Consider the following 56,388-nt stretch of genomic DNA (forward strand, 5'->3'; position numbering starts at 1 on the left):
GTTACGGAACGGCAAGATATTCATGCCAGATTGAGGGCAGCGAGGCAGGAAAGACCTTCGAGTGTATTACTTCAAGCGTAATCAATCGCTGCTGGGCGGCGCATTTACAACTGCTGAACTGGTGTTCCACGCAGTTGTCAGGAACGTGCGCTCGCAACACCCGAATGCAGTTATTGCCATTCTGATCAACATCGTGCAGCTGGTGGTGATGTGCATGGTGTTTTACCTGCTTATGACGCTGCTGGGTCGGGGCGGCGTTGCCAAGATCAGGGGTGAGTTCCTGCTTTATATCTTGTCGGGTGTCTTTCCGTTCATGATCCATATTCAGTCGATTGGGGCAATCTCGGGGGTTGGTGCTGCCAACAATCCGATGACGCTGCATTCACCAATGAACGTGATGGTCCTGATCTTATCGGCCGCTTTCAGCACGTTGTACAAGCAGGTGATGGCCATGTTCGTCCTTCTGTTCATATACAGTGTCGCGGTCGCTCCGTTAGAGATTGAGAACCCCGGTGGTGCCTTTGGTATGGTGCTGCTGGCGTGGTTTACGGGGTGTGCGATCGGGCTTGTGTTCATGGCGATCAAACCCTGGTTTCCGACAACCGTTTCGATGCTGACGAATATATACCGTCGGATGAACATGGTGTTCTCGGGAAAGATGTTCGTTGCAAACACAATGGGCGGGTGGTTGTTGATGATGTTTGCGTGGAATCCGCTTTTCCATATCATCGATCAATGTCGCGGCTTCATTTTCCGCAACTATTTCCCCCGCAATACCAGTTGGGAGTACGCGGTCTGGGTCGGGATCGCCCTGTTGATGATCGGATTGATGGGTGAATTCTTTACGCGCCAGCATGTTTCGCAAAGCTGGAATGCCCGCCGTTAACGCGCCACCCGCAATGTGAGATTGATCCGCCCACCCTTGGGCAACAGGCGCGACGATCCGAACCTGATCCGGTCCACCCCGTGATACGCCAGCCGCGCGGGCCCACCCATCACGACGACATCGCCCGAGCTGAGCCAGATCGACTCGGTCTTGCCGCCACGTGTCGTGTTGCCAATGCGGAACAGGGCGTCATCGCCGAGAGAAATCGATAAAACAGGCCAGGAATAATCGGCTTCGTCCTTGTCCTGATGCAGGCCCATTTTTGCGCCTTCACCATAGTAGTTGACCAAACAGCAATCCGGTTCACGCTCTGTGCTGACCAGATCTCGCCAAATATCTAGAATACTTGCGGGTATGCAGGGCCAAACTCCGCCCTTTGGATGCTGATCCTGATAGCGATAGCCCGCTTTGTCCGTTACCCAACCCAAAGCCCCGGCCGAGGTCATTCGCACTGACATTTCTTTGCCCGAAGGCGTAACGGGGCGAAACAACGGCGCGGCTTTTAGAATCGGCCGCAAATCACCGATAATCTGTGCCTGTGCCGCAGGATCCAGATAGGCTTTTCTGATATCAAACCCCCGCAAAACCAGCCGTGCCATTCCGGAAACCCCAATCCTTTCCAAATCCTTGCCAAAAAAGGCCACAGATTCCCGAAAACCTGCCTTTTACGGTGCTTGCAGGCCCTTGGTCTGGCCCTTATATACGCCGGGACGCGCGATGGTAGTGCTGTCGCGCACATCAGATCGGGGACGGGATGCCGAAACGGGTCCGGTTCTCGAGACATCGCCTTGAAGAGAAAGGGATTGCAAAAATGGGAAAAGTAATCGGGATTGACCTCGGAACCACCAACTCGTGTGTGGCCATCATGGACGGCTCGCAGCCGAAGGTCATCGAAAACGCCGAAGGGGCGCGGACCACGCCCTCGATCGTCGCCTTCACCGAAGATGAGCGCCTGGTCGGTCAGCCTGCAAAACGTCAGGCGGTCACCAACCCCGACAACACGATCTTTGGCGTCAAGCGCCTGATCGGTCGTCGCGTGGATGATGCAGAAGTCGAAAAAGACAAGAAGATGGTGCCGTACGCCATCGTTGATGGCGGCAACGGCGACGCGTGGGTCGAAGCCCGCGGTGAAAAGTACTCCCCAAGCCAGATCTCGGCCTTCACTCTGGGTAAGATGAAGGAAACGGCTGAAAGCTATCTGGGTGAGGAAGTCACACAAGCGGTCATTACCGTTCCGGCATACTTCAACGACGCACAGCGTCAGGCTACCAAAGACGCCGGTAAAATCGCCGGTCTGGAAGTGCTGCGGATCATCAACGAACCGACAGCGGCTGCTCTGGCCTATGGTCTGGACAAGGAAGAAACCCAAACCATCGCGGTCTATGACCTTGGCGGTGGTACCTTCGACGTGACCATCCTGGAAATCGACGACGGCCTGTTCGAAGTCAAATCGACCAACGGTGACACCTTCCTGGGTGGTGAAGACTTTGACATGCGCATCGTCAACTACCTGGCCGATGAGTTCAAAAAAGAGCATGGCGTCGATCTGTCCGCCGACAAGATGGCGTTGCAGCGTCTGAAAGAAGCCGCTGAGAAAGCCAAGATCGAGCTGTCCTCGACCTCGCAGACCGAAATCAACCAGCCGTTCATCTCGATGGGTTCGAACGGTCAGCCGCTGCACATGGTCATGAAACTGACCCGTGCCAAGCTGGAATCGCTGGTTGCGGACCTGATCAAGAAGTCGATGAAGCCTTGCGCCGCCGCTCTGAAAGACGCTGGCCTGTCGGCTGCTGACGTGGACGAAGTTGTTCTGGTCGGTGGTATGACCCGGATGCCGAAAGTGATCGAAGAGGTCACCAAATTCTTCGGTAAAGAGCCGCACAAGGGTGTGAACCCGGACGAAGTGGTTGCCATGGGCGCCGCCATTCAGGCCGGTGTTCTGCAAGGCGACGTCAAAGACGTTGTTCTGCTGGACGTAACTCCGCTGTCGCTGGGCATCGAAACGCTGGGTGGCGTGTTCACCCGTCTGATCGACCGCAACACGACCATTCCGACCAAGAAATCTCAGGTCTTTTCGACTGCCGAGGACAACCAGAACGCCGTGACCATCCGCGTGTTCCAGGGTGAGCGTGAAATGGCTGCGGACAACAAGATCCTGGGTCAGTTCAACCTCGAAGACATCCCGCCCGCACCGCGCGGTATGCCTCAGATCGAGGTGACGTTTGACATCGACGCCAACGGTATTGTCTCGGTTTCGGCCAAGGACAAGGGCACCGGCAAAGAGCAGAAGATCACCATCCAGGCTTCGGGCGGTCTGTCCGACGAGGACATCGAAAAGATGGTCAAGGACGCCGAAGAGAACGCGGAAGCCGACAAGGAACGCCGCGAACTGGTCGACGCCAAGAACCAGGCGGAAAGCCTCATCCACTCGACCGAGAAGTCGATGGAAGAGCATTCCGACAAGGTCGACCCGACCACAATCGAAGCCATCGAGCTGGCGATCGCCGCACTGAAGGACGAGTTGGAGACCGAGAATGCCGACAAGATCAAGTCGGGCATCCAGAACGTCACAGAAGCGGCCATGAAGCTGGGCGAAGCCATCTATAAGGCGCAGTCCGAGGAAGCTGAAGACGAACCTGCCGCCGCAGATGCAGCACCGAGCGACGATGACATTGTCGACGCCGAGTTCGAAGATCTGGACGACGACAAGCGTAAGTAACGGGTAACCGGGCCAATTTGGGCCGGTCCGGTTGCCGGGCCGGCCCGATTACGTTGAGGCAGAAGGAAATACTGATGTCAAAACGCGACTATTACGATGTGCTCGGCGTAGCCAAAGGTGCATCGGCGGACGAGATCAAAAAGGGTTTTCGCAAGAAAGCCAAGGAATTGCATCCCGACCGCAACAAGGACAACCCGGATGCTGAGGCGCAGTTCAAGGAAGCGAACGAAGCCTATGACGTGCTGCGCGACGCCGACAAAAAAGCAGCTTACGACCGCTTTGGTCATGCCGCATTTGAAAACGGTATGGGTGGCGGTGGACGTCCCGGCGGCGGCTTTGGTCAGGGCGATTTCTCGAGCGCGTTCTCGGACGTTTTCGACGATCTGTTCGGCGATTTCATGGGTGGTCAACGCGGTGGCGGCGGCGGTCGTCGTGCCGCGCGCGGATCGGACCTGCGCTATAATCTGCGCGTGACGCTGGAAGAGGCGTTCTCGGGCCTTCAGAAAACCATCAACGTCCCTACGGCCGTGGCCTGCTCGTCCTGTGACGGAACCGGCGCGGAAGGCGGTGTTGAACCCACAACCTGCCCTACTTGTTCCGGCATGGGCAAAGTACGGGCGCAGCAGGGCTTCTTTACGGTCGAGCGCACCTGCCCGACCTGTTCGGGGCTGGGTCAGATCATCAAGAACCCCTGCAAATCGTGCCAGGGATCAGGCCGTGTTGAAAAAGACCGTGCCTTGTCCGTCAATATCCCGGCTGGGGTCGAAACCGGAACACGGATTCGGCTTGCTGGCGAGGGTGAAGCTGGGATGCGCGGTGGTCCTCCGGGCGATCTCTATATCTTTGTCGAGGTCTCTGACCACAAGCTGTTCGAGCGCGACAGCGTGAACCTTTATTGCCGGGTTCCGGTCAGCATGGCCAAGGCCGCGCTGGGCGGTTCGATCGAAGTGCCGACCATCGATGGTGGACGGGGTCGTGTCCAGATTCCGGCAGGTAGCCAATCAGGTCGCCAGATGCGCCTGCGCGGCAAAGGCATGCCTGCGCTGCGTGGTAGTGGTGTTGGCGATATGTTCATCGAACTGGCGGTGGAAACTCCGGTCAATCTGACGAGCCGTCAGAAAGAGCTGCTGCGTGAGTTTGAGGATCTGGGTGAAGACAACCACCCGGAATCCAAAAGCTTTTTCTCTTCCGTCAAATCCTTCTGGGATGGAATGAAAGGCTAAGACAGAGGCGGCGTTTGCCGCCTCTTTTACGTTCTGGCCGTTGTGAAAACCAACACGTCTCGGTGTCGTTTGACGCTACCTGGTTTCTAGCCAATCCATCAAACGCATCGACCAGATCGCCGTTCCCAGACCTGCAACCTTGAACGGGCGATAGGACATGGCTCGCACCGGGGTTGTTGGAAAGGTCAGAGACTCAGGGTCAGTGCCCAATGCCCGCTCGGCTAAAACACGGCCCATGACATGCGACATCGCAACGCCGCGCCCATTATATCCAAGACCGATTAAAAGACCCGGCTGAGGTTCATGCAGGTGGGGCAGGTGGTCGTCGGTAACCGCGATGCGCCCGCCCCAGCGATGGGACCAGTTGGCACCTTTTAACTGAGGGAAAACGCGTTCGGCGTCCCGTTGAAGCCAGTCGAAGCCGCCCAGCTTGCCCGCGCGATCCACGCGCCCCAACCCACCATAGACCAACCGATTGTCCGGCTCACGCCGAGCATACATGATGATACGTCGGCTGTCCGAGATTGTGTGCCCCTGTGGCAGAATCGAAGCGATAACGTCGTCCGGCAGAGGATCTGTTGCGATCTGGATCGGGGGCAGAGGCAGGATGCTGTTGGACAGTTTCGGCACCAGCGGACCGGTATAGCCATTGGTGGCGACGATCACGACGTCAGACGTGACGACGCCCTGAGCTGTGCGCAATTGCCACTTACTGCCGACTTTGTTCATCGAGGTGACAGCGCTGTTTCCAAAAATCGAAACGCCGCGTTGCTGGGCGGCATCTGCCACGCCGCGCGCCAGCATCATTGGCTGTACCGCGCCGCCGCGCGGGGTCACAACTCCACTGGAATAAGCGCGTGTGCCTGATGTTTGTCTCAGTTCGTCCCCGCGCAGAATCTCCATTCCTGCGCCAAATTCGTTCCACGCTTTCACATCCGCTTCGGCCTTGCGCAATGCCCGGTTATTGTGCAGCACGCGCAGCCATCCTTTTTGTCGCGCCTGACACGGGATTTGATAGGTATCGATCAGAGCAAACAATTCGTCTGCGGAATTCAGCGACGCTTCGGTCAGGCGCTCAAAATAGGTCTCGCCCAGCATGCGGCGCAGATCCTTGGGCGAGTTGAATGGCAGCATCGGATTGACCTGCCCACCGGTTCGCCCCGACGCGCCCCAGCCCACATCCCCTGCATCAAGAACAACTACGGACGTGCCTGCTTCGGCCAGAAACAATGCAGCGCGCAGACCAGTGAACCCGGCGCCTATTATGGCCACATCGGCTTGTAGATCGCCGGACATGTGCGGATTTTCGGGCTTCTTCGGTGCAGTGGCCGCCCAAAGCGAGTTCGGCCGTGTCACCACAGCATGTGGCGTTGCAAGCATAATACTCCCGCATATCAGAACTCAATTCTAATATTCGATAGCTATGCTTTGGCCATCAAGTCAAGTTATTCCGGGGCCTCGCCTCCGATTCGGTCACAAATCTCGGCGGCGGTTTGTTTCAGCAAGTCGAGATTTGCACGCAATTCGTCAGGTGTGTTGTCCGCCGTCAAAGTCCACATGGATAGGCAGGCGGCAACTTTGCCCTGTTCATTCCAGATCGGGGCGGACATGCCCATGACCTGCAGGAATTCTTCTTTCACGACCATCGCGTAGCCCTGGTTCCGAACGACTTCAAGGTCCGCTTCAAGCTCTGGCAGGCGGGTTCGGGTGAACTCGGTAAACTTCTCCAAACCAGATGATTCCAGCACGGAACGGCGCTGTTTCTCGGACATAAACGCAAGAAAAACCTTGCCTGCAGCGGTGCAATGCAACGGCGCGTGATCACCCGTTCGCGCTGCATATCGAATCGCGACATGGTTGGACGTTCGCAGGTACAGAATGGTATCGCCGTCCAGCACGGACAACGCTATGTTCATGCCGGTCTCTTCACTGAGACGGTCAACAGGTTCGGCTACGACTTGCTGCAGATCAGGGTGGCGGAACCCTGCACGTGCCCAGGCCTGAAACCGTGGACCGGGCTTGTAGGTTCTGCCGGTTTTTTCGTACTCGACCAATCCTTCGCTTTGAAGAACAGCCAAAACACGGTGGCACGAACTTTTGACGAAACCAGTCTGTGCGACAATGTCCGAAAACACCATCGGCCGCTTCGCATGGGTCAGGACGTCCATGATTTTTGCGCATTTTGCGACGATAGAGCTGTCTGTCGGTCTTGCCATGCCTGATCCTATATCTACTGCATTGCAGAACTACGACGAGTTTTTGTTCATTTCAAGCTTTTCAACGCTCGTTTATGTATAGTTGAACAATAAACAGTTGACGTAAAGAACGCGCACTCACTAGTGTTCCATTTCAGAACACCTGTTCTGCACAACGATAGAGTGAGGGTTTCAAGATAAGCGGCGTACCCAACACAATACGCGGCGCTGTGCCGAAAGATGCACGCAACTCTCTCAAAAGAAATACGGCGGTTCACGCTGAAAACAAAAAGTGACCCAACCGGAGGATACTATGAAGAAAACACTCGCCACTCTCGCAGCGACCAGTGTGCTTGCGCTGACAAGCCACTCGGCGCTTGCACAAGATCTGGAAGAAATCACTGTCGCATACTTCTTGGAATGGCCCCTGCCCATGTTGGAAGCCAAAGCGAATGGAACCTATGACGAAGCGCTTGGCCTCAAGGTCAACTGGGTCAGTTTTGAAACCGGCACCGCGATGAGCGCAGCCATGGCGTCTGGCGACGTGCAGATTGCGGTCAGCCAGGGCATTCCGCCTTTTGTTGTCGCCGCCTCTGCGGGTCAGGCGATTCAGGTGGTTGATGTCGCCGTGACGTATTCCGAGAATGACAACTGCGTCGTTTCAGAAGCGCTGGAGATCGACAAGGAAAACGCCAGCGAACTGGCCGGTAAAAAGGTCGCCGTTCCACTGGGTACCGCCGCACACTATGGCTTCCTGCGTCAGATGGACCATTTCGGAATCGATCTGGCCAGCCTTGAAGTTGTCGACATGGCCCCGCCCGAAGGTGCCGCAGCCCTGAGCCAGGGCGCGGTTGATTTCGCCTGCGGATATGGCGGCGGTCTGTCCCGGATGAAAGAGCACGGCAACGTTCTGTTGACCGGTGCCGAGAAGGAAGAGCTGGGTATTCTGGTGTTCGACGTAACCTCAGCCCCGGAAAGCTTTATCTCGGAAAACCCGGAACTGGTCGCACAGTTCCTGCAGGTGACAGCAGATGCAAATGAGCGCTGGAACTCGGGTGCAGGCGGTGACGCGATGCTTGAGGTTGTTGCCAAGGAATCCGGCATGGACCTCGACGGTGCGCGCGCCGCTATCGGAACGATGGGCTTCCCCAGCATGGATGACCAGCTGTCGCAGAAATGGCTGGGCGGCAACGTTCAAACCTTCATGAAAGGCGTTGCAGATGTGTTTGTCGCGGCTGGTAGCATCGATGGCGCTTTGGACAGCTATGACGACTCGGTCAACATTGAACCGATGAAGATTGCCGACGGCAAATAACATGGTCCGGCGTGTCGCATTTCGATGCGCATGCCGGTCTTTCCCCGGCAATCGGGTGCGCCGCCTGCGCGTGGGCGCGCCCTTATCCACAGAGAGACGGATATGACAGGTTTATCCATCGAAAACATCTCCATGCGCTTCGACCTGCCTAACGGAACGGCGGTGCAGGCGTTGAAAGATGTCACGTTGCATCTGAACGAAGGCGAGTTGATGAGCGTGCTGGGCCCCTCGGGTTGCGGCAAGACCACACTGCTGAACATCGTTGCGGGTTTTCTGGCCCCGACCGAAGGGCAGATCGTGATGAACGGACACACGGTCACTGGCCCTGATGCCGAACGTGGCATGGTGTTTCAAAAAGGCGCTTTGTTCGAATGGATGAGCGTGCGTGACAATGTAAGCTTTGGTCCCCGGATGAAGGGCCAGAAGGAAGCGCAATACGCGGCCGAGGTCGATCATCTGCTTGAGGTCGTGGGCCTGCAGGATTTCAAGGAAAAGGCGATCTACGAGCTGTCTGGCGGGATGCAGCAGCGTGTGGCGCTGGCACGGTGTCTGGCAAATGACCCCGATGTCATCCTGATGGACGAACCGCTGGGCGCGCTGGACGCACTGACCCGTGAAAAAATGCAATCGCTGGTTTTGAAACTTTGGAAAGAGACCGGCAAGACCATCATCCTGATCACCCACTCGGTCGAAGAGGCGCTGCTGCTGGGCGAGCGTCTGCTGGTGATGGCCCCAAGACCGGGGCGCATTCACAAGGAATATCGTCTGCCCTTTGCGGACATGGGCGTTGACCAGGATCTGCGTGAGGTCAAGAAACACCCTGACTTCGCCACCAACCGCGAAGAGATCCTGGGCATGATCTGGGACATGGAAGAAGAAATCATGGGTCGGACGGAGGCAGCGCAATGATCCCCATTCTGATCTATATCGCGATTTTCATCGGTGCCTTCTTTGTGGTCAAATTGGTCACCGCTGGCACAGACCGACATGATTTCACGTCTCTTAAGACGGTCACTTTCGGCGATGAAAGCGCCGTTGTCTCGGATCGCAAGGCGTCAATCATCTCGATCATCGCCATCTTCGTGCTTTGGGGCGCATTCACTGGATCGACCCTGCTGCCATCCTTTTTACACGCGCCCGGACCGTATGTCGGAGAAGGCACGTTCACCTACACAGTGGAAACGGCTGATGGTCAGACCGATGACGCCACGGTGACGGTGATTGTGCACCCTGCGGACGCACCGGTGGACGAACCCGAGGTCGCACCCGGCGACGGATTTGCCAAGGACGATGCCGTAGTGGTTCAGGCTTATCGCAGCAAGCTGGCCCGTCTTGACCGAAATGATGAGGTCGGTCGCGACGAGGGGGCCAAGATCGTTGCTGTGAATGGTCAGCCGATTGAGCCGGGTGGTGTTGTGAACACCGACTTCGGCCGTGTGGTCATGTCGCAGCGCGGCACGCTCAATATTGACCCGGACAAAGGCTGGCAGATGGAGCCGATCTGGCTGCCCGCTCCGGAAAACGTTTTCGAACGCTTGGGTGAGATTGCCAGCGAAGGCTTCCGGAACTTCACCCTTTGGGAGCATCTGGGTTATTCGCTGTTCCGCGTGATCGTGGGCTTCCTGCTGGGATCGCTTGTGGGCATTCCGTTGGGCTATGCCATGGGGCTTTCCAACTGGTTCCGTGGGTGGTTCGACCCGATCGTTGAATTCATGCGCCCGGTGCCTCCGCTGGCTCTGATTCCGCTGGTGATCATCTGGGCCGGGATCGGAGAAGGCGGCAAGATCATCCTGCTGTTCCTGGCGGCGCTTTGGATTATGGCGATTGCGGCCCGTTCTGGTGTGTCCGGCGTGAACATCTCAAAGGTACACGCGGCCTATTCCCTTGGGGCGTCGAAGTGGCAGGTGATGCGCTATGTGATCATCCCTAACTCACTGCCCGAGATATTCACCGGAGCGCGGGTGGCTATGGGCGTCTGCTGGGGTACGGTTGTGGCTGCAGAACTGGTCGCCGCTGAAAAAGGGGCCGGCATGATGATCATGGTTGCCTCGAAATTCCAGAACACCGACATCGTGATCATGGGTATCATCCTGATTGGTGTCATCGGGTTCGGTATCGACATGCTGATGCGCTGGGCCGAACGTGTTCTGGTGCCCTGGAAAGGCAAAAGCTGATCGATTTGCATCAGGCGTCAACGCGCGTCTGATTGCTTTTAGACCGATCAAAAGGCGCGGTTTTCCGGTCCCGGGTGCCGCGCTTTTTTCGTTGTGCGTCTGCTGCCCTGCTATGCGTGTGACAATACGGGTCAGCAATATATCCAGTTTGCAGGCCGATTGCGCCCAATTGGCTCTTGCGTTTGGCGTCGGTGGCTGAGATTGTCTGCGCCAACCGTTGGGGTGCCCTGATCGCAGGGCTGAGAGGCGCGGCTGCGCTAACCCATCGAACCTGATCCGGGCAATTCCGGCGTAGGGAACGGTCTTATGAATGCAGACAGTTTTCCTACATCGTTGCCCAAAGAAGATGGAGCGACGACATGGCTGCAATTGCCCTGACCATTGCGGGATCCGACAGCGGCGGCGGTGCCGGGATACAGGCCGATCTGAAGGCCATGTCAGCACTTGGTGTTTTTGGGGCCAGCGTGATCACCGCCGTCACAGCACAGAACACGCAGGCCGTCACAGCGGTGCATGGTATCCCTCTGGACGTGATCGAGGCGCAAATTCACGCCGTTTTGGGCGATCTGGATGTCAAAGCTGTAAAAATCGGAATGCTGGCAACACCCGAGATCATTCAGACCGTCGCCAAGGGGCTGGCCGACTTTCAGGGCCCCATTGTTCTGGACCCGGTGATGATCGCCAAGTCCGGTGACGCCTTGCTGGCGCAAGAGGCAATCCAGACCTTGCGCGATGTGTTGTTGCCGATGGCGACGGTTTTGACCCCAAACCTGCCCGAAGCCGCCTGCCTGTTGGACGCAGAAGAGGCCAAAACCCCAAAGCAGATGGCCGCGCAGGGTCAGGCCCTTTGCGCTTTGGGTGCGCGCGCTGTGGTGATGAAGGGCGGTCACGGTGCGGGCGAGATGTGTCATGATTTGCTCATCGATCCGACGGGTATCGTGGCAGAATTTCAGGCCCCGCGCAGGAATACCAAAAACACGCATGGGACCGGATGCACCCTGTCATCCTCGATTGCCGCGGGTTTGGCAAAGGGTCTGCCTTTGAAGGAGGCCGCTGCGCAGGCGCATGAATACCTGCAAGGCGCGATTGCACGCGCAGATGAACTGAACGTGGGTTCCGGGCATGGTCCGGTGCATCATTTCCATCAGGTCTGGCCCAAGTGACCGTCTGGTCTGTAATAGGAGCCGGGGTCGCCGGTCTGGCCGTGGCCAGCGAACTGGTGTCGCGCGGCGCGAAGGTGCAGGTGTTTGATCCCGGCGGCTCGCCAGGCCCGCACGGGTGTTCGTGGTGGGCCGGGGGCATGCTGGCCCCCTGGTGTGAATATGAAAACGCGGAAGAACCGGTGCTGAGACTGGGTCAGCAGGCCATCGACTGGTGGGAAGGCCGCACAAAGGTACAGCGGTGCGGTACGCTGGTTGTCGCCAATACTCGGGACCTGCCAGACCTACGCAGATTCGCGCGCCGGACCGAGGCGTATGTGGATGCTGATCGCGCGAAAATAAACGAGTTAGAGCCTGATCTGCACGGGTTTGGGAAAGGTCTGTTCTTTGACCAGGAAGCCCACCTTGATCCCCGTCAGGCGTTGCAGGACCTCTATCGAGGTCTGAAAGAGCAAGGGGTGGAGTTCCACCGGAAACTGGCACCCGCGCAGCTTGAGAACGCTATCGACTGCCGCGGACTGCACGCGAGAGAATATCTTCATGATCTTCGGGGTGTGAAGGGTGAAATGCTGGTCGTGCGTTGCCCGGACGTGACACTGACCCGTCCCGTGCGTCTTTTGCACCCCCGGATGCCGCTTTATATCGTGCCGAGGGGCGATGGCATCTACATGCTGGGCGCGACCATGATCGAAAGCGAAGACAGCAGCCGCATCACGGCCCGGTCCATGCTGGAACTGCTCAGCGCGGCTTATGCTCTGAACCCGGCCTTTGGTGAGGCTGAGGTGCTGGAAATCGGTGTCGATCTGCGCCCTGCCTTTCCAGACAATTTGCCCCGCATCCGTCGCTTGGGTCGGACAATCTACGCCAACGGGCTCTATCGGCATGGTTACCTGCTGGCCCCGGCTTTGGCACAAGGTGTGGCGGATCTGGCGTTGGACAACACTCATTCGGAGATGGTCGATGAAGATCGTGCTTAACGGAGAGGCGCGGGACGTACGCGCCGAAACCTTGGCAGAGCTGCTGGACGAATGCGGCTTCACTGGCCGCGTTGCCACCGCAGTAAACGAAGACTTCGTGCCGTCCAGCCTGCGTGTCGCGCACAAACTGGCCGATGGCGACCGTGTCGAAGTTGTTGCACCGATGCAAGGGGGGTGAGCATGAAAACCTTCTACGGAACCGAACTGCCCAACCCCTTGATGCTCGGCACGGCCCAATACCCCAGCCCTGCCATTCTGGAGCAGGCTTTCCGTGACAGCGGTGCGGGTGTTGCAACGGTTTCCCTGCGCCGTGAATCCGGGGCCGGACAGACCTTTTGGCAGATGATCCGGGAACTGGGCGTCCTGATCCTGCCCAACACCGCTGGGTGCCACACTGTAAAAGAGGCCGTGACCACAGCCCATATGGCCCGCGAGGTGTTTGAGACCCCGTGGATCAAACTGGAACTGATTGGGCACACCGACAGCCTGCAACCGGATGTGTTCCAATTGGTCGAAGCCGCCCGCATCCTGACCGAAGACGGATTTCAGGTGTTCCCCTATACCACCGAAGACCTGATCGTGGGCGAACGCCTGCTGGAAGCGGGGTGCGAGGTGCTGATGCCCTGGGGGGCGCCCATTGGGTCTGGGCGTGGTCTGAACAACGAATATGCTTTGCGTGCGATGCGGGCCGAATTTCCGGATGTTCCGCTGGTGGTCGATGCTGGTATCGGCTTGCCCAGCCATGCCGCCTACGCGATGGAGCTGGGCTATGACGCCGTGCTGTTGAACACAGCCGTGGCCCGCGCCGGAGATCCCGTGCTGATGGCCAAAGCGATGGCGCAGGCGACACTGGCCGGGCAGTTGGCCCATCAGGCGGACCCGATCGAGGCGCGCGATATGGCTGAACCTTCTACCCCTGTTGTTGGAAAGGCATTCCTGTCATGACGCTGGACCGTTTTTATCCGATCTTCGATCACTCGGACTGGCTGCGACGGATGTTGCCGCTGGGTGTCAAACTGGTGCAGCTGCGCGTCAAGGATCAGCCGGATGATGAGGTGCGCGAACAGATAGCGGCCTCGCACGATTTGTGCCGTGATCATGGCGCAGTTTTGGTGATCAATGATTACTGGCAACATGCCATTGATCTGGGGTGCGACTGGATTCACCTGGGGCAAGAGGATCTGGATGAGGCTGACCTGAAAGCTATCCGAAAAGCGGGTCTAAAACTGGGTGTTTCCACCCATGACGAAGATGAGCTTGAGCGTGTGCTTGCCATGGATCCGGACTATGTGGCGCTGGGACCGGTTTATCCCACCATCCTGAAAAAGATGAAATGGCATCAACAGGGCCTGCCCCGCGTGACCGAATGGAAGGCACGTGTTGGCGACATTCCCTTGGTTGGCATCGGCGGCATGAGCGTCGAGCGCGCGGGAGGCGTGCTGGCAGCTGGGGCCGATATTGTCTCGGCCGTGACGGACATCACCCTGAACGCCGACCCCGAAGCGCGGGTCCGCGCGTGGATCGAGGCGACGCGATGAGCCGCTATGCCCGTCAGACGCTACTGCCCGAAGTGGGTGCCGCAGGGCAGGGGCGTCTTTCATCGGCCCGTGTTCTGGTGGTGGGCGCAGGCGGGTTGGCCGCGCCGGTCCTTCCGCTTTTGGCCGGGGGTGGTGTGGGGCGGATCACAATTGTCGATGGTGACACTGTGGATCTGTCGAACCTGCACCGGCAAACCTTGTTTGCTGAGGCCGACTGCGGACGCCCCAAAGCAGACCGGGCTGCCGACCGGTGCCGCGCGTTGAACTCCGAGGTTGACCTTGTCGCCCTCAATCACGCGCTCACCAATGAAAACGCGGCCTCTCTTGTCGCGCAAGCCGACGTCGTTTTGGATTGCGCCGACAGTTACGCAGCCAGCTATATTCTGTCGGACACGTGCCAGGAGCAAGGCAAACCGTTGATCAGCGCCTCAGTCCTGGGGCTTTCGGGCTATGTCGGCGGGTTCTGTGGTGGTGCGCCATCCCTGCGCGCTGTGTTCCCGGATGCGCCGGACAGTGGGGCCAGCTGCGCGACAGCGGGCGTTCTGGGTCCGGTGGTTGGCGTGATCGGGGCGATGCAGGCCCAGATGGTGCTGAACCTGATCTTGGGGTTGGAACCCTCTCCTTTGGGGCAGATGGTGCAGTATGACGCGCGTAACCTGCGCAGTACCGGGTTCCGGTTTGACGATGCACCCGAGCCGAATACACGTTTTCGGTTCCTGTCTGCCAGTCAGCTAAAGGATGCGGACCAGATCGTGGAACTGCGCGGTGTGGCAGAGGCCCCAGTTCCGGCCCATCCAGACGCCATCCGCGTATCGCCGGCAGATCTGCATGAAATAGACCCTAACAAAGGCAAAAGGCTTGCGCTTTGCTGCGCCACTGGCCTGCGATCGTGGCGCGCTGCCGAACAGTTACAACCAGATTGGCCGGGCGAGATCGTCCTTGTCGCGGCCTCAACCTCGTGAGCGAAAAGGAAACGCGAGACATGAAAAAGCTGATGACAGCCATTGCCCTTCTGGCCGCCGCGCCAGCTTGGGCCGAAGACAAGATGACCGTTCTGCTGGATTGGTTCATAAATCCTGACCACGGCCCTATTATTGTGGCGCAGGAAAACGGCTATTTCGCCGAGCAGGGGCTTGAGGTTGAAATCGTCCCGCCTGCGGACCCGTCCGCCCCACCGCGTCTGGTGGCTGCTGGTCAGGCAGAACTGGCTGTGTCGTATCAGCCCCAGCTGCATCTGCAAATCCACGAAGGGCTGCCCCTGAAACGCGTTGGTACACTGGTTGCAACACCGTTGAACTGCCTTTTGGTACTGGAAGACGGCCCAATCAAATCGCCCGCCGATCTTAAGGGTAAGAAGATCGGTTTCTCTGTCGCTGGAGTTGAAGAGGCCATTCTGGGCACCGTGCTGGGCAAATATGACGTTGCTTTGGACGATGTTGAGCTGATCAACGTCAACTTCTCGCTCTCGCCCTCGCTGATGACCGGTCAGGTCGATGCGGTTATCGGGGCTTACCGAAACTTTGAACTCAACCAGATGGATATCGAAGGTCGTCCGGGCACTTGTTTTTACATCGAGGAAGAAGGCGTGCCATCCTACGATGAGCTGATTTATGTCGCCAACCCCGAGACGATGGACAAAGACAAGATCGCCCGCTTTTTGGCCGCGACCGAAAAGGCGACCCAGTATATCGTCAACAACCCGGAAAAAAGCTGGGAGATCTTCGCAAGCACGTCACCTGAACTGCAGGATGAGCTGAACGCCCGCGCCTGGGTCGACACGCTGCCACGTTTTGCACTGCGCCCCGCAGGCTTTGATGCCGGTCGCTATGCCCGGTTCGAGGCGTTCCTGAATGAAAGCGGCATGATCGACAGTATCCTTCCGGTCAGTGATCTGACTATCGACGTGACCGCACAATGAGCGGGTATGGCAAAGCCTTCGCGCTGATGCGTGACGCGGCGCAGGGGCCGTGGCGGGATTATACCCGCCACGCCTTTGTCGAAGGGATGAAAGACGGCACGCTGTCGCGTGAGGCGTTTCTTCACTATCTGCGTCAGGATTACGTGTTTCTGATCCATTTTTCTCGTGCCTGGGCTTTGGCAGTAGTGAAATCGGAAACGCATTCCGAAATGCTGACAGCGGTCGGCACCGTGAACGCTTTAGTCGCGGAAGAAATGCAACTGCACATCGGTATCTGTGAGGCTGCCGGAATTTCTCAGGAGGAGCTGTTCTCTACCCCTGAGCGCGCTGAAAACCTGGCCTACACGCGGTTTGTACTTGAGGCCGGATACAGCGGCGATCTGCTGGACCTGCTGGCAGCGCTGGCCCCCTGCGTTATGGGCTATGGTGAGATCGGTACCCAGCTGGCGGAGGAAGCGACGTCCGATACCTATCTCGACTGGATCAACACCTATGCCGGTGAAGAATATCAAGGCGCTTGCAAAGCGGTGGGCGAGTTGCTGGATTCGGCTCTAACGCGGCGTGTTGGAGCGGATTTTGAATCTTCACCCCGCTGGGATCGTTTGTGTCAAACCTTCCGAACGGCGACGGAATTGGAAGTGAATTTCTGGCAAATGGGACTGACCCCGTGACCCCTGCGCCTGATCTGACCATAAACGGGTCTGCTAAAATCGACGGCGCAACCTTGTTCGCTCCGTTGACCCTGACCCTTGGGGCAGGGGCATGGACCTGTTTGCTGGGCGGATCGGGCGTGGGAAAAACCACCGTTTTGCGGTTGATTGCCGGATTGGAAACCGGGGCCGAGTTCTCGGGCCAGATCACAGCAAGCGACGGTTTGCCGGTCTCGGATCGGGTGGCTTACATGGCGCAGGACGACCTACTGTTGCCCTGGGCGACTGTGGCGCAGAACGTTTCGCTTGGTGCGCGCCTGCGGGGTGAAAAGCCTGATTTGGATCGGCGCGACCGCCTGATCAAACGGATGCGCCTGCAGGATCATATGACCAAGAAACCGTCCGAGCTGTCGGGGGGCCAAAGGCAGCGTGTTGCACTGGCGCGCACCCTGATGGAAGACCGACCTATCGTTCTGCTGGACGAACCCTTTTCAGCGCTCGATGCCCGAACCCGTGCCGATATGCAGGATCTGGCGGCCGAGGCGCTGGCTGGGCGGACGGTTCTTCTGGTCACGCATGACCCCGGTGAAGCCGCGCGCTTGGGGCAATCCATTGTTGTCATGACCGAACATGGTCTGACCCCTTGCGACCCGCCTCATGCTCCGGCCCCACGTAGTGTGGATGATCTGGAAACGCTGGAAACTCAGGGTGCGTTGCTACGACTTCTGCGGGAGGACGCGGTATGAAGTACCTGTCCGCGTTGGCAGCGACTCTGTTTGCACTGGTGATCTGGCAGGGCATCGTAAGCCTGACCGGGTTGCCAAAGTTCATCCTGCCCGGCCCCGCTGTGGTGGCCGAAACCTGGTGGCAAAACAGGTGGGTGATCGCCGAACATGCGTGGATCACCGCAGTAGAAGTTGTCATAGGCTTGGCTGTTGGAACGGTTCTGGGCGTCATCACAGCACTTCAATTGGCGAATTCGCGTGCTGCGCGGGTGTTGGTGCAGCCGATGCTGGTGTTCACTCAGGCGCTGCCGGTTTTTGCGTTGGCGCCGTTGCTAACCCTGTGGCTTGGCTATGGTCTGTGGTCCAAGGTCGCGATGGCGGTGCTGATCATCTATTTCCCGATCACCTCGTCTTTCTTTGACGGGTTGATGCGCACACCCCCGGGCTATCTGGATTTGGCGCGCACGATGCAGGCCAGCAAACGGTCGGTCCTGTGGCACATCCGTATTCCGGCGGCGCTGCCTTCGCTGGCTTCGGGGATGCGTCTGGCGGCGGTGTATGCACCAATCGGTGCGGTGATTGGCGAATGGGTCGGTTCGTCGCAAGGGCTGGGCTATCTGATGCTGCTGGCCAATGGTCGCGCTAAAACCGACCTGATGTTCGCGGCAATGCTGACGCTGGGTGTGTTTTCGATCCTTCTGCACATGATTGTCCGCCGCGCCACTGCGCGCATGGCAGGCGAGGCGCGTTAACCAATCGGAAACCGATTCTGCGTCAGGATGAACCCATGACCCAGAACGCCTTTGCCGAAGCCCCTATGCTGTTTGACACGGACGAAGCACCCGCGCAGCCGCTGCCCTCTGGTCGGTTACCCTCCTACATCAAAGACCATCGCAAGCGGCTGCGCGAACGGTTCATGGCAGGCGGGTCAGCGGCGATGCCGGATTACGAGTTGCTGGAACTGGTGCTGTTCCGGTCCATCCCCCGGCAGGACGTGAAGCCGTTGGCGCGTGCGTTGATGGATGCGTTTGGCGATTTCAACCGCGTGTTGACCGCGCCTGAAGAACGGCTGCGCCAGATCAAGGGCGTGGGCGATACCGTGATCACTGATCTGAAAATCCTTGAAGCTTGCGCCCACCGAATGGCGCGTGCGCGGGTGATGCAGCGGCATGTGATCTCGGGCTGGGATGCTCTGCTGGATTATTGTCACACCACCATGGCCCATCGTGAGACCGAGCAGTTCCGGGTGTTCTATCTGGATCGCAAAAACGTTCTGATCGCGGATGAAGAGCAGGCCAAAGGCACGGTCGATCACGTGCCGGTCTATCCGCGCGAGGTGGCGAAACGGGCGCTGGAGCTGAATGCCTCGGCCTTGATCTTGGCCCATAACCACCCGTCTGGCGATCCGACGCCCTCGCAATCGGATATCGATATGACCAACCGCATTCAGGATGCTTGCTTGGCGTTGGGGCTAACTTTGCACGATCACCTGATCATCGGTAAATCGACCGAGTTGAGCTTTCGGTCGGAAGGGTACCTGTAGCGCTTATTGAACCCAGATTTCGACGCGGCGGTTAACCTTGCGGCCCCATTCCGTGTCATCACAGGCCATTGGCATCGCCTCGCCAAAGCCTTCGGCTGAAATCTCGATACCCTCGGGCGATGACGATTCCATGGCCGCCAGCACAGTATTTCGCACGGTTTGCGCGCGCCGCAAGGCGATGCGGGCATTGGCGGCTGCCCCGCCGTCACCGTCGCTGAAGCCGGCAAACACCAGTTTGCGCGCCTTAAGCGTTCCCGTCTCAAGCATCTGCGCCAGGTGTTGGATGTTTGAACGGGATTGCGCATCGGGCCGCGACGATCCGGGTTCAAACCGAACGGACAAGGACAGGCGCGACAAGGGGCGCAGCGTTTCTATCATGCGCTGTAATTCCTCCAGCTCTACCTCAGCGCCGCCGGTGACAATAGCGTTGGCAAGCCGGTCGCCCTGCACGTCAATTGGCAGAGTTTCGGGCGATTGGTCCACATAACCAGCGCCCCGTATCGCCATCTGCGCGCCAGGGCTTTGGGTATATGCCAGAAACTGCCGTGCGATGCGTGGCAGACGCCGGTCCGGCAGGTAGAGGAACATCGGCAGGGTCAGCGGATAATCCTCGGTCTTGATTGATTGTCGGGTGGCGGCAAGCGGATGACCGCAGCCTCCGGTCAACGGTAGGGCACGCGTGGCATCAGCTGTGGCTTTGCTGGCTATCCCAATCGAAAAGGGGTCTTTGGCCACAGCATCTGTCAGATCGCGGACTCGGCTGTGCGGGATCGCTGTCGGTGACAACTCTGCGTCCACGGTTTTCAAAACCTGGTCTTCAACAGCTTGTGCAAGCCCGGATCCCATTTCCGGGACATGCAGGGCAATCGGCGCGTCCGGGCCGCCCAAATCCACCCAATTGGTCACATCACCGGACAGAATGCGTGCCAAATCCGCCATCGAGATTTGCTGCATCGTGCTTTCCGGGGCCACCACCGGCACCATTGCGTCCAACGCAATGACGCGCGAGCGCCGCGCCCGTTTCAGATCACCCAGACCTGCAGTTTCGGCTTCCTCGCGTTCTGACTCGCGCACTTCCCGCTGGGCCATCACGATGTCCGTCTGATCCGCAACAAGATCACTGAATCCACGTGCAGTCGTTCCGACATCAAAATAAAACCGTGCCAGCGGTGCAGAACGGTTGGTCTGTTTGAGTTCATAGACAAAACTGTCCGAATCCACGCGGGCGGGGGTTGCGGTCAGGTTCTCCTGCTGCGCGAACCCGATGATCAATGCAGGAAGAACCGTTTCAGCCATAACGGATGAGCCGGAAAACCAAAGCTCAGCTACAAAATCCGTCAGATTGGGGCATGCAGGGCCATCGCAGGTGACGCCTGAGCCATCTACTGTCAGCGGGCCAAACTGTGTCTCAACGCGATAAAATTCGCCGTCAAAGCCCAGCAGATTGCCGGTCACTTCGACCTTGCCGTCATGCGACGTCAGCGTGATGTCCTGCGCCAAAGCGCCGGTGGCAAATGAAATCAGCGCAGCTGCCGCTACACGGAACAATGTCATAAGAGAGTCAAACCTGCCTGCGGATTACTTTGCCGCGATTGTCAGGTCTGAGAGCAGATTATTCAACACCAGAAACTCACCTGCGCGTGAACAATCGGGTAGGTCCAGCGACATGTCGCGGGACCGTAGGCGGCGGTCGGACAAAAGCTCTAACGCTTGCACGTTCAGGGTATGCCCGCAATTTGCCTCGGTCACTTCCGCCTCGACCGTCAGATCGATTGTGCCAGACTGATCTGAAGCGCCGGCCGGGAAGGAATAAACTTCGATATTCTGCGTTTTGCTCAACCCCTGTTGACCAAGTCGCACAATATCGCCGGTCCCTTGCGCCGAAGCATCATCCCAAACGTGGCCATCGCCGCCATAGCTGGCGCCGAATTCCAGAGCATGGATCTGCAATTCGGTCTCACCCTGCCATTGCAGCGCAACGCGATTGTATTTGGCAATGTCAGAAACGTGAGTGGTGGCGACAGTGCCGCTTTCGTCTTCGAATGAAATCAGAAAAATCGCATATTCTGACAAGGCCGGGATCGTCATTTGCAGTGCGCCGGATGCGTCGGTCATCTGACTGACTGTCAGGCCGCTATGATGGATTTCAACCCGCTCTTCCGCGTTACAAGGCGCTTTGATTGTCAGGCGGGCCATCGCGCCCGGTACAGCGGTAGCGCGGGCGCTGATATTGCAATCTGTCGGTCTGACGGCAGAGGGAACCCCGCGAGGTGCCGGTGCTGTCTTGCCGGGAAGTGCGTCAGATGGTGTGGCTGAAGTCAAAACGATATCCTGCAGCCCGGACAAAACCGAAGACTGCTCTGATGCCGACGCGACATCAACACCGTCCTGCGCAGCGTTGTGCTGCGCAGACGATCCGTTTTGCATCAGGTAGCCGATGCCCAAAGCACAAGCGACCGTTCCGCACATGGTCACGTAGTTGCGAACTACAAACAAGACACCCTCCCCAGTTGAAGGAGCAGCTTGCACTCTCGCTACGAATCGCGGCCAATTTGTGGCCGCGAGGCGGACTCATTGTGAACAGAGGGCGTTAACGTTAGGTCAATCTGCCATGGCAGTGTTTGAACTTCTTGCCGGACCCGCAGGGGCAGGGATCGTTCCGCGACGGGTTGCCCCAGGTTGACGGGTCTGTCTCATCAAACCCTGGCAGCGCATCACCAGAAGCCGCAGCTTCGGCCTTGGCTTCTGCCTGACCTGCGGCTTTGTCCACCGCCTGTTGCGCCTGTGCCTGCTGTGCGGCCATCTGGGCAAGCATCTCTTTCTGCTCTTCCTCAGTCAGGGGGCGCACACGCGACAATTGCTGCGTAACGGTTTCGCGCAAGCTGTCCAGCATCCCTTCGAACAGCTGGAAGCTTTCGTTCTTGTATTCGTTCAGCGGATCGCGCTGGGCGTAACCGCGGAAACCTACGACCGAACGCAGATGTTCCAGCGTCAGCAAGTGCTCGCGCCATTTGCTGTCGATGGTTTGCAGCAATACCTGTTTTTCGATGTTGCGCATGTTCTCCGGACCAAAGGCGACGGCCTTTTGCGCCATCATCTCATCTGCGGTCTTGATGAGACGCTCGCGCACCTGTTCGTCGTCCACGCCTTCTTCAGCAGCCCAGTCCTGAACTGGCGCGTCGATGGTCAGCTTGTCTTTGATCGCCTCATGCAGACCGTCTGTATCCCACTGGTCCGCATAGGACTTTGGCGGCATATACTCGTCGATCAAATCATCGATCACCTGTTCACGCATATCCGAGACGATCTCGGACAGGTCATTCGCCGACATGATTTCGCGGCGCTGGCTAAAGATCACCTTACGCTGATCGTTCATCACGTCGTCGAACTTGAGAACGTTCTTGCGCATGTCAAAGTTGCGGCCTTCGACCTTGGACTGCGCACGTTCCAGCGACTTGTTCACCCAAGGGTGGACGATCGCCTCGCCTTCTTTCATACCCAGCGTGGTCAACACCTTGTCCAGACGTTCCGAGCCAAAGATGCGCATCAAATCGTCTTCAAGGCTCAGGTAGAATACTGTGCGGCCCGGATCGCCCTGACGTCCTGAACGGCCGCGCAGCTGGTTGTCGATGCGGCGGCTTTCGTGGCGTTCAGACGCCATGACATACAGACCGCCTGCCGCCAGAACCTTTTCTTTTTCCTCAGCGTGACGCGCTTCTTCTGCAGCCCGCAGTTCCGACGGATCAGCCTCGGGGTTTTCGGCCAGTGCCTTCAGAACCTTCATCTCGACATTGCCGCCCAGCTGAATGTCGGTACCACGACCGGCCATATTGGTTGCGATGGTCACCGCACCCAATCGGCCCGCATCTGCAACGATTTGCGCCTCTTGCTCGTGCTGACGGGCGTTCAGAACGTTGTGCTCGATGCCTTCTTTGGTCAGCATCTGGCTCAACAGTTCAGATTTCTCAATGGACGTCGTGCCCAGCAGAACAGGCTGGCCCTTTTCCTGAGCCTCCTTGGTCTCGCTGATCATCGCACCGTATTTTTCCATCGCGGTGCGATAGACCTGATCATCCTCGTCGATACGGGCGATTGGTTTGTTGGTTGGAACCTCAACCACGCCAAGCCCATAGATTTCCTGAAATTCTTCGGCCTCGGTCAAGGCGGTCCCGGTCATCCCACCCAGTTTGTCATACAGGCGGAAATAGTTCTGGAAGGTTACGCTGGCCAGTGTCACGTTTTCAGGTTGGATCTGCACGCCTTCCTTGGCCTCAATTGCCTGGTGCAGGCCTTCGGACAGACGGCGGCCCGGCATCATGCGGCCGGTGAACTCGTCGATCAGCACGACGTTTCCGTCACGCACGATGTAGTCTTTGTCGCGTTGGAACAACTTGTGCGCGCGCAAGCCCTGATTCACATGGTGCACGACTGTCGTGCTTTCCGGGTCATACAGGGAGTGGCCTTCTGGTATCAGCCCGGCCTCAATCAGCTGCGCTTCCAGAAACTCGTTGCCTTCATCCGTGAACGTCACGTTGCGCGACTTTTCATCCAAACTGAAATGATCATCGCTGAGCGTTGGGATCAGAGCATCAATCGCGGTGTACAGATCCGAACGGTCCTGCGCGGGCCCCGAGATGATCAGTGGCGTCCGCGCCTCGTCGATCAGGATCGAGTCGACTTCGTCCACAATCGCGAAGTTATGGAACTTCTGATAAACCTGTTCCAGTTCTGCCTTCATATTATCGCGCAGGTAATCGAAACCCAGCTCGTTGTTGGTGGCGTAGGTGATGTCACACTTATACGCAGCCATCTTTTCTGCATCGGGCTGACCCGACCAGATCACGCCTGTGGTCATGCCCACGGCGGCAAAAACCTTGCCCATCCATTCCGAGTCGCGCTTGGCCAGGTATTCGTTCACCGTGACCACATGCACGCCCTTGCCGGTCAGTGCGTTCAAGTAAGCGGGGAGGGTCGCAACCAACGTCTTGCCTTCACCCGTTTTCATTTCCGAGATGTTGCCCTGATGAAGGAAGATGCCGCCCATCAACTGCACGTCAAAGGCACGCAGGCCCAATGCGCGCTTGGCGCCTTCGCGCACGTTGGCAAAGGCTTCGGGCAACAAATCGTCCAGGCTTTCGCCATCCAGCGCGCGCTTGCGCAATTCTTCGGTCTTGTCGATCAGGCCCTGATCCGACAGTTTCTCGAACTCTGGCTCCAATGCGTTGATCTTTTCGATCAGGGGGCGGGTCGCCTTGATCTTGCGGTCGTTCGGTGTTCCGAACACCTTTTTGGCGAGCGTTCCGAGTCCCAGCATGTTCACTCCAGCGGATCTGTTCTTGTCTTGGTTTCGACAGGCTTGCCCACCTTGCGCGCAACCCATAGATACGGGGGGTGAAAGGCGGCCCTGTCCAAGGCTTCAAAGCGATGTAAGCGGCAGGTTCCAGAGTGTCAACGCTGCGCCCTGTCGCGGCAAGGAAATAGGATGATTCAATGCCCAAAGGCCTCACTTTTCTGCCATCGCTGGCTCTGACTGCCATGATGGCGCTGCCGCTGGCCGCCGAAACCCAGCCCGACGCGTCCACAGTTGTGGCGCGCGTGAACGGCGATGAAATCACACTTGGTCACCTGATTGCGACCATTGCGGCGCTGCCGCCACAGTACCTGCAGGCTGAAGATGATGTTCTGTACGACTTTGTGCTGGAGCAGATGATCCAGCAACAATTGCTGGGACAGCAGCAGGACGGTCTGACCACCGAAAACACCCTGCGGTTGGAAAATGAAAAGCGCTCGTTGCGCGCGGTACAAACCGTCACTGCGCTGACGGAAGCCGCTGTCACGGATGAGGCCATTCAGGCCGCCTATGATGCGCAGTTCAATGATTTCGCAGGCGAAGATGAATTTGATGCCAGCCATATTCTGGTCGAGACCGAGGAAAAGGCAAAAGAGCTTAAGGCGCAGTTAGATGATGGTGCCGACTTTGCCGAGCTTGCGCGCGAGAACTCGACCGGCCCGTCAGGCCCCAACGGGGGTGCGCTGGGCTGGTTCGGTAAAGGCCAGATGGTGCCGGAATTTGAAGGCGCTGTGATCGCGCTGGAAAAAGGGCAGACCTCGGACCCGGTTCAAACCCAATTTGGCTGGCATCTGGTCAAGCTGAACGACAAGCGCAAGACCGAAGCGCCTGAACTGGATGTCGTGCGCGAAGAGCTTGTGCAGACCATCCAGCAAGAGGTCATTCAGGCCCGCATCGATGAGCTGACGCAGCAGGCCCAGATCGAGCGTCCCGCATTGGAAGGTGCAGGCCCCGAGATCATGCGCCAACTGGATCTGATTCAGGAGTAAAGACCCGTGGCCAAAATCACCAAGGTTTCGCCGCTGGCCCCAGCGTCTTTCCCTGATTTGCCCGCGATTGACGGTGTGCGTTTCGCAACTGTCGAGGCTGGCGTGCGCTATCAGGGCCGCACCGACGTTATGTTGGCCGTTCTGGACCCGGGCACGTCGGTCGCCGGGGTCTTTACCCGCTCGGCCACACGGGCTGCGCCGGTGCTGGATTGTCAGGACAAGATCGGAGGGTCCAGCGATGGGCCTGCGGCGATCCTGGTGAACTCGGGCAATGCCAATGCCTTTACAGGTCACTATGGCCAGACCTCGGTGACCGAAGTGACGCAAGCCGTGTCCAAGGCCACCGGCGTTCCGGTAGAACGTGTCTTTACCTCGTCCACAGGCGTGATTGGCGAACCGCTGCCGCATGACCGGATCGTATCGCAGCTTGAGGCGTTGAAATCCGGCCTCAGCCGCCATGCCATCGAAGATGCGGCGCGGGCCATCATGACCACCGACACCTTCCCTAAGGGCGCATCAGCGCAGGTCGAGATTGACGGGAAAACAGTCTCTATTGCGGGGATTGCGAAGGGATCCGGCATGATCGCGCCCGATATGGCGACGATGCTGGTCTATATCTTCACCGACGCGCAGGTCGAGCAATCGGCGCTGCAGTCCATGCTGAGCGCGCAGACGGACCGCACCTTCAACTGCATCACCGTCGACAGCGATACCTCCACTTCGGATACGCTGCTGCTATGCGCCACCGGGGCGTCGGGCGTTGATGCCACTGGCAATGACGCCTTCGCGGACGCGTTAGAAACGGTGATGTCGGACCTCGCGCAACAGGTCGTGCGTGATGGGGAAGGGGCCACGAAATTCGTAGAAATTCGCGTGACCGGGGCCGCCTCGGACGTGGACGCCAAGATACATGGTCTGGCCATTGCCAACTCTCCGCTCGTCAAAACCGCCGTCGCGGGAGAGGACCCGAACTGGGGCCGCATTGTCATGGCCATCGGCAAATCCGGTGCGGCGGCGGATCGTGACCTGCTGAGCATCTCGTTCGGCGATATTCTTGTGGCGGAAAAAGGTTGGGTCAGCCCTGACTACCGTGAGGAGGATGCGGCCGCCTATATGAAAGGTCAGGACCTTGTGATCGCGGTCGATCTGGGGCTGGGCGAGGGCAAATCCACCATCTGGACCTGCGACCTGACCCGCGGCTATATCGAGATCAACGCGGATTATCGTTCATGAAGACAGTGTTAGTGTCTGCTGTCGCCCTGATCGACATCGAGGGCCGTGTCCTGCTGGCCCAACGTCCCGAGGGCAAATCCATGGCCGGTCTCTGGGAGTTCCCCGGCGGTAAGATCGAACCCGGCGAAACCCCCGAGGCCGCCCTGATCCGCGAATTGCACGAGGAGCTGGGCATCGACACCTGGGCCTCCTGCCTCGCGCCGCTGACCTTCGCCAGCCACAGTTATGACGATTTCCACTTGCTGATGCCACTGTTCGCCTGTCGCAAGTGGGAGGGTATTCCGCAGTCGAAAGAAGGTCAGGCGCTGAAATGGGTGCGGGCGAATGATCTGCGGAACTATCCGATGCCGGCGGCGGATGTGCCCTTGATCCCTATTCTTAGGGATTGGTTGTGAATGGTCGCGTCACAAGCATCTGCCACCGTACATGGGTTTGATGTCCTTAACCAAATTATCAACGGTTTCCCAGGTAAAACTCCAGACAAGTGTGCAAACAAGTTCGGGCTTTTCAAAATTCGCGTAGCTGTTGTCTGTATCGACCTCGAATCCTTGCTCTTCTAACCATGAAGTAAACTCGTTTTCGGGCATTGGCAGCTTGAACTCGGCTTTTACCCGCCGCTTGAACTCTATGTCGGCTTCAGCAAAACTCTGTGGTAAGTCCCGTCCAATTTCCGGCGGCCGGTGAAACGAAAAAAGCAGGACGTATCCTGCGCCAATCAATAAAACAAATAGGAAAAGCCCGCCTAAAAGCACCCTTTTCAAAATCTTCAAATTCAAAACCTCTTCAAATACCTGAGCCCATGCTGGGCCATTTTGCGCTGTACAACAAGGGCCTGCCTTACTCACCTCGCTCGCTGTTACAATTCGTAAGAATTGAGAAAACATCAGGCAAAACTTGACGTTGATCTTTCCCGTGTCCCTTATCGGGGCATCGACACCCGGGGCGTGTTCCCGATCTGTCGTTTCCGACCCGGGGAGGGGTCGGATGGGGAGGAGAGAAAGATTGGCTCAGACGCAGTCGGGCGCTGAAGGGTTGGACTCCCTTCCGGCGCTGTTACACCGCAACGTGACCCAGTTCGGGGATGCCCCGGCCTATCGGGAAAAAGAATTCGGGATCTGGCAATGCTGGACCTGGGCGGAAGCCGCCAGGGAAATCCGCGCGATTGCGCTTGGGTTTTTGGAATTGGGCGTTGAGAAGGGCGACCATATCGCCGTCATAGGCCGCAACCGCCCGGCGCATTACTGGTCGATGGTGGCTGCACAGATGGTGGGCGCTGTGCCGGTGCCGCTGTATCAGGACTCGGTCGCGGAAGAGATGGCCTATGTGCTGGAACATTGCGGCGCAAAATACGTCGTCTGCGGCGATCAGGAGCAGGTCGACAAGGTTATCGAAATTCAGGAAAACCTGCATCAGGTCAAACACATCCTCTATACCGACAAGCGCGGGATGCGGAAGTATGACCATTCCCAGATGAACGCGCTTGAGGACATCATGGCCGAGGGCAGCGCGGGTCACGCACGGTTCGATGCCGAGCTGGACAAGCGCATCGCTGCGATCACTTACGACGATACTTGCGTGATGCTGTATACTTCTGGCACCACTGGCAAACCCAAGGGTGTGGTGCTGTCGAACCGTAATGTTATCGAGAGCGCCAAGAATTCTGCCGAATTCGATCATCTGACCCGGAACGAAGACATCCTGTCCTATCTGCCGATGGCGTGGGTTGGGGATTTCATCTTTTCCATCGGTCAGGCTTATTGGTGCGGTTTCTGCGTGAACTGCCCCGAAAGCGCAGACACGATGATGACCGACCTGCGCGAGATCGGTCCGACCTATTTCTTTGCCCCGCCGCGCGTTTTTGAGACTCAGCTGACCAATGTGATGATCCGAATGGAGGATGCAGGCAAGCTGAAGCAGCGGATGTTCCATCACTTCATGGCACATGCCAAGAAGGTCGGTGGTCTGTTGCTGGACGGCAAACCCGTGGGCTTTGGCGACAAGCTGAAATACGCGCTGGGCAATATGCTGGTTTACGGCCCGCTCAAGGATACTCTGGGCTATGGCCGGTTTCGCGTCGGCTATACGGCCGGTGAAGCAATTGGGCCGGAAATCTTTGATTTCTACCGCTCTTTGGGCATCAACCTGAAACAGCTTTACGGCCAGACAGAAGCGACCGTGTTCATCACCGTTCAGCCCGATGGTGAGGTGCGCGCCGATACGGTGGGTGTGCCCGCACCGGATGTGGAGCTGAAGATCGACGACAAGGGTGAGATTCACTATCGCTCACCCGGTGTGTTTGTTGAGTATTACAACAACCCGGATTCGACGGCTTCGACCAAGGATGCCGAGGGGTGGGTGGCCACCGGGGATGCGGGGTTCATTGAAGAGACCTCGGGTCACTTGCGGATCATCGACCGCGCCAAGGACGTGGGCAAAATGGCCGATGGGTCAATGTTTGCGCCGAAATATGTCGAGAACAAGCTGAAGTTCTATCCCGATATCCTTGAGGTCGTGCTGTTCGGCAATGGCAAAGATCGCTGCGTGGCCTTCATCAATATCGACCTGACGGCGGTCGGAAACTGGGCGGAACGCAACAACGTGGCCTATGCGTCCTATCAGGAGCTTGCGGGGCATCCGCGTGTGTTAGAGACGATTCGAAGCCACGTGGAAGAGGTCAACAAGTCCGTCGCAGCAGATGAAATGCTGTCGGGCTGTCAGGTGCATCGCTTTGTGGTTCTGCACAAGGAACTGGATGCCGATGATGGCGAGATGACCCGGACCCGCAAGGTGCGCCGCCGTTTTGTCGAAGAGAAATTCCAGGACATCATCGACGCGCTTTATGACGGGTCCGAGAGCGTTTCGACCACCACCGAAGTGACCTATGAAGATGGCCGCAAGGGCTCGATTTCCGCAACGCTGGAGATCGTCGATGCACCGGTTGTGCCGGTCGTGCAGCACAAGGTTGCGGCGGAATGAGCGCCGCTCGACCTGTCGCCCATCTTCTCGTTTTCGTGTCAGGGAGTAACTGATGCTGGATAATTCCGAAGGATACATCACCGAAGACGGCCGCAAGATCGGCGGCGTGGTGATGGAGATGAAGAACATCACCCTGCGCTTTGGCGGTGTGGTGGCGATCAAGGATATCTCGTTCGACATTCGCGAGGGCGAGATTCGCGCCATTATCGGGCCGAACGGGGCCGGTAAGTCGTCGATGCTGAACGTGATCTCTGGCTTCTACGTCCCGCAAGAGGGTGAGGTTTGGTTTCACGGATCCAAGCGCCCGCCAATGCGACCCTATGAGGTCGCGCGGCAAGGCATCGCGCGGACGTTTCAGAATATTGCCTTGTTCGAAGGGATGAGTGTTCTGGACAACGTCATGACCGGACGGCTGAGCTTTATGAAAACCAACATACTCCAACAGGCATGGTGGAAGGGCAAAGCTGAGGCGGAGGAAACGGAAAACCGCGAAGCGGTCGAGAAGATCATCGACTTTCTGGAAATCCAGCACATCCGCAAAACGCCGGTGTCACGTCTGCCTTACGGTTTGAAAAAACGCGTCGAACTGGCGCGGGCCTTGGCGGCGGAACCAAAGCTGCTGCTGTTGGATGAACCCATGGCCGGGATGAACGTCGAAGAGAAAGAGGACATGAGCCGCTTTATCCTCGACGTGAATGATGAATTCGGCACCACGATTGCCCTGATCGAACATGACATGGGCGTGGTGATGGACCTGAGCGACCGGGTGGTTGTGATGGATTACGGCAAGAAGATCGGGGATGGCACACCGGACGATGTGCGCAACAATCAAGAGGTCATCGACGCCTATCTGGGGGTGAGCCATGATTAATATCCGGACAGATATTTGGGGAGGCGCAGATGCCTGAACAACTCGTATTTGCGATGGAGGTCATCCTCAACGGTCTGATGGCCGGGGTGCTCTATGCTCTGGTCGCGCTGGGCTTTGTGCTGATCTACAAGGCGTCCGGAATTTTCAATTACGCGCAAGGGGTTATGGCCCTGTTTGCGGCGATGACGCTGGTTGGGATCATGAATGGACAGGTGCCGTTTGCGCATCTGATCAACGCGATATTCGGCACTCATATTCATTACTTCGGCTGGAACGTGCCTGCGCTGGTGGCGATCATTCTGACGATGGCGGTTATGGTGCTGTTGGCCTGGGCGGTGCAGCGATTTGTGATGCGTCATCTGGTCGGGCAGGAGCCGATCATCCTGTTCATGGCGACCATCGGTCTGGCTTATTTCCTTGAGGGTGTGGCGGACCTTATGTGGGGGTCCGAGATTAAGACGCTGGATGTGGGCCTGCCACAAGGGATCAACCTTTGGATCGACGAGACGACCTTTAACATCTTCGATTACGGGTTCTTCATCGACAATCTGGACATCGTGGCGACGGTTATCGCGGCGCTGCTGGTGGCAGCACTGGTTGCTTTCAGCCAGTACACCAAACAGGGCCGTGCGATGCGCGCGGTGGCGGATGATCACCAGGCGGCACTGTCGGTTGGCATTTCGCTGAACTTTATCTGGATCATGGTTTGGTCGGTCGCGGGCTTCGTCGCTCTGGTCGCAGGGATCATGTGGGGCACCAAGTCGGGTGTTCAGTTCTCGCTGTCCTTGATCGCGCTCAAGGCGCTGCCGGTGCTGATGCTGGGTGGGTTCACCTCGATCCCCGGCGCCATTGTGGGCGGGCTGATCATCGGGGTGGGCGAGAAACTGTTCGAGTTTGCACTGGGCCCAGCACTGGGCGGCGCGACCGAGAACTGGTTTGCGTACGTTTTGGCGCTGATTTTCCTCGTGTTCCGACCGCAGGGTCTGTTTGGGGAGAAGATCATTGAGAGGGTGTAGCGCATGACCAAATTCATCGCCATCATCAACGTGATCGCATGGGCCGGGTTCTGGGCGTTCGGGTATATCGCGCTCACCTCGGACGATCTGACCGAAGGCCAGCTGACCATTGCCGCGATCCTAGCCTTTGCGGGCCTGATCATGGGGGTTCTGGCCTACTTGAAACTGGTGCGCGCCTCAGAGGCGAGCGGATATGCCAAAGGATCCAACCAGCTGGACGCCGCGACCCGGAACCGGGCGCAGGAAGAATGGGGAAAGTAAGACATGTTCTATCGTGAGGCCGGGGATTTCAAAACCTCGTACATTGATGACAGCCAGACCTTCCCGATCAAGTTCGACCGGTACCGGTATTACGTCGTGCTGGCGGTGGCGTTTGGGATCATTCCCTTCATCATCAACGACTATTGGGCCAACGCCTTGCTGTTGCCGTTCCTGATCTATGCGATTGCAGCGATCGGGCTGAACATTCTGGTGGGTTATTGCGGGCAGGTCTCGTTGGGGACCGGTGGGTTCATGGCAGTTGGGGCCTATTCCTGTTACAAACTTATGACGGCCTTTCCGGATGTCAGCATGTTCATCCACGTGCTGCTGGCTGGGGGGATCACGGCCTTGGTCGGCGTGATTTTTGGTCTGCCAAGTCTTAGGATCAAAGGGTTCTATCTGGCCGTGGCCACTCTTGCCGCGCAATTCTTTCTTGTTTGGCTCTTTAACCGAGTGTCGTGGTTTTATAACTATTCCGCCTCAGGTCAGATCAACGCGCCTGAGAGGGATGTGTTCGGCATCATCATCACCGGGCCAAATGCACCGGCCTGGGCCGCTTATCTGTTCTGCCTGATCTTTTTGACCGCCAGCGCCATCATCGCGCGCAACCTGACCCGCGGCACCACGGGCCGGACATGGATGGCGATCCGCGACATGGACATTGCTGCTGAGATCATCGGGGTTAACCCGCTGAAGGCGAAACTGACCGCCTTTGCCGTCAGTTCGTTCTTTGTCGGTATCGCCGGCGCGCTGTTCTTTGCGGTTTATCTGGGCGCGGTTGAGGTCGGCGAGGTCTTCGGCATCCAGAAATCATTCCTGGTGCTGTTCATGGTGATTATCGGCGGATTAGGCTCGATTTTCGGGTCCTTCGCGGGGGCCGCGTTCCTGGTGCTGTTGCCGGTTGTGCTGAAACTGATCGGCGTCGATTTGCTAGGCTGGCCGACGGATATCGTGGCGCACCTGAACCTCGTGATCGTTGGTGCGCTGATCATCATGTTCCTGATCCTCGAACCACACGGGCTGGCCCAATTGTGGCGCGTTGCGAAAGAAAAGCTCAGACTCTGGCCATTCCCGCACTAAGGGGCTGGCCCAAGGAAAAGACAGGCGGAAAGCCTGAAACACAACATCGGATCAATCAAGGGAGGAGACACCCGATGAACAAGAAACTGGCAACCCTGGCGCTGGGCGCTGTGATGGCCGCAGGGCCGGTCATGGCCGACCTTGTGTTCCCGTCGCTCAGCTACCGGACCGGTCCTTACGCTGCGGGTGGTATCCCGTTTGCTGACGGTTACGCCGACTATTTCACCCTGCTGAACGAGCGAGACGGTGGGATCGGTGGCGTTCCGGCCCGCGTGCTGGAATGCGAAACCGGCTATAACACCGAAAAAGGTGTGGAATGCTATGAATCCACCAAAGGCGAAGGCGCGCTGGTGTATCAGCCGTTGTCGACCGGCATTACCTATCAGCTGATCCCAAAAGTGACCGCAGACGGCATTCCGTTGCACACGATGGGCTATGGCCGAACCTCGGCGGCGAACGGTAAAGTGTTCAGCCACGTGTTCAACTATCCCGCCAACTACTGGAACGGCGCGTCAGGCGCGATCAACTATCTGCTGGAAACGAATGGCGGAGACCTGAGCGGCAAGAAGGTTGCACTGGTCTATCACAACTCGGCCTATGGCAAAGAACCGATCCGTACGTTGGAAACACTGGCCGAAAAGCATGGCTATGACCTGACATTGCTGCCGGTTGATCACCCTGGTCAGGAGCAGAAGTCCCAATGGCTGCAAATTCGCCGTGAGAAGCCAGATTTTGTGATCATGTGGGGCTGGGGCGTGATGAACCAGGTTGCGGTTCAGGAAGCTGCTAACATCCGCTTCCCGATGGAAAACTTCATCGGTGTCTGGTGGTCAGGTGCTGAATTCGACGTGCAGCCTGCGGGCGACAAAGCCACCGGTTACAAAGCGCTGACCTTTACCGGTTTGGGCGATGATTACCCGGTTTATGACGATCTGCAGAAATACGTTGTGGATGCAGGTAAGGCCGCAGGTGCGGGCGATCAGCTGGGTACAGTGCAGTATAACCGTGGTCTTTATGCCGCGATGCTTGCCGCTGAAGCGGTGAAAACCGCGCAAGAGATGCACGGCACCGCAGATATCGACGCGTCGATGATGCGCGATGGCATGGAAGCGCTTGAGATCACCAACGCCAAGATGGAAGCGCTGGGCATGGCCGGGTTTGGACCTGAATTCACGGTCTCGTGCGAAAACCACGGTGGTCCGGGTCTTGTCGGTGTTGTCCAGTGGGATGCAGCCGCTGGTACATGGAACCCGGTTCAGGACTTCAAGCCGACTGACGTTGAGGTCATCAACGCGCTGATCGAAGAAGACTCGGCAGCTTATGCGGCGGAAAACAACATCACGCCGCGCTGCGAATAAGCAAACCGCGAAGTCCGGATTTAGGTCGGGCTTCGCAATCTCTCTGGAGCGGCGGTGTTTATTGCCGCTCCCACAGAACAAGGCATGAGGATACGCGCTGATGCTTGATGCGGCACAAACCACGGACGTGCAGGCGGAAACCCTGCTTGAAGTCAACAATATCGAGGTGATCTACAACCATGTGATCCTCGTGCTGAAAGGCGTCAGCCTGACTGTGCCCAAAGGCGGTATTACAGCTTTGCTAGGCGGCAATGGCGCGGGCAAGACAACCACGCTCAAGGCAGTTTCCAACTTGCTGCATTCAGAACGCGGCGAGGTCACAAAAGGATCGATCAAGTATCGCGGTCAAAGCGTGCATGAAAGCGACCCGGCTGATCTGGTGGAAAAGGGTGTCATTCAGGTGATGGAAGGCCGCCACTGTTTTGAACATCTGACCGTCGAAGAAAACCTGCTGACAGGAGCTTACACCCGCAAGGATGGGTCCGCAGCGATCCAGCAGGATCTGGAACTGGTCTATAATTATTTCCCGCGCCTGAAAGAGCGTCGCAAGTCACAAGCGGGCTACACCTCGGGCGGTGAGCAGCAGATGGTTGCCATGGGTCGGGCTTTGATGTCGCGCCCTGAGACGATCCTGTTGGACGAGCCCTCGATGGGTCTTGCACCACAGCTGGTCGAAGAGATTTTCGGCATTGTGAAGGACCTCAATGAGAAAGAGGGTGTGTCCTTCCTGCTGGCCGAGCAGAACACAAACGTTGCCCTGCGGTTTGCACATTACGGATACATTTTGGAATCCGGGCGCGTGGTGATGGATGGCCCTGCTGCCGAACTGCGCGAGAACCCGGACGTGAAGGAATTCTACCTCGGCATGTCAGATGAAGGCCGTAAAAGCTTTCGCGACGTGCGGTCTTACCGCCGCCGCAAGAGATGGCTGTGAACGGATGGAGGATATGGCGATGACCTATTTCGATGCACTCGAAACGCGTTCGGCAGACCAACGTGCCTCCGATCAGGCGGTAGCGCTTGTAGAACAGATCAAGCGCGTGGCATCCGCACCCGGGTTCGCGGCGCATCTGGCGGACACAGACACTAATAAAGTGGTATCCACAGAAGATTTGCCCCTGTTGCCGGTTTTGCGAAAGTCGGACCTGACCCGTGCGCAAGCCGAACGCCCCCCGTTTGGAGGGTTCACGGTGAAACCGGCGCGGCATTTTCATCATGTGTTCCAGTCGCCGGGCCCAATTTATGAACCGGGCAGCACGGATCATGACTGGTGGCGCATGGGGCGGTTCCTGAATGCAGCTGGCGTGGGCGCCGGTGACATTGTGCAGAACTGCTTTGGCTATCACCTGACCCCGGCGGGCATGATCTTTGAAAACGGCGCTCGTGCAGTTGGTGCGGCGGTTCTGCCCGCTGGAACCGGTCAGACCGAGCTGCAGGTGACAGCGGCGCGGGATGTCGGTTGTACGGCCTATGCGGGTACGCCGGATTATCTGAAGGTCATTCTGGACAAAGCGGATGAGATGGGCGTTTCGCTGAACTTCTCGAAAGCCGCTGTTGGAGGCGGGGCGCTGTTTCCGTCATTGCGTCAGGAATATGCGGATCGCGGGATTTCGTGCCTTCAATGTTATGCGACGGCGGATCTGGGTAACATCGCCTACGAAAGCGCAGCGATGGAAGGGATGATCATCGACGAACATGTGATCGTCGAGATTGTGACCCCCGGAACCGGTATTCCGGTCGCCCCGGGTGAAGTGGGCGAAGTTGTCGTGACCTCTTTGAACCCCGATTACCCGCTGATCCGTTTTGCGACAGGCGACCTGTCTGCCGTGATGCCGGGTATGTCGCCTTGTGGCCGCACCAATACAAGGATCAAGGGCTGGATGGGCCGCGCGGACCAGACCACCAAGATCAAGGGTATGTTCGTGCGCCCGGAACAGGTGGCGGCGCTGGTCGACAAACATGACGAGATTGTCAAAGCCCGCGTCATCGCCATGCGTCAAGGCGAGATGGACACGATGACCGTACAAATCGAAAGCGCAGGCGGGGATAACCCGGCCTATGCCAAGTCGGTTGCCGAAGTGCTGAAGCTGAAAGGCGCGATCGAGGTTGTAGCCCCCGGATCACTTCCCAAAGACGGTTTGGTCATCGAGGATCAAAGGGTCTACGAATAGCAGCAAAAAACACGTCTGCGGCGTTAAATGCCGCAGATTTGTTGCCGGGCGCACTGGTGTTTCCGAGCTTTTTGGTCGATTAAAGGCGGACCTTTCGCCTTTGCCAGTCACAAGCCGGGATGATGGCCCAGATCGAATACTCACAAAACGGATCGCGCAATCGTGGCGTACGCGGAACCCGGCTGCTGGCAGGGATCGCTTACCTTGTGGCAGCGGCTTGCCTGTTGCCCATGGTTGCGGTGGTACTGGCAGCGGTGACGGGTGGGACCGACACGATCTCGCACCTGATGGAAACGGTTCTGCCAAGCTATACCGCGACGACCCTGATTCTTGTGGTGCTGGTTGCAACTGGTACGTTTTGCATCGGCACCGGCGCGGCCTGGCTGGTGACGATGACCCGATTTCCGGGTGTGCGGTTTCTTGAGATTGCACTGGTTCTGCCACTGGCCTTTCCAGCTTATGTTCTGGCTTATGCCTACACTTTCATTCTGGACCATCCGGGGATCGTTCAAAGCACATTGCGAGACGTAACGGGCTGGGGTCCGCGCGACTACTGGTTCCCGGAAATACGCTCGACCGAAGGTGCAGCGGTGATGCTGATCCTTGTTCTGTACCCCTATGTCTATCTGCTGGCGCGTGCCGCGTTTCTGCAGCAAAGCGCAACGGCGTTTTTGGCGGCCCGGGCGCTGGGGAACAACCCGTGGCTGGCGTTTCGGCGCGTTTCGTTGCCAATGGCACGGCCGGCGATCGCGGGCGGCGTTCTGTTGGCGGTGATGGAGACCATCGCGGATTTTGGCACCGTTTCGTATTTCGGCGTGCAGACCTTTGCGACCGGTATCTACACCAGTTGGTTTTCCATGGCGGACCGCGCAGCGGCGGCGCAATTGGCGCTGTGCCTTCTGGTCTTTGCCTTGGTCATGGCCGTGGCTGAACGCACCCAACGTGGAAAGGCGAAGTATTATCAGGCAGGAAAACAACATGTCGCGCAACCGGCGGCCGATCTGACAGGCCTGCGCGCCTTCGGGGCCTTTCTGCTGTGTGCGATACCGGTTCTGTTCGGGTTCTTGCTGCCTGTGATCATTCTGGTCGAGATGGGGCTGGAATCGGAACAAAACCTGCTGTCGCGGCGCTATATCGGGTTCATTCAAAACTCGCTGACTTTGGCCGGGACGGCAGCGGTCATCACCGTCTTTGCGGCGATCAGTGTCGGGTTCTTCCAACGACTTAGGCCGGGGCGGGCGTCCTCGGCAACGGCTTATATTGCACGATTGGGATATGCGGTGCCGGGCGGCGTCATTGCGGTGGGTCTGATCGTGCCTTTCGCTGGTTTCGATAACGCGCTGGATGCCTGGATGCGCAAGACCTTCGATGTGTCCACCGGATTGCTGGTCACAGGTTCGATCTGGTTGCTTGTCGCTGCCTATATGGTTCGGTTCCTTGCAGCCGCGCTCAGCGCCTATGAAGGTGGTCAAAGTACGGTGCACGCCAATATGGATGCCGCCGCGCGTTCACTGGGTCAGACACCGCTGGGGACCTTGCGGCGAGTGCATTTGCCTATTCTGACACCATCCCTTCTGACGGCGCTGTTGATCGTTTTCGTGGACGTTATGAAGGAACTGCCCGCCACGCTGATCATGCGACCGTTCAACTTCGATACCTTGGCGGTGCAAGCCTACAGGCTGGCCTCGGACGAGCGGTTGGAAGGCGCGGCTGTACCGTCCTTGGTCATTCTGGCCGTTGGTTTGTTGCCGGTGATCCTGATTTGCCGTCAGGTTGGTCGGCGGTAACACTTCTGCCTGAATTCTTGGATCATAACGCATCAGGCTTGATTCAAACGCGATTTCCGGCAAGGCTGGAGGTATGAATATGCAGCCTCCCAGCCGGTTCTCGGCAAGTGCAGCGCAGATGCCCGTCGCCTTTGACCGGCATGAGATGTCCCAAATCCTGTCCGTTTATGGCCGGATGGTCGCCGCCGGAGAATGGCGGGACTACGGTATCTCGAACCTGCCCGAAATGGCAGTGTTCTCGATCTTCCGGCGCACTGCAGAGCACCCGATCTATCGTGTCGAAAAGCATCCGCGGCTGAGGTCCCGGCAGGGGATGTATTCTGTGGTCGGAATGGACGGTCGTATCCTGAAACGCGGCCACGATTTGCGCGCGGTTCTTCGGGTGTTGGAGCGTAAGCTGATCCGCGCAGTTAAGCCCGATTAGAGCCTATTGTGGGCCGTGACCGGACCATCGCCCTGTGCCTGAATACGCGAAATGGCCTTATCCATAGGTTCAAACACAACCGCCATATGGCTGGCGTTGGCATGCAAAATCATGTTGTCCCCGGATACCCAGGCCACATGACCTTTCCAGAACAACAAATCACCCCTTTGCGCTGCTGACCCTTCGGCGAGTGTCGTGCCCAAAGCACGTTCCTGATCGCCGCTGTCGCCGGGACACGGCACGCCGCAGGCCAAAAGCGCTGCTTGGACAAGCCCGGAACAATCGATCCCAAATCTGCTGTTTCCGCCCCACAAATAGGGTGTTCCAAGGAACAACTCGGCCACTGCGACCGGGTCTTGTGGGGTCTCAGAGATGGGTGCGGTGTGTACCTTGGGAACAAAGCCCAACTCGGTTTCCAGATACCGGTCTGTTTCCGTCAAAACATGGATCTTGCTTCCGAAGCTGAGCGACACCAGATCGCGGCTTTTGAAGTCTGCGTTTTCATAAACATGCGTCGCCGCTGCTTTGATCCAGTGGGTGGCGGCGATGTCATGGGTCAATTGATCGGCACGCACCCATCCGGTGTACCCGTCTTTGTCAGCGATGACCTGGCTCCAGCCATCTTTTTCATCTGTGACCTGAACCGTATCACCGAACAGGACCTGCCTGTCGCGAGGCCCTTCAGGGTCGCGCAAAAGATCGACCACTGGCACGGATATGCGCAGGCGGGTCATAGGCCCAAGATCTCGGGCAAAGCGTTCAGAATCGCGCGCGGTCCTTGACCCAGACCACCCTTGCTGCGCCCGGGTTCTTTGCTGGGCTGCCATGCATAGATGTCAAAATGGATATAGCGGCGTGATCCCACGAACCTGCGCAGAAACAAGGCTGCGGTGATCGAACCCGCAAACCCGCCCGAAGGCGCATTGTCCAGATCGGCGATGCCGGGTTCGATCATTGCCTCGTAAGGTGTATGAAACGGCATACGCCAGACCGGATCAGCCGAAACAACCGCGGCCTTGGACAGAGCCGACGCACAAGTTTCATCATCGGTATAGAACGGAGCAAGATCAGGGCCTACGGCGACGCGCGCCGCGCCGGTCAGCGTGGCCATCGAGATCACCAGATCGGGCTCACCCTCATCCGCCAGTGTCAGCGCGTCGGCCAGAACCAAACGCCCTTCCGCGTCGGTGTTGTTGATCTCAACCGTCAGGCCCTTGCGCGAGGTCAGGATATCCCCAGGCCGGAAGGCGTTGCCCGCAACCGCGTTCTCGACAGCCGGGATCAGGACGCGCAGTTTCACCGGCAAATCCAACGCCATGATCATGCGTGCCAACCCAAGCACATTGGCGGCCCCGCCCATGTCTTTTTTCATCAGGCCCATCGAAGCGCCCGGTTTCAGGTTCAGCCCCCCTGTGTCAAAACACACGCCCTTGCCCACAAGCGTCAGTTTGGGGCCGCTGTTGCCCCAGTTCAGTTCAATCAGTCGCGGGGCCTGATCCGCGGCGCGCCCGACCGTGTGGATCATCGGGAAGTTCTGATCCAACAGCGCGTCACCCAGGATAACGGTGCACGCAGCCCCAAACTCCTCGCCCAAGGACTTGACCGCCTGCTGCAACTGCTCGGGTCCCATATCTGACGCCGGTGTGTTGACCAGATCGCGTGTCAAAGCTTCGGCCTGCACCATTGCTTCGATACGCGCCGCGTCGATCCCATCCGGTGCGACCAAAGCCGCCGATCCGCCGGAGTGTGAGGCATAGCGATCAAAGGCGTAACCAGACATCAGCCAGCCAAAACACTCAACCTCTAACCGATCCGAGGAAAGGCCGGATTCGATGTGATAAGTTCCTTCCGGCAGAGACAAGGCGGCAGCGGCCAGTGGGAACCGTTTGCGCGCGCGCTTTTCGTCGGTTCCGTATCCAGCCAGTGCCATCTCTGCTGTGCCAGTTGCATCTGGAACCAGCAAAGTCTGACCCAGAGCCGCTGAAAACCCGTTAACTGCGACCCAGGATTGCACATGCTGCCTCTGCTCTTGCAGCCACGCCTCAAGGTCAGGTTGGGCGATTACATGAAGCGGTATCGAGGTGTCGGAGGAGGCGGCAAAGGACAGGGTCATATGTGTCTCAGCAGTTGATTTCTGAGCCCAGACTAGCCGCGCCTGATCCACCTGCAACCCCTGTCAGACGGAAAGATCCTGCTGATCCCACACAGCCGTCAGAGAGCGTTCACCGACGCGGATCATCCGCCCCAATGTTGCACCCACTGCCACCGCATCTCCTGCGTCGACGGTTTGGGCCACATCAGCGGCTACACGCGCCAGCGCCGTCATCCCGACCTGCTCAGAGATCGCGACCAGCGATTTGGCACATTTGCGAAGATCGGCCCATTCGCGATGCCGCCAGTGCCGTTCGCAGTTTGAAAGGCGTACCGCCAGTTCTTCAACCGTGCGGCACAGCACGTCCAGCGCGTTCTTGTCCCCCAATTGGCGGTAGAGCCCGTTGAGTTGATCCGGGTCCAGCCGGACGGATTCTTTGTGTTCAAGCGTTGTAATCTTATCCACCACATTCACCCTAGTTCTGACGCCCCCACGGCGTGGGTCTGATACTGGAGGTAAATTCCTTTGCAAAACCTTGCGGGGAAATCGGATAATGGCTCGAATTTTCCTTGAATTCGGTTTAGAGCGTCCTAAAGCGAGAAGAACTGGGACATTGTAATGGACTTTGCCAAGCCTTTGCCGACCTATCTGGTCAAGCGGTATCACGGGTGGAAAGCCACAACTTATTCCGAGAACCAGGTTTGGTACAAACGGTTGGCAGAAGAGGGGCAACGCCCCCGCGCGATGGTGATTTCCTGCTGCGACAGCCGGGTTCATGTGACTTCGATGTTCGGGGCCGACCAGGGTGATTTCTTTATTCACCGTAACATCGCAAATCTGGTTCCACCCTACGCGCCTGATGGTGATCACCATGGCACCAGCGCCGCGATTGAATACGCGGTCACCGCGTTGAAAGTCGCGCATTTGATCGTTCTGGGTCATTCGCAATGCGGCGGTGTTCAGGGGTGCATAGACATGTGCAAGGGCGAAGCGCCGCAACTGGAGGCCAAAGAAAGCTTTGTTGGTCGCTGGATGGACATTCTAAAACCAAAATATGGGCTGGTTGCGGACATCGAAGACCCGGTCGATCAAGCCAGACAGTTCGAACGGCAGGCGGTTGTGGCATCTCTGGAAAACCTTATGACCTTCCCGTTTATCTCAGCGGCGGTCGAAGAGGGCGCGCTGAGCCTGCATGGTTTGTGGACAGATATCGGCGCGGGTGGCCTGGAATGTTATGACCCCCATCAGAAGAAATACGTTCCGGTCTGACATCAATCTGACATCGAAGAAACGAAACGCATTCCGGTTCTGATTCAGAGCCGCAATCCTGTATGATACATGTATGCGTTTCGAGTTTCGGAGATTGAGATGAAAGTGTTTTTGCGCATTCTTGCCGGATTGGGCCTGCTTGTTGTCGCATTGATCGCGGTGTCATATCTGTTGCCTGGCAAGGCCGAAGTGTCCCGCAGCATCACCATCAATGCCCCTGCCGAGGCGATCTTTCCCTACGTGAATTCCATGCAAGAGACCGAGCAATGGTCCCCCTGGCTGCACCGTGATCCTGACACCCAACTTACCTATTCCGGACCCGAAAGTGGCGTTGGGAACACTCTGAACTGGGCCTCGGACCATCCGCAGGTTGGCACCGGTTCGCAGGTGATTGTCGAAAGCGTTGAGAACCAAAGTGTCCAAACGGAACTGGATTTCGGTCCGATGGGGACGGCCTCGGCGTCATTCACATTGGAACCGGACGGGAGCTCGACATTGGTGACCTGGGGGTTCGAGTCTGATTTGGGACTCAATCCGATGTCCAGATGGATGGGGCTGATGATGGATAAGTGGGTCGGCGACGACTACCAGCGCGGCTTGACCAATTTGAAAACGCTGGCCGAAAACAACACGTGATCAAGCGTGATCAACTCGCCCTAAACAGCAGTGTTTAGACACTATTCAATACGAAATCGAGCGAGTTTCCCAAGGTGATCCGATCCCATGAACGGGCGCAGCTCGACCGTTCCGGTTGTGCCTTTGGGAAACAGCAGGTTGTCTATCGGCAAAGGCACCTTCCAACTGCCGAGGTTATGCGTGTTCAGCGCAGTTCCGAAACTTTGATTGTCTGCCGCCGCCGCAATCCTTTGGACGCTGGCCCCCCAAGGCACCATATTGAAATCCCCTGCGATCAGGACAGGGCCGTCCAGATCCGCGATGCGATCCGCGATAACCTGACTTTGTTGGGCCTGATCGTAGGGAAACGGCCAATTCAGGTGCACCGATACGATCCAGACCGCGGTTCCATCGGGGGCCTCGACCTGTACGCCGACCAATCCACTGCCCTTGAGGCAAAACTCCGAGTTTTCCACGATAGGCAGTGTCGTCAGGATGGCAACGCTTTGCTCAGGTCGAAAGTTGCACACGGCCTTGGATGGGTAGTGTTCGAAGAGGTTGTTCATGTATTTTTGGTTGTGACTGGATACTTCTTGCAAAGTCACGATCTGGGCGTTGGAGGCGATGATATCGTCCGCCAAGGGATATCGCGGCCACGCTTTGCTCATCAGATTCTTTTGGTACAGCGTCAGGCAGGTTCCATTGCATTCCACAGACGGTGCAGCATAGCTGACGGCAATGGAGCCGAGAGCTATTACAGCAACAGCCAAGGTTGTCAGAGCCATGTATTTTGCGCGCAAGTAGAGCAACAACGCGGCACACGGCAAAAGCAAAACCCCCGCCTGCGGACGCAGCAGGGCAATCGAGTCTCCCGCCGCAAAAAGCTGTCCGGTAAAGCCAAAAACGACAAGCGCCATCAGAATACACGCGCATCCGACGGTCAGAGTTCTGCCAATTCTGCGTATGGTCGGAACCTGCATGCTCTGCCTCAGCCACCTTGCGCGGGACACTGCCTTTAGGGTGTTGGGTTACATCCGCCGCAGTCAAGGTTCTGTATTTAGGTGGCAAGCGAGCCTGCCTTTGTCAACAGGTTGGGGGAACCTAGCGCGTTCAGGACCGGTCTTTGAATACGTTTCGTTTGGAGACCGACGAGTATGGTTGATGAGTCAGTAGGTGCTGATCGAGAGGAAAGGGAGGTTGGAAGTGGAACCGTACGAGGGGCGAGGTCCGTTTGGAGCCGATCGTGACCGATGCTGCAAGATGAACGAATGGCAGCTATGCGGAGTTATCGCTTCGGGTGCCGTGACAGGCCCAAGGTAGCCCAATCTATACGATGGTCTGTTGTCCGGAATTGACCACGTGGCGCACACTACGGTAGAAGTTAACAAAATCATGGCGGCCGCATAAAGGCTGCGAGCACCGGGCAGACAGATGTGATGAAACAGGCTTACGAGCACATTCAGAGAGTTGGCTTGGCTGCCCTCTGTCTCGCGTTGGTCGTTTGGTTCGTCACGCCATCATTCTCTCACGCTCCGGCGGTTTTTGAGACGATCCAAGACCATCTGGAAATGGTCGAGGATCATGGCCATTCGCACGGGTTCGAGGAAGACCTTTTTTGGGCAATGCACGGCCATAGCCACGATGTGGCCGATCATGACCACAACCAAGCGTTCCTTTCCAGTGGTCCCGGCACCGCTCCTGAATTGCATATAGGCGAGGCGTGGCTACGGCTGCCTTCAGTCAACGGCCCCACCCGTAAGTTCCGTATAGACCGACCTCCGCGCGTTTGATCGGCACTGCGCGGCTCTCGCGCACTACTGATCAATCCAACTACTGAGCGGAGTTAATCCATGAGAACCCTCAATGAGGGCGTCAGGCGCAGTTCTAAGCGTCTCGCGTTCTTCATCCTGTCCATGTTGCTGCTATCGACAAGCGCAGCATTGGCACATGATGTTACGCCCGGCGATGCTGGCTACATCCAAGAAATCTGGGGCGTGCACATCATCCCCTTCATGTATCTCGGTGCCAAACATATGGTGACAGGCTACGACCATATCCTGTTCCTCCTTGGCGTCGTCTTCTTCCTCTATCGGTCGAAAGACGTTGCAGTCTACGTGAGCCTCTTTGCAGTGGGGCATTCCATCACGATGCTTGCAGGCGTCTGGTTTGGCTGGGGTATCAGTTCATACATTGTCGATGCCATCATCGGGCTGTCGGTAGTCTACAAGGCGCTCGACAACCTTGGGGCCTATCAACGCTGGTTTGGCTTCCAGCCTAACACCAAGGCGGCGACTTTCATCTTCGGCCTGTTTCACGGCACTGGCTTGGCCACGAAGATACTGGACTACCAGATCGCACCTGACGGGCTTCTGCCCAACCTTCTCGCGTTCAATGTTGGCGTCGAGATCGGTCAACTGCTGGCACTCGCAGCCATCCTCATCGTCATGGGGTACTGGCGAAAGAGCGCCAAGTTCTTCGAACAAGCCTACACCGTCAATGTCGTCATGATGACCATCGGCTTTGTGCTGATGGGGTACCAACTCACTGGCTACTTCGTGGCCGCATAAGGAACAGCACAGATGTTTAATGCAAAGAAACCGAGCCTCGAAGAGTTACCAAGCTCAGCCCAGCTCCTTCGGTCTACCATCATCGCCGCTGTCAGCGCCGTGGCGATACTGATCGCCGTAGTGCTGCCTGCGGAATACGGGATCGACCCAACGGGTGCAGGCCGCGTGCTTGGCCTGACTGAGATGGGTGAAATCAAGCAGGAACTGGCGGATGAAGCAGAACAAGACCAACAGCTTCACGGGGCTGATCAGTCGTCCAGTCTATGGGATAACGTGTTCGGTCTGTTTGTTGGCACAGCGCACGCTCAAGAAGCGTGGCAGGACACAATCACGTTCACGCTTGAACCGGGTGAGTTCACCGAGATTAAGGCAACCATGGAGGAGGGCGAGACCCTGTTCTACTCTTGGGTGGCCGAAGGTGGTCGTATCAACTTCGACCTCCACGCACATGCGGGCGACCAAAACGTGACCTACGAGAAGGGGCGCGGTCAAACCGAAGGCGAGGGTAGCTTTGAAACTCCCTTCGCCGGTGATCACGGCTGGTTCTGGCGCAATAGGGACGATGATCCAGTAACAGTCACGCTCAACCTGAATGGTGCTTACTCGAACATTGTTCGAAGCGAGTGATATCGCAAGCCGCGCATCAAAACAGTGGTGCACGGCATCAATGCGGTCATTCGCTGCTTTGCTGTCAACGGTCGTTTGGTCCGCATCGCTGCCATCCGTCGCACTATGAACCGCAAGTCCGGTGAATGTCAGCTTGGAGGCTAATTGCCTTGCCACGAAAAAATGTAGGCGCAGCTAGAGCCAGTTTCGGTTTGCAATCTGGGCTTACAGAAACAAAAAACCCGCTGACCAAACAGCGGGTTTCCTTTTTTGTCTTAGAAAGGATTGAACCGTCAACCCTTTTTCAGAACCTCACGGCCCAGCAACTCGGCAATTTGTACGGCGTTCAAAGCCGCACCCTTGCGCAGGTTGTCCGAGACGCACCACAGGTTGATGCCGTTTTCCACGGTCGAATCCTGACGGATGCGGCTGATGAATGTGGCAAAGTCGCCCGCGCATTCGATGGGCGAGACGTAACCACCGGCCTCGCGCTTGTCGATCACCATGATGCCTGGTGCTTCGCGCAGGATGTCGCGGGCTTCGTCTTCGTCCAGGAATTCTTCGAACTCGATATTTACGGCCTCGGAATGGCCGACAAAAACCGGTACGCGGACACAGGTGGCTGTAACCTTGATCGACGGATCGACGATCTTTTTGGTCTCGACAACCATCTTCCACTCTTCCTTGGTCGAGCCGTCTTCCATGAAGACGTCGATTTGGGGAATGACGTTGAACGCGATCTGCTTCTGGAACTTCTTCGGCTCAACTTCGGTTGTCGGGTTGTAGATGGCTTTGGTCTGATCCCAAAGTTCATCCATGCCTTCCTTACCGGCACCCGACACCGACTGATAGGTCGACACAACAACGCGCTTGATCTTGGCGCGGTCATGCAGCGGCTTCAGCGCGACAACCATCTGCGCGGTCGAGCAGTTGGGGTTGGCGATGATGTTCTTGTTTTTATAGTCGTGGATCGCCTCGGGGTTACATTCCGGCACGATCAGCGGAATGTCCGGGTCATAGCGATAAAGCGACGAGTTATCGATCACCACGCAGCCCGCAGCTGCGGCCTTGGGGGCATAGGTCTTGGTGGCGTCCGAGCCGATGGCGAACAACGCCATGTCCCAGCCGGTGAAGTCAAACGTGTCGATGTCCTGGGTCGTCAGTGTCTTGTCGCCAAAGCTTACCTCGGTCCCCAGCGAACGACGGCTTGCCAGAACAGCAAGTTCATCGACCGGGAACTGGCGTTCCGCCAGGATGTTCAGCATTTCGCGGCCCACGTTACCCGTGGCGCCGGCGACAACGACGCGATAGCCCATTTCATGTCTCCAAAGTTAAGGACGCGCGTTCATAGCTGCGTTGCGGCGAAGAAAAAAGGGCTTTTGGCGCGGAATCGAACGTTTGACGTCGAATTGAAGCGCTTCAGGCGCTCAGAAGTCGCTGGTAGAGCGCAACCAACGTCTCTGCCTCACCGTGAATATCGAAATTCTGTTCGACATGGGCGCGGGCGGCCTGGCCAGACTGTGCAAGGGAATCACGGTTTTCCAGCATCTCCGCCGCTGCATCGGCCAGCGCGGGAATGTCGTCAGGGGCTACGATACGGCCCAGTGACGGGTCAGTCACGATCTCGGAAAACGCGCCAACATCCGTGGCCACAACCGGCACGCCGCAGGCCATGGCTTCAAGCGGGGTGAGCCCGAACCCCTCCCACCGTTGGGGCGCGATGAACAGGTCCAGAACCTGATACCATTCGGCAATCTGATCGACCGTGACCTCGGGCATGAACAGGATGCGATCAGACAGTCCCGCCTTTGCAACCTTGTCTTTCAGCTCGGCCAGAAATGCGGTGTGCTTCTCGGTGGCCCGACCCATGACGATGCCTGACACGTCGTCGAACCGCCCGCATAGATCGATCATCGCGCTGACAAAGGCATCCGTACCTTTTTGATGTCGGATGCGGCCGTAGCATCCCAAAAGCAGCCCGTCCGGCAGATCCAGTTTTGCCCGAACGGCGGCCTTGTCCTCTGGGGGCGCAAAGTCCTCAAGGTTGATGCCATGCATGACAACCTGCGCGTCGCGCTCAAGATACCCGGCGGTTTTTTGCGACGTCGCTACAATCGCGTCCATCTTACCGATCAGCCATTTGGTGTAGCCTGTATGGGGGCGTTGGGATGCGCTTGTGAACAGCAGTTTGAGTTTCAGGCGGAACACATTCCGCAGGATCAGGCCCAGCAGCATCTCGGTGTTGCGGCGGGCATGCCAAACGCGTGTTGGACGGCGTGACAGAAAGGGCAGGCGGCCCAGCGGGATATGCGGGATGTCGTCCGGCAGGCCCGGACCCGTGGCTGCAATGTCGATGGAGTGTGCCTGCAGCGGAACCAGCCTTGCGATGGTTGCGGTCACGCCCGAAAGCCTGCGTTTCAGATTTGGGGCTATGACGACGGGGTCTTTCACCGGGCTCTCCTGATGGCTGCGTCAGTCGACACTATCCCGGCTGAATAGATAGATCACGCAACCAATGGCAAGCGCTATGGCAAAAAACCCGAATATCGCCGTGTAAGGCGCGGTTGGCCCTGTTTGGACAGTGGCGGCATGGATTCGGCCGGTCACGAACTGAGCGACACCTACACCGCCGATCCCGAACAGGTTCAGAAGCGTCACGCCACGGCCGACCAGATGCGGCGGAACGAAAGCCCGCCCATGGGCCATGATGACGGGAAAGCTGGCCCCGACAAAGCCAATGACGGCCAGCAGCAGAACAGACAGCCAGATTGCGTTGTCAATCCACAGGCATAGCAAAGTCAACGCTGCGGCACCCAGAGCATTACCTGCAAAAATAACCCATTTTCGGGTGCCAAATACGCGATCCAACGGCCCGTAGACAAAAGTGCCAGCAATCATTGCGGCCCCCATGATCAGAGTCGCGGTACCGATTTGCGTCGTGCTTAATCCGAAGACATCGTTCAGATACGGCCCGGCCCAAAGGCCACGCAAGGCGGCAGAGGGTGCATATGCGACCAACATCAGCGGTAAAATCAGCCAAAGCGCGGGCTCTTTCAAAAGGTCCAGCAAAGATCCTTTGTGGTCCGTATCGACCTGCGCAGGGTCGCGTACGGTCAGCCAAATGCCAATGGCAATGGTCGCGGAAATCACCGCCAGACCAACCATCGTGGCGCGCCACCCCATCCACTCTGCGGCAAGCGCTGTCGGGTATGATGCCACAAGATTACCAACAGACCCCACACCCAGCATCACAGCGGCCAGTGTGGCAAACCGAGCCGGAGGGTATTCGCGGGCGAAGATGAAATATGAGGCCATAAGAACCGGTGAGCACCCGACACCGATCAGCCCCATGGCAATGCTGATATGCACGGGCGAGGAAGCGATTGCAAAAACTCCGGCCCCTCCTGCGCCGCCGATCAGCAACAGAACCGCCGTGGTCAGCCGAGGGCCAACCTTGTCCAGTGCCCAGCCGACCGGGATTTGCATTGCTGCAAAAACCAAGAACCAAAGGCCCGAGGCAAACGCCAAATCCTCAGGCGTTGCACCGATGTCCTGTTCCAGATCGAGGCTGAGAACTGCCAAGAATGCGCGGAAAAACTGACTGAGCACGTAACCCAGGCATAGAACCACCAAACCTGCCTGCATCATCTGCCCCTTTTTTTGCCCGACCAAGGGAAAGGCTTGGCATGTCATGATGCAACGCACAAGCGTGTGTAGTATATTTCAGAAAGAGGACTTCGACCGAAGTCCAACTAATTTACATCTATCATTGATTTGAGGGGGACCATGAAAGACCTCCATTCCGAGTTTTACGAAAACCTTCCCCTATTGCGGGATTTTACCTTAGTTGCAGATCCGGCACGGTTTTCGGCTGTCCCGGATGATTGGGTTTTGGGTGTTGCGGATATCGTCGATTCAACCGGTGAAATCGCGCGGGGCCGGTACAAAACCGTTAACACGGTCGGTGCCGCCGTGATTTCAGCGATGATCAACGCCATGGACGGCAAGCTGTTCCCGTATGTCTTTGGTGGTGACGGTGCCGGTTTCGCAGTGCCACCCAGTCAGGTCGAAGCGGCACGCAATGCTTTGGCCGCCTTGCGGCGCTGGGCAGAGGAAGAGTTTTCCATGCCCCTACGCGCAGCATTGGTGTCGGTGGCAGATATCCGAGCTGCCGACCGAGACTTGCGCGTGGCACGCTATGCGCCATCAACCGGTGTAGATTACGCAATGTTTTCAGGTGGCGGCTTGGCTTGGGCCGAGGCTGAGATGAAAGCAGGTCGCAATATGGTTGAGCTTGCCGAACCAGGGGTGCAGCCGGATCTGACTGGCCTGTCCTGCAGATGGTCCAACAGTACAGCGCGGCATGGTCAGATCGTCTCGCTGGTTGTGGAGCCCACGCCATCGGCCACAGAACGTGACTTTGCCGATTTGGCCCAATCTGTGTTGTCCGCGTCGGAGCAGCTGGAGCGCGCGGGTCATCCCGTGCCCGAGAACGGCCCGCCCATGAAATGGCCACCACCGGGCTTAGAGATTGATGCGCATGTGTCGCGCAACGGTCGGAATATGATGCTGCAAAAAATCGTTTTGCTGTTTCAGAATCTGCTTATTGCGATCCTTTTTAGATCTGGAAAACGCATGGGCCAGTTCGAGCCGGACCACTACAAGCACATGGTCAGCAGCAATGCGGATTTTCGCAAGTTTGATGACGGATTGAAAATGACGCTGGATTGCGACCCATCCACGCTGAAGCGTATCGAACAGATGCTGGAAGAGGCGCGGGCGCGCGGCAAGATCAAGTATGGCCTGCACGCACAAGACGAAGCGATGATGACATGCATTGTGCCGTCAGCCACGCGTGACGACCACATGCACTTTGTTGATGGCGCGTCCGGCGGGTATGCTCAGGCCGCTGCAGCCATGCGCGCCTGAAAGCTCACTCTTCCTTCCACTGCTCCGACAGTGAACGTGCCGCCTGCGCCAGCAGCATCACGTCTATGCCAACGGCCAGGAACTGCGCCCCCATATCCTTATAGGCCTGCCGTGCTTCGTCATTTGTTGCAAGGATGCCCGGTGCTTTGCCGGCGGCCTTGATCCGCGCCAAAGCGTCACTGATGACCTCGCGCATTTCGGGCGCAGCGCTGTCGCCCTGATACCCCATGTCGGTGGACAGGTCTGCTGGGCCGATGAACACACCATCAACGCCGTCGACTTGCAGGATGTCATCCAATGCAGCCAATCCCGCGCGGGTTTCAACCTGCAACAGCAAACAGATCTCTTGATCTGCCGTCTGGATGTAGTCCGAGACCGATCCATACATCGTCGCCCGTGACGCCATCGCGCCTACGCCACGCATACCGGTTGGAGGATAGCGACACGCGCGAACCAGTTCGCGGGCCTGTTCGGCGCTTTCGACGATCGGGACCAGAACGGTCTGCGCCCCGGCATCCAGAACCATCTTGATCAACCACGTCTCGCCAATTGGAATGCGGACCACCGGATGTGACGGGCTGGCGTCCAAAGCCATCAGCTGATCCCGGATCGAGCGGATGTCGTTCGGGGCGTGTTCCCCGTCAATCACCAACCAATCGAAGCCTGCGGTGCCCATGATCTCAGCTGTGACTGGTTCAGCAAAACTCATCCAGCATCCAATCTGGGTTTTTCCCTGTTTTAGAGCCTTTTTGAAGGCGTTTTTCGGGGCAGCCATTGGGTCTCTCCTTGTCACGTATCCAAGGTTTTCAGAGGGCTCCGGTTGGGCCCTTTGCGCATCTTCTCTGATGATTTTGAATTGTCCAGCCGGAATGTGAAACTGTTCAAGGCGTTGTCGAGTATGACAGTGCCGTCTGTTGTCGTGACTGGGTCAGGTGGTTTAACCGGATGGTGAGGTTTGCTTGCGAAAAAGCTGAATTTCGGCGATAATTTTACCATGACCGACGACCTTCCTCTGACGTCGCGATCTTTGCCCATTGCGCTGTTGCGCGCACGGGAAAAGGTTATGGGACCCATCCGTGCCATGCTGGCTGACGCCGGTGTCACCGAACAGCAATGGCGCGTGTTGCGGGTTTTGAACGAAGAAGGTCCGCAGGAACCCACTCATATAGCCGACCGCGCCTGTCTGTTGCTGCCCAGTCTGACGCGAATTTTGCAGAAACTTGAGCAGCGCGGCCTGATTTCAAGGCGGTCTCATCCTGCGGATCGCCGCCGCCAGATTATCGAGATCAGCACAACTGGCGTTCAGATCATTCGCGCCAACCTGTCTGTGAGTACCGCCCAGGCAGAACGCATTCGGTCTCAGCTTGGGCCCGAAAAGCACGAGCTGTTGCTGGATCTTCTGAATGACTTGAAGGATCTCGAAACTTAAATAACGGCTGTTTTGCGCAACGTGCTCAGGGACCCCGCCGGAGAATGTAGGGGGATTTCTCCGACGGGGCGGCCAGACTCGGACTGGATTATGTGCCTGGCCCGAGGCCGGTTGCGTCACGTGTAGCCTGACGGTCCGGCCTGCGCTTCGGAGTGTGTGCCGAGCCAAAAATAAGGCTCTAAACAAGGCATTTTTCCCAAGGGGCGGGAGGATGCCTTTGCTCTCCGAAATAGGTGTTGCCAAATGCCGACCGATGAGTGGTTCTGCAAGTGGTTCCCTAAAGTCACCCAGACAGGTCAATTTGTCATGGGTTCAGGTTCTAGTTCTGAGCAGTTGCGATGTCGACTGCGACACCATACACGTAAAGAGATAGTTCAACTTATGCCTGAGCCAAGTCGCATGTTTTCTTCCCCTGATGATGTCATAAAGACGGACGTGAAATTGCTTGGAAACGGGCTTTGTGCTGGCCCCCGGGATTAGGCGGGTTCGCGCTGAAAAACGGCGAATGCTTTGGCGAATTCTGGCGTGTTTTCCGGTATTGCTGATCGGTCCGACGCTCGTAATATGAAGCAGCGCAATTGTCAGAGAGCACCATGTCAAACAACCTTTTTTCCCTTCCTGACCCGGTCACTATCCCTGTCATCGGTGCAACGGCCGAGTATCCCGTTGGGCGCATTTTCTGCGTCGGCCGGAACTATGCCGCCCACGCGGCTGAAATGGGAAACGAAGTTGATCGCGAAGCGCCGTTCTATTTCACCAAGTCCGCGGCAAACGCAGTTTTGTCCGGCGCAAAGGTTCCGTACCCTGCCGGCACCGAGAATTATCACCATGAAATGGAACTGGCGTTGGCGATTGGGAAGCCAGTGTTCCGCGCGAGCAGTACACAGGCTTGGGACGCCGTATACGCATATGGCTGCGCCCTCGACATGACCCGGCGTGACTTGCAGATACGTGAGCGGAACAAGCAGCGCCCTTGGGATCTGGGTAAAGATGTCGAAAACGGCGCTGTATTTGCCCCTTTGACGCTGGCGGAAGATTGGTCTCCGGATGAGGATAAGCACATCCGGCTTCGCGTGAATGGGGAAATACGTCAGGATGCGACGCTTGAGGAACTGATCTGGAAGATTGATGAAATCATCTGCCATCTGTCCGGCTTTTATCACCTGCGCCCTGGCGATCTGATCCTGACCGGCACGCCTGCGGGTGTTGGGTCGGTTGTAGCGGGTGACTTTCTGAGCGGTGAGATTGACGGGCTCGCACCGATCGAATTGACACTCACGGACGCAGAATAGACCCTATTTAAGGTCTTTTAGCCAGTCCTTGGCAAACTCGACATGTGTCACACCCGCCAACCGGCCCACCCGGTCCAGTTCGGCGTTCAGGCGTCGGGTACGGGCATCGGACCAGCGCACCCCGCGCTCGGGCCACAGGGCTTTGACGCGTAACATGTCGCGGTCACGATGTGCTTTCATATCGATCCGGCCAATCAATCGATCACCTTCAAGCAGGGGAAACACGTAGTAACCATATCTGCGTTTGGGTTCTGGTACGAAGACTTCGATGCGATAGTGAAACCCGAACAGCCGCTCGGCCCGGTTGCGGTCGCGCAACATGGGATCAAACGGGCTAAGCACGCGGATGCGCCCCGGCGGCGCGGGCAGGTTCAAATTCTGGTCCGCCAGGTCCGGGCGGGCAAAGACCTTACGGTGCCGCCCATCCGCGCAGGTGATCTCGATTTCTTCTATATCGCCTTTGGCCAGCGCCCTTGCGCACCAGCTTTTGGCTTCCGCTGCGCTAACCGTGTCCCAGAACGCAGCCAACTCGCCCGAGGTTGCAAATCCAAGCCGGTCAAGTGCTGCATTGCATAGCCAATCCACAGTCGCTTCTGCATCGCAATGCATGTTTCCCGGACAAAGCTGGGTTTCAATAACCCGCTCTGTCAGGTCATAGCGTTTCTGAAACCCCTCGCGGCCAACAACTGTAAGCGCGCCAGACCGCCACAAAAACTCCAGGGCGGTTTTTGATGGGTGCCAATCCCACCACCCGCCCGAGCCTTTCTTTTCGTCCTTGCCCACGTCTGAGGACGACACCGGCCCATGGTCACGGATGTGCTGAAGCACTGTTTCGAACTGCTGCTCGAACCCGTCCCGCCGCCAGTTCTTCCATCGCGATTTCAGCAAATCTGAATCGCGCTGAAAACGCAGATGCCAGTGCGGGTAGAACTCCATCGGGATCACGGCCGCATCATGCGTCCAATGCTCGAACAGCTCTTTTTCCCTTTCATAGAGCCTTTTCAGGTTCGTGCTGCGATAGCTAGGTCTGCGGGAAAACAGGATCAAGTCATGGGCGCGGGCAACTGTGTTGATACTGTCGAGCTGCACAAAACCCAGCCTCTGGATCAGATCCAGCAGCGCGCTGCCCTTGGCCTCACCCGTTGGCTGTTCTGCCAGTGCGTGGCGGTCCATGAAAACGGCCCGAGCCGTTCGGTTATCGAGCCGTTTGAGGGGAGCCGTCATCGTCGTTTGAGGGTGTCGCCAAAGCTGATCTTGGGGGTCAGTGTCGCGCGCGTCTCAATCTCAGAATCGGGATCTTTCAGGCGTTCGGCGATGATCTGGGCGGCGTGACGACCAATCTCAAGCCGGCAGGCATCCATTGTCGCAAGCTTGCGCGGCAGACCCTGCAACAACTCGACATTGTTAAACCCGGCCAACCCGATCTGCCCGGGAATGTCGATGCCCTGTTCCAGCAAGTACAACAAGCCGCCCGCACCGATCATGTCATTGGAGTAATACAGAAAGTCCAGATCAGGAGAACGCTCAAGCATGACCTGCGTCATTTCGCGCCCCTTCGCAAGGGCCGACCCGCCGGAATAAAACTCGCGGTCTTCGATTTCGATCCCGTGCTTGCCCAGCACCTCGGTGAAGCCTTCGAAACGCTTTCGGGCACGGTGATCCAGAGGCATCTTCGTACCCATGAAACCGATATGCTGATACCCGGCCTTCAGAATCGCCTGCGCCATCTCGCGCCCGGCGCGCCGGTGCGAGATACCGACCATCGCATCCACCGGTTTGCCATCGGTATCCATGATCTCGACCACAGGAATACCTGCTGAATCCAGCATAGCGCGTGCGGCTTCAGTATGTTCCAGCCCTGCAATGATCACGCCTGAAGGCCGCCACGAGAGCATCTCGTACAGCACTTTTTCCTCTTTTTCGGGCAGGTAGTCGGTCACGCCCACAACAGGCTGCAATTCGGTGTCTTCCAGAACCTGATTGATGCCTGTCAGAACCTCAGGAAACACCATGTTCGACAGCGACGGTATAATGACCGCGACCAGATTGACCCGGCTGGATGCCAGGGCGCCCGCGATCTTGTTTGGGACATAGCCAAGCTCTTTTGCGGCGGCCAGAACGCGGGTGCGGGTGGCATCTGACACATCCCCCCGGTTCCGCAAAACCCGGCTTACGGTCATTTCGGATACTCCAGAAGCCTCGGACACATCGCGAAGGGTAAGCGGGCGTTTGGATTCACTGTTCACGGGAGGCACCTGTGTTGTTGTTTTGCCCGATGGTAGCGTGAACAGGTCTACGTGTACAACAATTGTGCAAAGCCGATGACAACCCGGAAAATCCCGGTTACAGAAGGCCACACACGGCCCCGTGGCTCAACTGGATAGAGCAGCCCCCTCCTAAGGGGCAGGTTGCAGGTTCGAATCCTGCCGGGGTCGCCATTTTCCTAAAGCCTTCCCGATATTGGCGTGTGGTGGAACACGATGCACCCGGGCTTTGCGGGCGCATCAAATGCGTTGTCTGTACGGTGGATAGCTGCGAAAATTGTTCAAGCTTGTTTTGGGAACACAAAAGTGCCGCTGAGATACGCAGATATTTACCCGTCTGAGCCGCTGCTCAACAGTGATGCGATGGATCGTCCTTCAGCTGCGGCGCTGATGTCTGTGCGTTATTTTCGGGCGGAACCGGATCGGATGCCGGAAGAAGTGTTTGCGGAACATCATGTTTTGTTGAACTTACAGCACAGCCCCCACCGCGTGCAGAACTGGCGTGATGGCACGCTGCGGGATTTCACCTTTTGCAAAGATGAGGTCATTGTCACACCCGCAGGCGTGCGGTCTGGCTGGCGGTGGTTCGGCCCGTCGGATGTCATTGTTGTCACGCTTGACCCGGCTAAGGTGGACCGTTTTGCGCGATCTGAGCTAGGGATGCTTCTTGATCCGCAGCAGTTTCGGGATCTTCCGCAATTTTCCGACCCTGACCTTTGCGTTGCAGGTGTCCTGTTGCGGGATGCGCTGGAGACGGATGATATGTCCTCGGCGGTTATGTTCGAG

Annotated in this window: 56 protein-coding genes, 1 tRNA gene and 1 riboswitch (1 of these 58 only partly in view); of the genes, 40 read left to right on the forward strand and 17 right to left on the reverse strand. The window is 57.6% G+C overall.

Annotated features, from left to right (window positions below; genetic code table 11):
- The first annotated feature begins 61 nt into the window (after positions 1 to 61).
- A complete protein-coding gene (locus AC2FNU_RS00005; protein ID WP_496784103.1) occupies positions 62 to 886 on the forward strand; it encodes an ABC transporter permease in 825 nt (274 codons plus the stop codon).
- Here AC2FNU_RS00005 and AC2FNU_RS00010 read toward each other — a convergent pair.
- Positions 883 to 1,485, reverse strand: coding sequence for an alpha-ketoglutarate-dependent dioxygenase AlkB family protein (locus AC2FNU_RS00010; RefSeq protein ID WP_496784104.1), 603 nt, complete (start codon positions 1,483 to 1,485; stop codon positions 883 to 885). The genes AC2FNU_RS00005 and AC2FNU_RS00010 overlap by 4 nt on opposite strands.
- 212 nt (positions 1,486 to 1,697) lie before the next feature.
- Between AC2FNU_RS00010 and dnaK the strand changes: the two genes are divergently transcribed.
- Together dnaK and dnaJ are read left to right on the forward strand one after the other, a co-directional pair.
- The gene (gene dnaK / locus AC2FNU_RS00015; RefSeq protein WP_496784105.1) at positions 1,698 to 3,605 is read left to right on the forward strand and encodes a molecular chaperone DnaK; all 1,908 of its coding nucleotides are present in this window, start codon (positions 1,698 to 1,700) and stop codon (positions 3,603 to 3,605) included.
- A 74-nt stretch (positions 3,606 to 3,679) separates the two neighbouring features.
- Positions 3,680 to 4,828, forward strand: a complete 1,149-nt coding sequence (gene dnaJ / locus AC2FNU_RS00020; RefSeq protein ID WP_496784106.1) for a molecular chaperone DnaJ — start codon at positions 3,680 to 3,682, stop codon at positions 4,826 to 4,828.
- A 75-nt stretch (positions 4,829 to 4,903) separates the two neighbouring features.
- Here dnaJ and AC2FNU_RS00025 read toward each other — a convergent pair whose 3' ends face one another.
- Complete coding sequence (locus AC2FNU_RS00025; protein WP_496784107.1) at positions 4,904 to 6,184, reverse strand: NAD(P)/FAD-dependent oxidoreductase; 1,281 nt, start codon at positions 6,182 to 6,184, stop codon at positions 4,904 to 4,906.
- Positions 6,185 to 6,273: 89 nt separating this feature from the next.
- Positions 6,274 to 7,044 carry an IclR family transcriptional regulator gene (locus AC2FNU_RS00030; RefSeq protein ID WP_496784108.1) on the reverse strand — a complete coding sequence of 257 codons (771 nt, stop codon included), beginning with the start codon at positions 7,042 to 7,044 and terminating at the stop codon, positions 6,274 to 6,276.
- 292 nt (positions 7,045 to 7,336) lie between these two features.
- On the opposite strand from AC2FNU_RS00030, the gene AC2FNU_RS00035 reads away from it, so the two are divergent.
- From AC2FNU_RS00035 to radC, 14 genes are all read left to right on the forward strand, one after another.
- The gene (locus tag AC2FNU_RS00035) at positions 7,337 to 8,338 is read left to right on the forward strand and encodes a taurine ABC transporter substrate-binding protein (protein WP_496784109.1); all 1,002 of its coding nucleotides are present in this window, start codon (positions 7,337 to 7,339) and stop codon (positions 8,336 to 8,338) included.
- A 102-nt stretch (positions 8,339 to 8,440) separates the two neighbouring features.
- A complete protein-coding gene (locus AC2FNU_RS00040; RefSeq protein ID WP_171092888.1) occupies positions 8,441 to 9,247 on the forward strand; it encodes a taurine ABC transporter ATP-binding protein in 807 nt (268 codons plus the stop codon).
- Positions 9,244 to 10,512: an ABC transporter permease subunit gene (locus tag AC2FNU_RS00045; protein WP_496784110.1), complete on the forward strand. Its 1,269-nt coding sequence runs from the start codon at positions 9,244 to 9,246 to the stop codon at positions 10,510 to 10,512. Before AC2FNU_RS00040 ends, AC2FNU_RS00045 begins: the two co-directional genes overlap by 4 nt.
- A 208-nt stretch (positions 10,513 to 10,720) precedes the next feature.
- Positions 10,721 to 10,827: riboswitch (TPP riboswitch) on the forward strand.
- A gap of 44 nt (positions 10,828 to 10,871) precedes the next feature.
- Complete coding sequence (gene thiD, locus AC2FNU_RS00050; protein WP_496784111.1) at positions 10,872 to 11,675, forward strand: bifunctional hydroxymethylpyrimidine kinase/phosphomethylpyrimidine kinase; 804 nt, start codon at positions 10,872 to 10,874, stop codon at positions 11,673 to 11,675.
- The gene (thiO, locus tag AC2FNU_RS00055) at positions 11,672 to 12,649 is read left to right on the forward strand and encodes a glycine oxidase ThiO (protein ID WP_496784112.1); all 978 of its coding nucleotides are present in this window, start codon (positions 11,672 to 11,674) and stop codon (positions 12,647 to 12,649) included. Before thiD ends, thiO begins: the two co-directional genes overlap by 4 nt.
- A complete protein-coding gene (gene thiS / locus AC2FNU_RS00060; RefSeq protein ID WP_496784113.1) occupies positions 12,633 to 12,827 on the forward strand; it encodes a sulfur carrier protein ThiS in 195 nt (64 codons plus the stop codon). The genes thiO and thiS overlap by 17 nt, the downstream gene beginning before the upstream one ends.
- Before the next feature lie 2 nt (positions 12,828 to 12,829).
- Entirely contained in the window at positions 12,830 to 13,594 is a 765-nt protein-coding gene (locus tag AC2FNU_RS00065; RefSeq protein ID WP_496784114.1) for a thiazole synthase, read from the forward strand.
- Complete coding sequence (locus AC2FNU_RS00070) at positions 13,591 to 14,187, forward strand: thiamine phosphate synthase (protein WP_496784115.1); 597 nt, start codon at positions 13,591 to 13,593, stop codon at positions 14,185 to 14,187. Before AC2FNU_RS00065 ends, AC2FNU_RS00070 begins: the two co-directional genes overlap by 4 nt.
- Positions 14,184 to 15,149, forward strand: coding sequence for a ThiF family adenylyltransferase (locus AC2FNU_RS00075; RefSeq protein WP_496784116.1), 966 nt, complete (start codon positions 14,184 to 14,186; stop codon positions 15,147 to 15,149). The genes AC2FNU_RS00070 and AC2FNU_RS00075 overlap by 4 nt, the downstream gene beginning before the upstream one ends.
- A gap of 20 nt (positions 15,150 to 15,169) precedes the next feature.
- Entirely contained in the window at positions 15,170 to 16,105 is a 936-nt protein-coding gene (locus tag AC2FNU_RS00080; protein WP_496784117.1) for an ABC transporter substrate-binding protein, read from the forward strand.
- Positions 16,102 to 16,776 (forward strand): thiaminase II, encoded by a 675-nt coding sequence (gene tenA / locus AC2FNU_RS00085; protein ID WP_496784118.1) that lies wholly within the window; start codon positions 16,102 to 16,104, stop codon positions 16,774 to 16,776. Before AC2FNU_RS00080 ends, tenA begins: the two co-directional genes overlap by 4 nt.
- Positions 16,773 to 17,501, forward strand: coding sequence for an ABC transporter ATP-binding protein (locus AC2FNU_RS00090; RefSeq protein WP_496784119.1), 729 nt, complete (start codon positions 16,773 to 16,775; stop codon positions 17,499 to 17,501). Before tenA ends, AC2FNU_RS00090 begins: the two co-directional genes overlap by 4 nt.
- Positions 17,498 to 18,232 carry an ABC transporter permease gene (locus AC2FNU_RS00095; protein WP_496784120.1) on the forward strand — a complete coding sequence of 245 codons (735 nt, stop codon included), beginning with the start codon at positions 17,498 to 17,500 and terminating at the stop codon, positions 18,230 to 18,232. Before AC2FNU_RS00090 ends, AC2FNU_RS00095 begins: the two co-directional genes overlap by 4 nt.
- 35 nt (positions 18,233 to 18,267) lie before the next feature.
- Positions 18,268 to 19,023: a RadC family protein gene (gene radC / locus AC2FNU_RS00100; RefSeq protein WP_496784121.1), complete on the forward strand. Its 756-nt coding sequence runs from the start codon at positions 18,268 to 18,270 to the stop codon at positions 19,021 to 19,023.
- A 3-nt stretch (positions 19,024 to 19,026) separates the two neighbouring features.
- On the opposite strand, the gene AC2FNU_RS00105 is transcribed toward radC, so the two are convergent.
- The 3 genes from AC2FNU_RS00105 to secA all read right to left on the reverse strand — a co-directional run bounded on the left by AC2FNU_RS00105 (position 19,027) and on the right by secA (position 24,337).
- Complete coding sequence (locus AC2FNU_RS00105; protein ID WP_496784122.1) at positions 19,027 to 20,577, reverse strand: phosphate ABC transporter substrate-binding/OmpA family protein; 1,551 nt, start codon at positions 20,575 to 20,577, stop codon at positions 19,027 to 19,029.
- A 24-nt stretch (positions 20,578 to 20,601) separates the two neighbouring features.
- Entirely contained in the window at positions 20,602 to 21,519 is a 918-nt protein-coding gene (locus tag AC2FNU_RS00110; RefSeq protein ID WP_496784123.1) for a hypothetical protein, read from the reverse strand.
- 100 nt (positions 21,520 to 21,619) lie between these two features.
- On the reverse strand, positions 21,620 to 24,337 hold the full coding sequence (secA, locus tag AC2FNU_RS00115) for a preprotein translocase subunit SecA (protein WP_496784124.1): 2,718 nt from the start codon (positions 24,335 to 24,337) through the stop codon (positions 21,620 to 21,622).
- A gap of 176 nt (positions 24,338 to 24,513) precedes the next feature.
- Here secA and AC2FNU_RS00120 point away from each other — a divergent pair, with 176 nt between their 5' ends.
- From AC2FNU_RS00120 to mutT, 3 genes are read left to right on the forward strand one after another with little or no spacing between them, the layout of a single operon-like run.
- On the forward strand, positions 24,514 to 25,362 hold the full coding sequence (locus AC2FNU_RS00120; protein WP_496784125.1) for a peptidylprolyl isomerase: 849 nt from the start codon (positions 24,514 to 24,516) through the stop codon (positions 25,360 to 25,362).
- A gap of 6 nt (positions 25,363 to 25,368) precedes the next feature.
- Positions 25,369 to 26,595, forward strand: coding sequence for a bifunctional glutamate N-acetyltransferase/amino-acid acetyltransferase ArgJ (argJ, locus tag AC2FNU_RS00125; RefSeq protein WP_496784126.1), 1,227 nt, complete (start codon positions 25,369 to 25,371; stop codon positions 26,593 to 26,595).
- Positions 26,592 to 26,990 carry an 8-oxo-dGTP diphosphatase MutT gene (gene mutT, locus AC2FNU_RS00130; RefSeq protein WP_170334201.1) on the forward strand — a complete coding sequence of 133 codons (399 nt, stop codon included), beginning with the start codon at positions 26,592 to 26,594 and terminating at the stop codon, positions 26,988 to 26,990. The genes argJ and mutT overlap by 4 nt, the downstream gene beginning before the upstream one ends.
- 9 nt (positions 26,991 to 26,999) lie before the next feature.
- Here mutT and AC2FNU_RS00135 read toward each other — a convergent pair whose 3' ends face one another.
- A complete protein-coding gene (locus AC2FNU_RS00135; protein WP_496784127.1) occupies positions 27,000 to 27,479 on the reverse strand; it encodes a hypothetical protein in 480 nt (159 codons plus the stop codon).
- Positions 27,480 to 27,579: 100 nt separating this feature from the next.
- On the opposite strand from AC2FNU_RS00135, the gene AC2FNU_RS00140 reads away from it, so the two are divergent.
- The 10 genes from AC2FNU_RS00140 (at position 27,580) to AC2FNU_RS00185 (ending at position 38,539) form a co-directional block, all read left to right on the forward strand.
- A complete protein-coding gene (locus tag AC2FNU_RS00140; protein WP_496784128.1) occupies positions 27,580 to 29,571 on the forward strand; it encodes an AMP-binding protein in 1,992 nt (663 codons plus the stop codon).
- Positions 29,572 to 29,623: 52 nt separating this feature from the next.
- A complete protein-coding gene (locus AC2FNU_RS00145) occupies positions 29,624 to 30,442 on the forward strand; it encodes an ABC transporter ATP-binding protein (protein WP_496784129.1) in 819 nt (272 codons plus the stop codon).
- Positions 30,443 to 30,471: 29 nt separating this feature from the next.
- Complete coding sequence (locus tag AC2FNU_RS00150; protein WP_475198183.1) at positions 30,472 to 31,458, forward strand: branched-chain amino acid ABC transporter permease; 987 nt, start codon at positions 30,472 to 30,474, stop codon at positions 31,456 to 31,458.
- Between the two features lie 3 nt (positions 31,459 to 31,461).
- Positions 31,462 to 31,719: a hypothetical protein gene (locus AC2FNU_RS00155; RefSeq protein ID WP_496784130.1), complete on the forward strand. Its 258-nt coding sequence runs from the start codon at positions 31,462 to 31,464 to the stop codon at positions 31,717 to 31,719.
- A 3-nt stretch (positions 31,720 to 31,722) separates the two neighbouring features.
- Positions 31,723 to 32,799, forward strand: coding sequence for a branched-chain amino acid ABC transporter permease (locus AC2FNU_RS00160; RefSeq protein WP_496784131.1), 1,077 nt, complete (start codon positions 31,723 to 31,725; stop codon positions 32,797 to 32,799).
- Between the two features lie 74 nt (positions 32,800 to 32,873).
- Entirely contained in the window at positions 32,874 to 34,157 is a 1,284-nt protein-coding gene (locus AC2FNU_RS00165; RefSeq protein WP_496784132.1) for an ABC transporter substrate-binding protein, read from the forward strand.
- A 100-nt stretch (positions 34,158 to 34,257) separates the two neighbouring features.
- Positions 34,258 to 35,091, forward strand: a complete 834-nt coding sequence (locus tag AC2FNU_RS00170; RefSeq protein ID WP_496784133.1) for an ABC transporter ATP-binding protein — start codon at positions 34,258 to 34,260, stop codon at positions 35,089 to 35,091.
- Between the two features lie 19 nt (positions 35,092 to 35,110).
- Positions 35,111 to 36,328, forward strand: a complete 1,218-nt coding sequence (locus AC2FNU_RS00175) for a phenylacetate--CoA ligase family protein (protein WP_496784134.1) — start codon at positions 35,111 to 35,113, stop codon at positions 36,326 to 36,328.
- A 122-nt stretch (positions 36,329 to 36,450) separates the two neighbouring features.
- A complete protein-coding gene (locus tag AC2FNU_RS00180) occupies positions 36,451 to 38,115 on the forward strand; it encodes an ABC transporter permease (protein ID WP_496784135.1) in 1,665 nt (554 codons plus the stop codon).
- 73 nt (positions 38,116 to 38,188) lie between these two features.
- Positions 38,189 to 38,539 carry a DUF2794 domain-containing protein gene (locus AC2FNU_RS00185; protein ID WP_496784136.1) on the forward strand — a complete coding sequence of 117 codons (351 nt, stop codon included), beginning with the start codon at positions 38,189 to 38,191 and terminating at the stop codon, positions 38,537 to 38,539.
- Here the strand turns inward: AC2FNU_RS00185 and AC2FNU_RS00190 are convergent.
- The 3 genes from AC2FNU_RS00190 to AC2FNU_RS00200 form a co-directional block, all read right to left on the reverse strand.
- Positions 38,536 to 39,273, reverse strand: a complete 738-nt coding sequence (locus tag AC2FNU_RS00190; RefSeq protein WP_496784137.1) for a C40 family peptidase — start codon at positions 39,271 to 39,273, stop codon at positions 38,536 to 38,538. The two genes, AC2FNU_RS00185 and AC2FNU_RS00190, sit on opposite strands and share 4 nt — an antisense overlap.
- On the reverse strand, positions 39,270 to 40,652 hold the full coding sequence (locus tag AC2FNU_RS00195) for a leucyl aminopeptidase family protein (protein ID WP_496784138.1): 1,383 nt from the start codon (positions 40,650 to 40,652) through the stop codon (positions 39,270 to 39,272). The genes AC2FNU_RS00190 and AC2FNU_RS00195 overlap by 4 nt, the downstream gene beginning before the upstream one ends.
- A gap of 63 nt (positions 40,653 to 40,715) precedes the next feature.
- Positions 40,716 to 41,105 (reverse strand): hypothetical protein, encoded by a 390-nt coding sequence (locus AC2FNU_RS00200; RefSeq protein WP_496784139.1) that lies wholly within the window; start codon positions 41,103 to 41,105, stop codon positions 40,716 to 40,718.
- Positions 41,106 to 41,249: 144 nt separating this feature from the next.
- On the opposite strand from AC2FNU_RS00200, the gene AC2FNU_RS00205 reads away from it, so the two are divergent.
- Both AC2FNU_RS00205 and AC2FNU_RS00210 read left to right on the forward strand, forming a co-directional pair.
- Positions 41,250 to 41,900, forward strand: a complete 651-nt coding sequence (locus AC2FNU_RS00205) for a carbonic anhydrase (protein ID WP_496784140.1) — start codon at positions 41,250 to 41,252, stop codon at positions 41,898 to 41,900.
- Between the two features lie 99 nt (positions 41,901 to 41,999).
- Positions 42,000 to 42,536: an SRPBCC family protein gene (locus AC2FNU_RS00210; RefSeq protein ID WP_496784141.1), complete on the forward strand. Its 537-nt coding sequence runs from the start codon at positions 42,000 to 42,002 to the stop codon at positions 42,534 to 42,536.
- Positions 42,537 to 42,577: 41 nt separating this feature from the next.
- Here AC2FNU_RS00210 and AC2FNU_RS00215 read toward each other — a convergent pair whose 3' ends face one another.
- Positions 42,578 to 43,495, reverse strand: coding sequence for an endonuclease/exonuclease/phosphatase family protein (locus tag AC2FNU_RS00215; protein WP_496784142.1), 918 nt, complete (start codon positions 43,493 to 43,495; stop codon positions 42,578 to 42,580).
- A 456-nt stretch (positions 43,496 to 43,951) separates the two neighbouring features.
- On the opposite strand from AC2FNU_RS00215, the gene AC2FNU_RS00220 reads away from it, so the two are divergent.
- The 3 genes from AC2FNU_RS00220 to AC2FNU_RS00230 are packed head-to-tail and all read left to right on the forward strand — an operon-like array spanning position 43,952 to position 45,709.
- Positions 43,952 to 44,305, forward strand: coding sequence for a hypothetical protein (locus AC2FNU_RS00220; protein WP_496784143.1), 354 nt, complete (start codon positions 43,952 to 43,954; stop codon positions 44,303 to 44,305).
- Positions 44,306 to 44,365: 60 nt separating this feature from the next.
- Positions 44,366 to 45,082 (forward strand): HupE/UreJ family protein, encoded by a 717-nt coding sequence (locus AC2FNU_RS00225; protein WP_171096735.1) that lies wholly within the window; start codon positions 44,366 to 44,368, stop codon positions 45,080 to 45,082.
- A 12-nt stretch (positions 45,083 to 45,094) separates the two neighbouring features.
- On the forward strand, positions 45,095 to 45,709 hold the full coding sequence (locus AC2FNU_RS00230; RefSeq protein ID WP_496784144.1) for a transmembrane anchor protein: 615 nt from the start codon (positions 45,095 to 45,097) through the stop codon (positions 45,707 to 45,709).
- A gap of 272 nt (positions 45,710 to 45,981) precedes the next feature.
- On the opposite strand, the gene AC2FNU_RS00235 is transcribed toward AC2FNU_RS00230, so the two are convergent.
- The 3 genes from AC2FNU_RS00235 to AC2FNU_RS00245 all read right to left on the reverse strand — a co-directional run bounded on the left by AC2FNU_RS00235 (position 45,982) and on the right by AC2FNU_RS00245 (position 49,333).
- A complete protein-coding gene (locus AC2FNU_RS00235) occupies positions 45,982 to 47,004 on the reverse strand; it encodes an aspartate-semialdehyde dehydrogenase (RefSeq protein WP_496784145.1) in 1,023 nt (340 codons plus the stop codon).
- 103 nt (positions 47,005 to 47,107) lie between these two features.
- Entirely contained in the window at positions 47,108 to 48,139 is a 1,032-nt protein-coding gene (locus AC2FNU_RS00240) for a glycosyltransferase family 4 protein (RefSeq protein ID WP_496784146.1), read from the reverse strand.
- Between the two features lie 21 nt (positions 48,140 to 48,160).
- Positions 48,161 to 49,333, reverse strand: a complete 1,173-nt coding sequence (locus AC2FNU_RS00245; protein ID WP_496784147.1) for an MFS transporter — start codon at positions 49,331 to 49,333, stop codon at positions 48,161 to 48,163.
- Between the two features lie 141 nt (positions 49,334 to 49,474).
- Between AC2FNU_RS00245 and AC2FNU_RS00250 the strand changes: the two genes are divergently transcribed.
- Positions 49,475 to 50,617: a DUF3095 domain-containing protein gene (locus tag AC2FNU_RS00250; protein ID WP_496784148.1), complete on the forward strand. Its 1,143-nt coding sequence runs from the start codon at positions 49,475 to 49,477 to the stop codon at positions 50,615 to 50,617.
- Positions 50,618 to 50,621: 4 nt separating this feature from the next.
- Here AC2FNU_RS00250 and AC2FNU_RS00255 read toward each other — a convergent pair whose 3' ends face one another.
- Positions 50,622 to 51,392, reverse strand: coding sequence for an HpcH/HpaI aldolase family protein (locus AC2FNU_RS00255; RefSeq protein WP_496784149.1), 771 nt, complete (start codon positions 51,390 to 51,392; stop codon positions 50,622 to 50,624).
- A 219-nt stretch (positions 51,393 to 51,611) separates the two neighbouring features.
- Here AC2FNU_RS00255 and hpaR point away from each other — a divergent pair, with 219 nt between their 5' ends.
- Together hpaR and AC2FNU_RS00265 are read left to right on the forward strand one after the other, a co-directional pair.
- Positions 51,612 to 52,046: a homoprotocatechuate degradation operon regulator HpaR gene (hpaR, locus tag AC2FNU_RS00260; protein ID WP_496784150.1), complete on the forward strand. Its 435-nt coding sequence runs from the start codon at positions 51,612 to 51,614 to the stop codon at positions 52,044 to 52,046.
- Between the two features lie 593 nt (positions 52,047 to 52,639).
- Complete coding sequence (locus AC2FNU_RS00265; RefSeq protein ID WP_496784151.1) at positions 52,640 to 53,338, forward strand: fumarylacetoacetate hydrolase family protein; 699 nt, start codon at positions 52,640 to 52,642, stop codon at positions 53,336 to 53,338.
- A gap of 3 nt (positions 53,339 to 53,341) precedes the next feature.
- On the opposite strand, the gene AC2FNU_RS00270 is transcribed toward AC2FNU_RS00265, so the two are convergent.
- Together AC2FNU_RS00270 and AC2FNU_RS00275 are read right to left on the reverse strand one after the other, a co-directional pair.
- Entirely contained in the window at positions 53,342 to 54,562 is a 1,221-nt protein-coding gene (locus tag AC2FNU_RS00270) for a winged helix-turn-helix domain-containing protein (protein ID WP_496784152.1), read from the reverse strand.
- Positions 54,559 to 55,584: a LacI family DNA-binding transcriptional regulator gene (locus AC2FNU_RS00275; protein WP_496784153.1), complete on the reverse strand. Its 1,026-nt coding sequence runs from the start codon at positions 55,582 to 55,584 to the stop codon at positions 54,559 to 54,561. The genes AC2FNU_RS00270 and AC2FNU_RS00275 overlap by 4 nt, the downstream gene beginning before the upstream one ends.
- 115 nt (positions 55,585 to 55,699) lie before the next feature.
- On the opposite strand from AC2FNU_RS00275, the gene AC2FNU_RS00280 reads away from it, so the two are divergent.
- Positions 55,700 to 55,776 (forward strand) — tRNA-Arg (locus AC2FNU_RS00280).
- A 132-nt stretch (positions 55,777 to 55,908) separates the two neighbouring features.
- Positions 55,909 to 56,388 carry the 5' portion of a helix-turn-helix domain-containing protein gene (locus AC2FNU_RS00285; protein ID WP_496784154.1) on the forward strand. Its footprint extends 408 nt past the window's final position, so the window shows 480 of its 888 coding nt (coding positions 1–480); it begins with the start codon at positions 55,909 to 55,911; its stop codon lies off the right edge, out of view.

Source organism: Ruegeria sp. BHSB064 (genome assembly GCF_059613205.1).

Bases quoted from the DNA above. Each gene is read 5' to 3' on its own strand.
- AC2FNU_RS00070 (WP_496784115.1), top strand. From the start codon at position 13,591: ATGACGCTGGACCGTTTTTATCCGATCTTCGATCACTCGGACTGGCTG.
- AC2FNU_RS00010 (WP_496784104.1), bottom strand. From the start codon at position 1,485: ATGGCACGGCTGGTTTTGCGGGGGTTTGATATCAGAAAAGCCTATCTG.
- AC2FNU_RS00080 (WP_496784117.1), top strand. From the start codon at position 15,170: ATGAAAAAGCTGATGACAGCCATTGCCCTTCTGGCCGCCGCGCCAGCT.
- AC2FNU_RS00075 (WP_496784116.1), top strand. From the start codon at position 14,184: ATGAGCCGCTATGCCCGTCAGACGCTACTGCCCGAAGTGGGTGCCGCA.
- AC2FNU_RS00185 (WP_496784136.1), top strand. From the start codon at position 38,189: ATGAATATGCAGCCTCCCAGCCGGTTCTCGGCAAGTGCAGCGCAGATG.
- AC2FNU_RS00170 (WP_496784133.1), top strand. From the start codon at position 34,258: ATGCTTGATGCGGCACAAACCACGGACGTGCAGGCGGAAACCCTGCTT.
- AC2FNU_RS00235 (WP_496784145.1), bottom strand. From the start codon at position 47,004: ATGGGCTATCGCGTCGTTGTCGCCGGCGCCACGGGTAACGTGGGCCGC.
- AC2FNU_RS00225 (WP_171096735.1), top strand. From the start codon at position 44,366: ATGAGAACCCTCAATGAGGGCGTCAGGCGCAGTTCTAAGCGTCTCGCG.
- mutT (WP_170334201.1), top strand. From the start codon at position 26,592: ATGAAGACAGTGTTAGTGTCTGCTGTCGCCCTGATCGACATCGAGGGC.
- AC2FNU_RS00040 (WP_171092888.1), top strand. From the start codon at position 8,441: ATGACAGGTTTATCCATCGAAAACATCTCCATGCGCTTCGACCTGCCT.
- secA (WP_496784124.1), bottom strand. From the start codon at position 24,337: ATGCTGGGACTCGGAACGCTCGCCAAAAAGGTGTTCGGAACACCGAAC.
- AC2FNU_RS00140 (WP_496784128.1), top strand. From the start codon at position 27,580: ATGGGGAGGAGAGAAAGATTGGCTCAGACGCAGTCGGGCGCTGAAGGG.
- AC2FNU_RS00250 (WP_496784148.1), top strand. From the start codon at position 49,475: ATGAAAGACCTCCATTCCGAGTTTTACGAAAACCTTCCCCTATTGCGG.
- AC2FNU_RS00035 (WP_496784109.1), top strand. From the start codon at position 7,337: ATGAAGAAAACACTCGCCACTCTCGCAGCGACCAGTGTGCTTGCGCTG.
- AC2FNU_RS00145 (WP_496784129.1), top strand. From the start codon at position 29,624: ATGCTGGATAATTCCGAAGGATACATCACCGAAGACGGCCGCAAGATC.
- hpaR (WP_496784150.1), top strand. From the start codon at position 51,612: ATGACCGACGACCTTCCTCTGACGTCGCGATCTTTGCCCATTGCGCTG.
- AC2FNU_RS00165 (WP_496784132.1), top strand. From the start codon at position 32,874: ATGAACAAGAAACTGGCAACCCTGGCGCTGGGCGCTGTGATGGCCGCA.
- AC2FNU_RS00210 (WP_496784141.1), top strand. From the start codon at position 42,000: ATGAAAGTGTTTTTGCGCATTCTTGCCGGATTGGGCCTGCTTGTTGTC.
- AC2FNU_RS00190 (WP_496784137.1), bottom strand. From the start codon at position 39,273: ATGACCCGCCTGCGCATATCCGTGCCAGTGGTCGATCTTTTGCGCGAC.
- AC2FNU_RS00175 (WP_496784134.1), top strand. From the start codon at position 35,111: ATGACCTATTTCGATGCACTCGAAACGCGTTCGGCAGACCAACGTGCC.
- thiD (WP_496784111.1), top strand. From the start codon at position 10,872: ATGGCTGCAATTGCCCTGACCATTGCGGGATCCGACAGCGGCGGCGGT.
- AC2FNU_RS00150 (WP_475198183.1), top strand. From the start codon at position 30,472: ATGCCTGAACAACTCGTATTTGCGATGGAGGTCATCCTCAACGGTCTG.
- AC2FNU_RS00270 (WP_496784152.1), bottom strand. From the start codon at position 54,562: ATGACGGCTCCCCTCAAACGGCTCGATAACCGAACGGCTCGGGCCGTT.
- AC2FNU_RS00095 (WP_496784120.1), top strand. From the start codon at position 17,498: ATGAAGTACCTGTCCGCGTTGGCAGCGACTCTGTTTGCACTGGTGATC.
- AC2FNU_RS00045 (WP_496784110.1), top strand. From the start codon at position 9,244: ATGATCCCCATTCTGATCTATATCGCGATTTTCATCGGTGCCTTCTTT.
- AC2FNU_RS00105 (WP_496784122.1), bottom strand. From the start codon at position 20,577: ATGACATTGTTCCGTGTAGCGGCAGCTGCGCTGATTTCATTTGCCACC.
- tenA (WP_496784118.1), top strand. From the start codon at position 16,102: ATGAGCGGGTATGGCAAAGCCTTCGCGCTGATGCGTGACGCGGCGCAG.
- AC2FNU_RS00215 (WP_496784142.1), bottom strand. From the start codon at position 43,495: ATGCAGGTTCCGACCATACGCAGAATTGGCAGAACTCTGACCGTCGGA.
- AC2FNU_RS00230 (WP_496784144.1), top strand. From the start codon at position 45,095: ATGTTTAATGCAAAGAAACCGAGCCTCGAAGAGTTACCAAGCTCAGCC.
- AC2FNU_RS00195 (WP_496784138.1), bottom strand. From the start codon at position 40,652: ATGACCCTGTCCTTTGCCGCCTCCTCCGACACCTCGATACCGCTTCAT.
- AC2FNU_RS00255 (WP_496784149.1), bottom strand. From the start codon at position 51,392: ATGGCTGCCCCGAAAAACGCCTTCAAAAAGGCTCTAAAACAGGGAAAA.
- AC2FNU_RS00155 (WP_496784130.1), top strand. From the start codon at position 31,462: ATGACCAAATTCATCGCCATCATCAACGTGATCGCATGGGCCGGGTTC.
- AC2FNU_RS00265 (WP_496784151.1), top strand. From the start codon at position 52,640: ATGTCAAACAACCTTTTTTCCCTTCCTGACCCGGTCACTATCCCTGTC.
- thiS (WP_496784113.1), top strand. From the start codon at position 12,633: ATGAAGATCGTGCTTAACGGAGAGGCGCGGGACGTACGCGCCGAAACC.
- AC2FNU_RS00135 (WP_496784127.1), bottom strand. From the start codon at position 27,479: ATGTTTTCTCAATTCTTACGAATTGTAACAGCGAGCGAGGTGAGTAAG.
- AC2FNU_RS00120 (WP_496784125.1), top strand. From the start codon at position 24,514: ATGCCCAAAGGCCTCACTTTTCTGCCATCGCTGGCTCTGACTGCCATG.
- AC2FNU_RS00205 (WP_496784140.1), top strand. From the start codon at position 41,250: ATGGACTTTGCCAAGCCTTTGCCGACCTATCTGGTCAAGCGGTATCAC.
- dnaJ (WP_496784106.1), top strand. From the start codon at position 3,680: ATGTCAAAACGCGACTATTACGATGTGCTCGGCGTAGCCAAAGGTGCA.
- AC2FNU_RS00065 (WP_496784114.1), top strand. From the start codon at position 12,830: ATGAAAACCTTCTACGGAACCGAACTGCCCAACCCCTTGATGCTCGGC.
- AC2FNU_RS00030 (WP_496784108.1), bottom strand. From the start codon at position 7,044: ATGGCAAGACCGACAGACAGCTCTATCGTCGCAAAATGCGCAAAAATC.
- dnaK (WP_496784105.1), top strand. From the start codon at position 1,698: ATGGGAAAAGTAATCGGGATTGACCTCGGAACCACCAACTCGTGTGTG.
- AC2FNU_RS00180 (WP_496784135.1), top strand. From the start codon at position 36,451: ATGGCCCAGATCGAATACTCACAAAACGGATCGCGCAATCGTGGCGTA.
- AC2FNU_RS00220 (WP_496784143.1), top strand. From the start codon at position 43,952: ATGAAACAGGCTTACGAGCACATTCAGAGAGTTGGCTTGGCTGCCCTC.
- AC2FNU_RS00245 (WP_496784147.1), bottom strand. From the start codon at position 49,333: ATGCAGGCAGGTTTGGTGGTTCTATGCCTGGGTTACGTGCTCAGTCAG.
- AC2FNU_RS00160 (WP_496784131.1), top strand. From the start codon at position 31,723: ATGTTCTATCGTGAGGCCGGGGATTTCAAAACCTCGTACATTGATGAC.
- radC (WP_496784121.1), top strand. From the start codon at position 18,268: ATGACCCAGAACGCCTTTGCCGAAGCCCCTATGCTGTTTGACACGGAC.